Annotated in this window: 33 protein-coding genes (1 of these 33 only partly in view); 20 read left to right on the plus strand and 13 right to left on the minus strand. The window is 61.6% G+C overall.

Annotation, left to right across the window (positions count from 1 at the left end; translation table 11 throughout):
* The first annotated feature begins 18 nt into the window (after window positions 1-18).
* Entirely contained in the window at window positions 19-3,147 is a 3,129-nt protein-coding gene (locus AC4BCN_RS06770) for a transglycosylase domain-containing protein (protein ID WP_490492855.1), read from the plus strand.
* A 51-nt stretch (window positions 3,148-3,198) separates the two neighbouring features.
* Here the strand turns inward: AC4BCN_RS06770 and AC4BCN_RS06775 are convergent, their stop codons facing one another.
* A complete protein-coding gene (locus AC4BCN_RS06775; protein ID WP_490492856.1) occupies window positions 3,199-3,804 on the minus strand; it encodes a glutathione S-transferase family protein in 606 nt (201 codons plus the stop codon).
* A 131-nt stretch (window positions 3,805-3,935) separates the two neighbouring features.
* Between AC4BCN_RS06775 and AC4BCN_RS06780 the strand changes: the two genes are divergently transcribed.
* Window positions 3,936-5,315 carry a TAXI family TRAP transporter solute-binding subunit gene (locus AC4BCN_RS06780; RefSeq protein ID WP_490492857.1) on the plus strand — a complete coding sequence of 460 codons (1,380 nt, stop codon included), beginning with the start codon at window positions 3,936-3,938 and terminating at the stop codon, window positions 5,313-5,315.
* A gap of 111 nt (window positions 5,316-5,426) precedes the next feature.
* On the opposite strand, the gene AC4BCN_RS06785 is transcribed toward AC4BCN_RS06780, so the two are convergent.
* From AC4BCN_RS06785 to AC4BCN_RS06795, 3 genes are all read right to left on the minus strand, one after another.
* A complete protein-coding gene (locus tag AC4BCN_RS06785; RefSeq protein WP_070303349.1) occupies window positions 5,427-5,711 on the minus strand; it encodes an XRE family transcriptional regulator in 285 nt (94 codons plus the stop codon).
* A complete protein-coding gene (locus AC4BCN_RS06790) occupies window positions 5,708-6,067 on the minus strand; it encodes a type II toxin-antitoxin system RelE/ParE family toxin (protein ID WP_490492858.1) in 360 nt (119 codons plus the stop codon). Before AC4BCN_RS06790 ends, AC4BCN_RS06785 begins: the two co-directional genes overlap by 4 nt.
* Window positions 6,068-6,210: 143 nt before the next feature.
* Window positions 6,211-6,672, minus strand: coding sequence for a rhodanese-like domain-containing protein (locus AC4BCN_RS06795; protein WP_490492860.1), 462 nt, complete (start codon window positions 6,670-6,672; stop codon window positions 6,211-6,213).
* A gap of 385 nt (window positions 6,673-7,057) precedes the next feature.
* Here AC4BCN_RS06795 and glnA point away from each other — a divergent pair, with 385 nt between their 5' ends.
* The 7 genes from glnA to AC4BCN_RS06830 all read left to right on the plus strand — a co-directional run bounded on the left by glnA (window position 7,058) and on the right by AC4BCN_RS06830 (window position 17,496).
* Window positions 7,058-8,473 carry a type I glutamate--ammonia ligase gene (gene glnA / locus AC4BCN_RS06800; protein WP_029496182.1) on the plus strand — a complete coding sequence of 472 codons (1,416 nt, stop codon included), beginning with the start codon at window positions 7,058-7,060 and terminating at the stop codon, window positions 8,471-8,473.
* A gap of 173 nt (window positions 8,474-8,646) precedes the next feature.
* Window positions 8,647-9,129, plus strand: a complete 483-nt coding sequence (locus AC4BCN_RS06805; RefSeq protein ID WP_128140903.1) for a DUF4124 domain-containing protein — start codon at window positions 8,647-8,649, stop codon at window positions 9,127-9,129.
* 5 nt (window positions 9,130-9,134) lie between these two features.
* Window positions 9,135-10,223, plus strand: a complete 1,089-nt coding sequence (gene glnL / locus AC4BCN_RS06810) for a nitrogen regulation protein NR(II) (RefSeq protein ID WP_139090158.1) — start codon at window positions 9,135-9,137, stop codon at window positions 10,221-10,223.
* Between the two features lie 48 nt (window positions 10,224-10,271).
* Window positions 10,272-11,762, plus strand: coding sequence for a nitrogen regulation protein NR(I) (gene ntrC, locus AC4BCN_RS06815; protein ID WP_072454285.1), 1,491 nt, complete (start codon window positions 10,272-10,274; stop codon window positions 11,760-11,762).
* Between the two features lie 140 nt (window positions 11,763-11,902).
* A complete protein-coding gene (gene corA, locus AC4BCN_RS06820; RefSeq protein ID WP_128140454.1) occupies window positions 11,903-12,868 on the plus strand; it encodes a magnesium/cobalt transporter CorA in 966 nt (321 codons plus the stop codon).
* A 134-nt stretch (window positions 12,869-13,002) separates the two neighbouring features.
* Window positions 13,003-14,376 (plus strand): ATP-binding protein, encoded by a 1,374-nt coding sequence (locus AC4BCN_RS06825; protein WP_485882483.1) that lies wholly within the window; start codon window positions 13,003-13,005, stop codon window positions 14,374-14,376.
* A gap of 303 nt (window positions 14,377-14,679) precedes the next feature.
* Window positions 14,680-17,496, plus strand: a complete 2,817-nt coding sequence (locus AC4BCN_RS06830) for a TonB-dependent receptor plug domain-containing protein (protein WP_254671621.1) — start codon at window positions 14,680-14,682, stop codon at window positions 17,494-17,496.
* A gap of 79 nt (window positions 17,497-17,575) precedes the next feature.
* On the opposite strand, the gene AC4BCN_RS06835 is transcribed toward AC4BCN_RS06830, so the two are convergent.
* On the minus strand, window positions 17,576-19,207 hold the full coding sequence (locus AC4BCN_RS06835) for an NAD(P)/FAD-dependent oxidoreductase (RefSeq protein WP_338680940.1): 1,632 nt from the start codon (window positions 19,205-19,207) through the stop codon (window positions 17,576-17,578).
* Between the two features lie 1,091 nt (window positions 19,208-20,298).
* On the opposite strand from AC4BCN_RS06835, the gene AC4BCN_RS06840 reads away from it, so the two are divergent.
* Window positions 20,299-23,295: a TonB-dependent receptor gene (locus AC4BCN_RS06840; RefSeq protein WP_175560493.1), complete on the plus strand. Its 2,997-nt coding sequence runs from the start codon at window positions 20,299-20,301 to the stop codon at window positions 23,293-23,295.
* A gap of 127 nt (window positions 23,296-23,422) precedes the next feature.
* Here AC4BCN_RS06840 and AC4BCN_RS06845 read toward each other — a convergent pair whose 3' ends face one another.
* Window positions 23,423-24,148, minus strand: a complete 726-nt coding sequence (locus AC4BCN_RS06845; protein ID WP_139090164.1) for a 16S rRNA (uracil(1498)-N(3))-methyltransferase — start codon at window positions 24,146-24,148, stop codon at window positions 23,423-23,425.
* Between the two features lie 196 nt (window positions 24,149-24,344).
* Between AC4BCN_RS06845 and tkt the strand changes: the two genes are divergently transcribed.
* Together tkt and gap are read left to right on the plus strand one after the other, a co-directional pair.
* Window positions 24,345-26,342 (plus strand): transketolase, encoded by a 1,998-nt coding sequence (gene tkt / locus AC4BCN_RS06850; RefSeq protein ID WP_128140449.1) that lies wholly within the window; start codon window positions 24,345-24,347, stop codon window positions 26,340-26,342.
* Between the two features lie 77 nt (window positions 26,343-26,419).
* The gene (gene gap / locus AC4BCN_RS06855; RefSeq protein ID WP_046685413.1) at window positions 26,420-27,430 is read left to right on the plus strand and encodes a type I glyceraldehyde-3-phosphate dehydrogenase; all 1,011 of its coding nucleotides are present in this window, start codon (window positions 26,420-26,422) and stop codon (window positions 27,428-27,430) included.
* Between the two features lie 76 nt (window positions 27,431-27,506).
* Here gap and AC4BCN_RS06860 read toward each other — a convergent pair whose 3' ends face one another.
* From AC4BCN_RS06860 to glnE, 3 genes are all read right to left on the minus strand, one after another.
* Window positions 27,507-27,695: a major surface glycoprotein gene (locus AC4BCN_RS06860; protein ID WP_490492861.1), complete on the minus strand. Its 189-nt coding sequence runs from the start codon at window positions 27,693-27,695 to the stop codon at window positions 27,507-27,509.
* Between the two features lie 137 nt (window positions 27,696-27,832).
* On the minus strand, window positions 27,833-28,609 hold the full coding sequence (locus AC4BCN_RS06865; RefSeq protein ID WP_490492862.1) for a YoaK family protein: 777 nt from the start codon (window positions 28,607-28,609) through the stop codon (window positions 27,833-27,835).
* Between the two features lie 13 nt (window positions 28,610-28,622).
* On the minus strand, window positions 28,623-31,376 hold the full coding sequence (glnE, locus tag AC4BCN_RS06870; protein WP_490492863.1) for a bifunctional [glutamate--ammonia ligase]-adenylyl-L-tyrosine phosphorylase/[glutamate--ammonia-ligase] adenylyltransferase: 2,754 nt from the start codon (window positions 31,374-31,376) through the stop codon (window positions 28,623-28,625).
* 257 nt (window positions 31,377-31,633) lie between these two features.
* Between glnE and AC4BCN_RS06875 the strand changes: the two genes are divergently transcribed.
* The 3 genes from AC4BCN_RS06875 to tldD are packed head-to-tail and all read left to right on the plus strand — an operon-like array spanning window position 31,634 to window position 38,107.
* Window positions 31,634-35,794 (plus strand): YhdP family protein, encoded by a 4,161-nt coding sequence (locus tag AC4BCN_RS06875; RefSeq protein ID WP_490492864.1) that lies wholly within the window; start codon window positions 31,634-31,636, stop codon window positions 35,792-35,794.
* Window positions 35,795-35,824: 30 nt separating this feature from the next.
* Window positions 35,825-36,625, plus strand: coding sequence for a carbon-nitrogen hydrolase family protein (locus AC4BCN_RS06880; RefSeq protein WP_128140445.1), 801 nt, complete (start codon window positions 35,825-35,827; stop codon window positions 36,623-36,625).
* A 21-nt stretch (window positions 36,626-36,646) separates the two neighbouring features.
* On the plus strand, window positions 36,647-38,107 hold the full coding sequence (gene tldD / locus AC4BCN_RS06885; RefSeq protein WP_485882464.1) for a metalloprotease TldD: 1,461 nt from the start codon (window positions 36,647-36,649) through the stop codon (window positions 38,105-38,107).
* Between the two features lie 142 nt (window positions 38,108-38,249).
* Here the strand turns inward: tldD and AC4BCN_RS06890 are convergent, their stop codons facing one another.
* The gene (locus AC4BCN_RS06890; RefSeq protein WP_485882462.1) at window positions 38,250-41,096 is read right to left on the minus strand and encodes a TonB-dependent receptor; all 2,847 of its coding nucleotides are present in this window, start codon (window positions 41,094-41,096) and stop codon (window positions 38,250-38,252) included.
* A 498-nt stretch (window positions 41,097-41,594) separates the two neighbouring features.
* Here AC4BCN_RS06890 and aroG point away from each other — a divergent pair, with 498 nt between their 5' ends.
* Entirely contained in the window at window positions 41,595-42,659 is a 1,065-nt protein-coding gene (gene aroG, locus AC4BCN_RS06895) for a 3-deoxy-7-phosphoheptulonate synthase AroG (RefSeq protein WP_485882651.1), read from the plus strand.
* Window positions 42,660-42,747: 88 nt separating this feature from the next.
* Here aroG and AC4BCN_RS06900 read toward each other — a convergent pair whose 3' ends face one another.
* From AC4BCN_RS06900 to AC4BCN_RS06910, 3 genes are all read right to left on the minus strand, one after another.
* Window positions 42,748-45,594, minus strand: a complete 2,847-nt coding sequence (locus AC4BCN_RS06900) for a TonB-dependent receptor domain-containing protein (RefSeq protein WP_456148637.1) — start codon at window positions 45,592-45,594, stop codon at window positions 42,748-42,750.
* A gap of 354 nt (window positions 45,595-45,948) precedes the next feature.
* Entirely contained in the window at window positions 45,949-48,621 is a 2,673-nt protein-coding gene (locus AC4BCN_RS06905) for a TonB-dependent receptor (protein ID WP_490492865.1), read from the minus strand.
* Between the two features lie 177 nt (window positions 48,622-48,798).
* Entirely contained in the window at window positions 48,799-51,597 is a 2,799-nt protein-coding gene (locus tag AC4BCN_RS06910) for a TonB-dependent receptor (RefSeq protein ID WP_490492866.1), read from the minus strand.
* A gap of 606 nt (window positions 51,598-52,203) precedes the next feature.
* Between AC4BCN_RS06910 and AC4BCN_RS06915 the strand changes: the two genes are divergently transcribed.
* The 4 genes in view from AC4BCN_RS06915 to AC4BCN_RS06930 are tightly spaced (at most 31 nt apart) and all read left to right on the plus strand, a layout consistent with a single transcriptional unit that may run on beyond the window.
* Entirely contained in the window at window positions 52,204-54,042 is a 1,839-nt protein-coding gene (locus tag AC4BCN_RS06915) for an ABC transporter substrate-binding protein (RefSeq protein WP_490492867.1), read from the plus strand.
* Window positions 54,043-54,073: 31 nt separating this feature from the next.
* Window positions 54,074-55,012: an ABC transporter permease gene (locus AC4BCN_RS06920; protein ID WP_034760169.1), complete on the plus strand. Its 939-nt coding sequence runs from the start codon at window positions 54,074-54,076 to the stop codon at window positions 55,010-55,012.
* 9 nt (window positions 55,013-55,021) lie between these two features.
* Complete coding sequence (locus tag AC4BCN_RS06925) at window positions 55,022-56,131, plus strand: ABC transporter permease (RefSeq protein ID WP_128140440.1); 1,110 nt, start codon at window positions 55,022-55,024, stop codon at window positions 56,129-56,131.
* A gap of 9 nt (window positions 56,132-56,140) precedes the next feature.
* Window positions 56,141-57,671: the 5' portion of an ABC transporter ATP-binding protein gene (locus AC4BCN_RS06930; protein ID WP_490492868.1), read on the plus strand. 161 nt of this gene lie beyond the right edge of the window; 1,531 of the gene's 1,692 nt are visible here — the first part of the coding sequence; the start codon lies at window positions 56,141-56,143; the stop codon falls past the right edge of the window.

The raw sequence follows: 57,671 nt of genomic DNA on the forward strand, positions 1-57,671 counted from the left end.
ACCTTACCCCAGCATCCCATGAAAGACACAGGCGTCAATCTGGCCGCGCAAGAGCGGCCTCCTTCTGATCCACTCGACGACACGGGCGCCGAGGCGCCGCCGCCAGCGAGTCCGCCGAAGAAGCGCCGTTCGCGCATCTGGCCCATCTTTGCCATCATTGCGCTGGCGCTGATCGCCGGCGTGGCGTGGTTCGTCATGCGCGAGGTGCGCACCTCGGCCCTGCAGGCGGAGTTTTTCACGCGCCTGGACCGCCAGTTGGCGTTCAAGGTCGAGCCTGGTCCCGCACCGGCGGGCGCCATCCGCTATCCGCAGCACGGGCCCTACGATGAGCGCCTTGGCTATGCCAGCCTGCCGGATTTCATTACCAAGCTCAACGCGCGCGATTATGAAGTGACGGCGCAGGCGCGCATGTCGCCGAAAATGGTGCAACTGGTCGACCGGGGCATCTTTGCCACGTATCACGAGAAAAATCGCGCCGGACTATCCATCCTCGATTGCCGCGCCGCACCCCTGTTTTCGGCCAGCTATCCCGAGCGCATGTTCGACGGCTTCGCCGAAGCGCCGCCCGCGCTCGTGCAAAGCCTGCTGTTCATTGAAAACCGCGAGTTGCTCGACCCGGGCACGCCCGAGCGCAATCCGGCCGTGGAATGGGACCGCCTGAGCAAGGCTGTCCTCGACAAGGCGCTGAACCTGTTCGGCGGCCACCGCAGTGGCGGCGGCAGCACCCTGGCCACGCAGATCGAAAAATACCGGCATTCGGAAGACGGGCGCACCAGTTCCATGCAGGACAAGCTGCTGCAGATGATTTCGGCCAGCCTGCGCTCGTACCAGGATGGCGAAAATACCATGGAAGCGCGGCGCAGGATTGTCCTCAATTACCTGAACACCGTGCCGCTGTCGGCCAAGAGCGGCTTTGGCGAAGTCAACGGCATCGGCGACGGCATGTGGGTCTGGTATGGCCGTCCGTTTGCCGAAGTGAAGACCTTGCTCAAGGGCAAAATGGACCAGCCGGGCAGCGCGCTGGCCTACAAGCAGGCGCTGAGCCTCTTGATCGCGCAGCGCCGTCCCTCGCATTACCTGGTGGCCGGCGGCGCCGACCTGGAAGAATTGACCAATAGCCACCTGCGTCTGCTGGCGCAAGCGGGCGTGATTTCGCCGCAGTTGCGCGATGCGGCCATCGCCGAAAAGCTGCGTCCGTCGACGGCCTCGGGCGTGCAATCGGAAGCGTCGACCTCGTTTGTCACGCGCAAGGCCTCGAATGCCGTGCGCAACCATCTGGCCAGCATGCTCGGCGATCCGCGCTTGTACAACCTCGACCGCCTCGACCTGAAAGTGGTCAGCACGCTCGACGCGCAGGCGCAAAACGCCGTCACCAAGGTCTTGCGCGAGTTGCGCGACCCCGAAGTGGCGAAAGCAGCCGGCCTGACGGGCAAGGGCATGCTGGGCAATGGCGACCCGGCCAATGTCGTCTACAGCTTTACCTTGCTGCAAAAGGGCGACCAGGCCAACTTGCTGCGCGTGCAGACCGATAACTACGACCAGCCGCTCGACATCAACGAGGGCGCCAAGCTGGACTTGGGTTCCACGGCCAAGCTGCGCACCCTGGTGACGTATATGGACATCATCGACCAGCTGCACCAGCGCTACAGCGGCATGGGCGCCGCCGAGCTGGGCAAGATTGCCGTCGATCCGAAGGACATGCTGTCGCAGTGGGCGATTGCCTATCTGAAACCGTTGGCAATCGGCGAGGCGCGCAACTTGCCCGCCATGCTGGCGGCCGCCATGGAACGCAAATATTCGGGCAACCCGGGCGAAGGTTTCTTCACGGGCGGCGGCTTGCACCATTTCGGCAACTTCTCCAAGCTCGACGACAGCCGCATCATGACGGTGCAGCAGGCGCTGCGCCAGTCGACCAACCTGGTGTTCGTGCGCCTGATGCGCGACGTGGCCCGCTACTACATGTTTTCGCGCCCCGATTCCTCGGCCTCGCTGCTGGCGGACGCCGACGATCCGCGCCGGGCCCAGTACCTGAGCCGTTTTGCCGACAAGGAAGGGCGCGAATTCCTGCACCGTTTCTACCAGAAGTACCGCGGCAAGAGTGTCGACGAGCAGGAAAAGATCCTGCTGGCCAGTATCCGCCCGACGCCGGTGCGCCTGGCCAATATCTTCCGCACCGTCAATCCGAAGGGGACCGTGGCGGAATTCGGCGATTTCCTCAACGCCAACTTGCCATCGCAAAACGAAGTGCCGCCCGAGCGCGTGGCCAAGATGTACCAGCAGTACGCGATGGAAAACTGGTCGCTGGCCGACCGTGGCTATCTTGCCAATGTGCATCCGCTGGAACTGTGGATGGTGGCGTACCTGCGCCAGCACGAAGGTTCGACCCTGTCGCAGATGGTGGCGGCCAGCGAAAAGGAACGCCAGGAAGTGTACAAATGGCTGTTCAATACGCACCGCAAGCATGCGCAGGACCGCCGCATCGCCAACTTGCTGGAAGTGGAAGGTTTCCTGGAAATCCACCGCCAGTGGAAGAAGATGGGCTATCCGTTCGATTCGCTCGTGCCGTCGTATGCGACGACCCTGGGCGCGTCGGCCGACCGGCCTGCCGCGCTGGCCGAGTTGATGGGCATCATCATCAACGATGGCGTGCGCAAACCGAGCGTGCGCATCGATTCCATGCATTTCGCGGCCAACACGCCATATGACACCATGGTCAAGCGGGGCAGCAAGGTGGAAGCGGAGCAAGTGTTGTCGCCGGACGTGGCGCGCGCCGTTGCCAAGGCCATTCGCGAAGTGGTGTCGGACGGTACGGCGAAGCGGGCGAAGACGGCGTTTGTCGGCGCCGACGGCGTGCCGATCCCGATGGGCGGCAAGACGGGTACGGGCGACCAGCGTTTCGACGTGTATGGCGCCGGTGGCCGCCTGATCGAATCGCGCTACGTGAATCGTTCGGCCACGTTCGTGTTCAATATCGGCGAGCGCTTCTACGGCAGCATGACGGCGTACGTGCGGGGGCCGGAATCGAAAAACTACGATTTCACGAGCGCCTTGCCCGTGCAATTGCTGGTGTCGCTGGCGCCGAGTCTGATGCCGCTGATCGAAGCGCCTGCGCCGGCCGAAGGCGTGGCCAAGCAGTGTACGAATTAGCCGCTGGCAGGCAGTTGTAGCAAAACGCCGGCGTTCACGCCGGCGTTTTTTTTAGCCGGCAAACACAGCCGTCTTGTCCGCCAGGCGTGCGTGGTAGGCGGCGATGGCAGGATAGTCGGGACGCTGCATCGGTGCCATCAGCCAGCGCTTGACGGACAAGCCCAGCACGATATCAGCCAAGGTGAACGTTTCGCCGCAGACGAAGGCACCCGTGCGCTGCAGCTGCTGTTCCAGCACGCCCATCATCTTGTTCCATCCGGCAATACCGGCCGCCAGATGCGCCGCATCCTGGTGTGCCGGGCTCTGGCGCACCAGCGACATGAAGGCGTAGCGCCAGCTGTTGTTCAGGTCCCCCATCTGCCAATCCATCCATTTTTCCACTTCCGCACGGGCGCGGGGCGTGCCTGGCAGCAAGTCGTCGCGGCCTGCCTGGGCGCACAGGTAGCGACAAATCGTGTTCGATTCCCACAGCACCAGGTCGCCATCGAGCAGCACGGGTACCATGGCGTTCGGGTTCAAGGCCAGGAAAGCCGGGTCGTCGGTGCTGCGAAAGCCGCTGCCCCAGTCTTCGCGCTCGTACGGCAGGTCGAGTTCCTCGCACGTCCACAGGACCTTGCGGACGTTGATCGAGGCGGCTTTTCCAAGAATTTTCAGCATGCGGGGCTCCAGAGGGCAGGTGGTTGATCTGCCACTGTAGCGGATTTGGCCACCCCGCGCATGTGAAAGTGCCTTGCATAGTTGAGCTTTTCTTGGCATCGTAGCCACCCATGAAACCTATGCGCCACCACATGTCCAAAATCCTCGCGTTCAGCCGCTTTTCCGTGCGCGATTTCCTCGCCACCGCCGGTCCCACCTTGCTGCTCGTCGGCGCGTTTTGCGCGCTCGCTTACTGGCTGGTCGACCCGGCGCCGCCGCGCCAGGTAAGCCTGTCGACGGGGCAGGACAATAGCGCGTATGAAGAGTTCGGCAAAAAATATGTGGCCACCCTGGCCAAGCACGGCATCAAGGTGACCTTGCAGCCGTCGCTGGGTTCGCAGGACAACTTGCAGCGCTTAAATAGTGGCAAGACCGATATCGCCTTCGTGCAAAGCGGCTCGACGGAGCACGAGGATGCCGAGCGTCATGGCCTCATTTCCCTGGGCAGCCTGTTTACGGAACCCGTCTGGCTCTTCATGCGCGAAGACAAGGCGGTGACGGAGCTGGCGCAATTGAAGGGCATGAAGATCAACCTGGGACCAGAAGGCACGGGCGTGCCCGGCCTGTTCCGGCAGTTGCTGTCCGTTAATGGCGTGGAGGCGAACGAGCTGACGGTGAGCGACTTGCAAAACACGCCTGCCACCGTGGAGCTGCTGGAAGGACGCATCGATGGCCTCGTGTTCAGCTCGGCCCCGGAAGCGCCGCTGATCCAGATGCTGCTGCAAACGCCGGGCATCAAGCTGTTTGATTTTTCCCAAGCGGAGGCGTACACGCGGCGTTTGCCTTTCCTGACCCACGTCGTCTTGCCGCGCGGCATAGTCGACCTGGGGCAGAACATTCCTGCGCAGGATTATCATCTGATCGCGCCGACGGCCACCTTAGTCGCGCGCGAAGACTTGCATCCGGCCCTCGTCGACCTGTTCGTGCAGGCGGCGGCCCGCATCCATGGCGGCACGGGCTGGTTCCAGCAGCAGGGGCAGTTCCCGTCCGCGCGCTACACGGAAATTCCCGTGGCACCCGAAGCGCTGAAATTTTACAAGGATGGCGCGCCAGTGCTGCAGCGCTATATGAGTTTCTGGCTGGCCAATTTCTTTGACCGCATGTGGGTGCTGGTGGTGGCGCTCGGTGCCTTGATCCTGCCCCTGTCGCGCGTCGTGCCGCCGCTGTATGTATGGCGCATCCGCTCGCGCGTGTACCGCTGGTATGGCCAGCTGCGCACGGTCGAGCAGGCGCTGGAAGACGTGCCACCAGAGCAGCGTGCGCAAGTGTATGCGGTGCAATTGAAACGGCTCGACCAGATCGAGGAAATGGTCAACCAGATCTCGATTCCCCTGTCGTTTGCCGATGGGTTGTATGGCTTGCGCAGCCACATCAATTTCGTGCGCAAGCGCATTCTGTCCCTGATGCAAGCGCATTCTGTCCCTGAGGTGGGCGAGGCGGCCTCAGCGATTAACTCGCTTAACAACGCCTAACAAAACCGTAGCGAGCGGAAGGAAGTTGTGGTTGAGAAGCGCAGCTGTACGAAGGTACAGTGAGCATCGCAGACCGCAAATTACGACGCGTAGTAGGTTTTGATAGGCGTACTAAATGAGGGTGATCGACAGCTTGCGTCCGACCAGCGCGGCGGCCCGCTCCAGGGTCGACAGGGTCACGTCGCTGCTGGGGTCGAGCAGGCGGTCGAGCTGCGAGCGGCTCGTCTGCAGCAGGGCCGCCATGCGCGTCTTCGACATCGCTTGTTCCTGCATCGCCTGCGTCAGTTGCCAGGCGATCACTTCCTTGATGGCGCGGTTTTGCGTTTGCTCGAAAATGCCTTCTTCCTTGAGGAAGTCGTCGAGACTGCTGCCGAGGTGGGGAGCGGTGGCGTTCATGTCAGTTCCTTGTGGCGTTTGCGGGCCAGCGCCAGGTCGTCATCGGGCGTGGCGCGGGTTTTCTTTATAAAGCCGTGCAGCGCCACCAGGCAATCGCCGTGATGGCAGATCAGTACGCGCGCGAAACGGTTGCCGGGGTTGCCGGGCAGGCTGCTGCGTACTTCCGATAATCCATGCCCCAGATGCCGGCACAGGGGCATGCCTACGGGCCAGCGCCATTGCGCATGCATCAAGTCTTGTCCGATCACATGGCGCTCTTCGATGGGCAGCGATTTGAGCCAGTCGCGCACGGGTTCGCCGCCATTGCCGTTCGCATAGAACAGCAGGGTAATCTGCCGCAAGCCGGAAGCATCCATGACGCACCTCTACGTTGTACTATATAAGGTACATATTCGCAAGGAGAATTTGCGCCGTAGTTGAAAAAATCGGGCGCGCATGGATGGTTGTAGCCGATAGCGGACCCCAGGGTGGCCCGCCAGATCAAACACTGTTCAGATAGTCAGGCACCCAGCCACGGCAGCCCCGCCTTGCACCAGCCGCCGATCTGCTTGCGGTGGCCGTCGGCGTCCTTGTCGCCTTCGAAACCTTCGAGGATGTCGAAGCAGTTCAGGTAGCCGTGCTCGGTCGCCAGCTTGGCCGCGTGGCGCGAACGCACGCCGGAGCGGCACAGGAACAGCAGCACCTCGTCTTTGCCGGCCTGGGCGGCCAGTTGCGCGAGGAAGTCGGCATTCGGCACGCCACCGGGGTAAGTGGCCCACTGCACCGCACCATGCTGGGTATCGGCGATGTCGACCCGTCCCACCCAGTCGCGCTCGGCATTCGTGCGCACATCGATGAGCTTGACGGCGGGATCGCGTTGCAGCAAGTCGTACGCTTCCTGCGGCGTGACGGCGCCGGCATACGGCGTACCTTCATTGGCCCGGCTGCGGGCGGTGGTCAGGATGTCGGCGGCGGTGGTCATGGCGTCCTCGATGAAAGTGGGTATGTATGGTCGATTATAGTGCGCCGTCCACGCCCCGCAAACGGGAAACCACGGTGCGCGGCGCATGCACCATAACAAAGCATTTTTCAAGAATCGGCGCAAAATGCACGATAATGGTGCGTTATTCGTTTTTTGCACTTGCTTAGTGCATTCTTGATTTGACGCAAACGCAGCAGGAAAATCGCGGGCAGGAAAACTTTCACTGGGATGGCCGGGTTTTGACCTGGGCGGCGACATCCCACCAGAAGCTGGCATGGAATCTGCTATGATCCTTATGAGTTTTGGTGGCACGCAATGTTTGCTTCGCTTCATCAGCCCAGACGCATTAAGGTCGGCTCACCCCACATTCATTTAGGAGATACGCATGGCAATGACAGCCGCAGAAGTCTTGAAGATGGTAGAAGAAAACGAAGTCAAATTCGTTGATTTCCGCTTTGCTGATACCCGTGGTAAAGAGCAGCACGTGACGGTTCCCGTGTCGCACTTCGACATGGACAAATTCGAGTCGGGCCACGCCTTTGACGGTTCTTCGATCGCTGGCTGGAAAGGCATTGAAGCTTCCGACATGATCTTGCTGCCGGATCCAAACACGGCCAATATCGACCCGTTCATGGAAGAAACGACCCTGTTCATGCAGTGCGACGTGATCGAACCGTCGGACGGCAAGGGCTACGACCGCGACCCGCGCTCGATCGCGAAACGCGCAGAAGCCTACCTGAAATCGTCGGGCATGGGCGACACCGCCTACTTCGGCCCTGAGCCAGAATTCTTCATCTTCGACAGCGTGCGCTGGAAGATCGACATGTCGGGCTGCTTCGTCAAGATCGGTTCGGACGAAGGTTCGTGGTCGACCGGCAAGGACATCGAAGGCGGCAACAGCGGCCACCGTCCGACCGTCAAGGGCGGCTATTTCCCGGTGCCACCAGTGGACAGCTTCCAGGACATGCGTTCGGAAATGTGCCTGATTCTGGAATCGCTGGGCATCCCGGTTGAGGTACATCATCACGAAGTCGCCGGCGCCGGCCAGAATGAAATCGGCACCAAGTTCTCGACCCTGGTCGAGCGCGCCGACTGGACGCAAAACCTGAAATACGTGGTGTGGAACGTGGCGCACAGCTATGGCAAGACCGCCACCTTCATGCCGAAACCTATCGTTGGCGACAACGGTTCGGGCATGCACGTGCATCAATCCGTATGGAAAGATGGCAAAAACCTGTTCGCTGGCGACGGCTATGCCGGCCTGTCCGATTTCGCCCTGTACTACATCGGCGGCATCATCAAGCACGCCAAGGCACTGAACGCGATCACCAACCCGGGCACCAACTCGTACAAGCGTCTGGTACCAGGCTACGAAGCTCCAGTGAAACTGGCGTACTCGGCGAAAAACCGTTCCGCCTCGATCCGTATCCCGCACGTGGCCAATCCAAAAGGCCGCCGCGTCGAAGCGCGCTTCCCGGATCCACTGGCGAACCCGTACCTGTGCTTCGCCGCACTGCTGATGGCTGGTCTGGACGGCGTTGCCAACAAGATCCATCCGGGCGAAGCCGCCTCGAAAGATCTGTACCATCTGCCGCCGGAAGAAGACGCACTGATCCCTACGGTGTGCGCTTCGCTGGAAGAAGCCCTGGACGCCTTGGACAAGGACCGCGAGTTCCTGACCCGTGGCGGCGTATTCAGCGATTCGATGATCGATGCTTACCTGGAACTGAAAATGCAAGACGTACAGCGCATGCGCATGACCACGCATCCTGCCGAGTTCGACATGTACTACTCGCTGTAATGGCGCCACGCCGGCAATGTGCCGGTAGTGAATAAAAAAACGCGGGTGAGGCGATGGTCTTGCCCGCGTTTTTTGTTATGGCGCCACAGTGCGTTGTTGTATAGTCGGCCCAGGAACGATGCGGCACGCGCCGACAGGAGTGGAGATTGACCAAGCATTACAGAATGGCGCTGATGGCAGGATTGCTGGGCGCGGCAGCACAGGCGCACGGGCAGTTGTATGTGTGCGCCGATGCGCAAGGACACAAGACGTACACGGACAAGCGGGCTGGCGCGCATTGCCAGCTGCTCGATTTGCCAGGCGCCATGACGGAGCCGCCCCGCAAGACGGCGCCGCTGGCCGGCGCGCCGGCCCGGCCCGCCACGCAGGCGGCAGCCACGGCGGCGCCTGCCGCCGGCGCGTTTCCCAAGGTCGATGGCGCCGAGCAGCGCGCGCGCGACCTGGACCGGCGCCAGATCCTGCAGGACGAATTGCGCAGCGAAGAGCAGAAACTGGCGGCGCAGCGCCTGGAATTCAATGGCGGCCAGCCCGAGCGCCAGGGCAATGAGCGTAACTATGCGAAATACCAGGAACGAGTGGCGCAGTTGAAGGACAACATTAGCCGGACACAGCAGAACGTCGAGGCCCTGAAACGCGAGATCGCGAATATTCGGTAAAGCACATGACACTAGACAACCATTCCAGCCGCCCGGCCCACCTGGCCGGCCTTGATTTGCTCGCTTCGGCCGTGATCTTGCTCGACGGCGACGGCCGCATCAGCTATGCCAACGCGGCGGCGGAAAACCTGCTGGAAAGCTCGTTGAAAGCCCTGTCGCGGCAAAAGCTGACGGCGCTGTTCTTGAATCCGGACGAGCTGGCCGGTATTTGCGCGCAGGCGCTCGAACATAAATTTTCCGACTTGCGCCAGGACCTGACTCTGGAGCGCCCGGGGCGCGAGCCGCTGCGCGTGCACAGCATCATCAGCGCGCTCGACGCGCCGCGCGACGGCGTGCTGATCGAGCTGCGCGAAAACGTGCAGCAGCTCAAACTCGACCGCGAGGAGCGCATCCTCGACCAGAGCCAGGTCAACAAGGAGCTGATCCGCAACCTGGCGCATGAAATCAAGAACCCGCTGGGCGGCATCCGCGGCGCGGCCCAGCTGCTGGAGCTGGAATTGCCGGCCCTGCACCTGAGCGAGCTGCGCGAATACACGCAGGTGATTATCAAGGAAGCGGACCGCCTGCAAACCCTGGTCGACCGCCTGCTGGCGCCGCACCGCCGCCCGCATATCGTCGGCGACGTGAATATCCACGAAGTGTGCGAAAGGGTACGCAGTCTGATCCTGGCCGAGTTTCCCAGCGGTCTGACCATTTCGCGCGATTACGATGCCTCCATCCCCGAGTTTCGCGGCGACAAGGAGCAACTGATACAGACCGTGCTCAACATCGCGCACAACGCGGCGCAAGCGCTGGCAGAACGCATCGAGGCGGGCGATGCGGAGCTCATTTTCAAGACGCGCGTGGCGCGCCAGGTGACCCTGGCCAAGGTCCGCTACAACCTGGCATTAGACTTGCATATCATTGACAATGGACCGGGCATCGCACCCCAGATCCGCGACCGGATTTTCTACCCGCTGGTGTCGGGCAGGGAAGGCGGCAGCGGGCTGGGGCTGACCTTGGCGCAAACCTTCGTGCAACAGCACCTGGGCGTGATCGAGTGCGAAAGCCGGCCTGGATACACCGATTTCAGGATCGTTCTACCCTTGCCATAAGCGAGGAGGTATCCCACCCATGAAATCCATTGCGGGACGCACACACTAATGAAGCCAATCTGGATAGTTGACGACGACGAATCAATCCGCTGGGTGCTGGAAAAAGCCCTGGCGCGGGAAAATCTCGCCACCAAGAGTTTTGCCAATGCGCGCGACGCCATCGCCGCGCTGGAATTTGACACGCCGCAAGTGCTCGTGTCCGATATCCGCATGCCGGGCGCATCCGGCCTGGAATTGCTGCAGACAGTCAAGTCGCGCTTTCCCGGCTTGCCGGTTATCATCATCACGGCCTTTTCCGACCTCGACTCGGCCGTCGCAGCCTTCCAGGGCGGCGCCTTCGAATACCTGGCCAAGCCTTTCGATATCGACAAGGCTGTTGAGCTGATCCGCCGCGCGCTCGAAGAAAGCCTGCGCGAGACCAGCGTCGAATCGGGCCCGTCGGAAACGCCGGAAATCCTCGGCCAGGCGCCGGCCATGCAGGAAGTCTTCCGCGCCATCGGCCGGTTGTCGCAATCGAACGTGACGGTGCTCATCACGGGCGAATCCGGTTCCGGCAAGGAACTCGTGGCGCGCGCGCTGCACAAGCACAGTCCGCGCGCGGCGCAGCCGTTCATTGCCCTCAACACGGCGGCGATCCCGAAGGATTTGCTCGAGTCCGAACTGTTCGGCCACGAACGCGGTGCCTTCACGGGCGCGCAGACGACGCGCCGGGGCCGCTTTGAGCAAGCCGAGAACGGCACTCTGTTCCTCGATGAAATCGGCGACATGCCGTTCGACTTGCAGACGCGTTTGCTGCGCGTGCTGTCCGACGGCCATTTCTATCGCGTCGGCGGGCATCAGCCGATGAAGGCGAACGTGCGCGTCATTACGGCCACGCACCAGAACCTCGAGCAGCGCGTGCGCGACGGCCTGTTCCGCGAGGACTTGTATCACCGCCTGAACGTGATCCGCCTGCGCCTGCCCAGTTTGAGGGAGCGGCGCGAGGATATCCCCATCCTGGTGCGCCACTTTCTGGTGCAAAGCGCGCGCCAGCTGGGCGTGGAAGCCAAACGCATGAGCGAGCCGACAATGCAGTTCCTCAGCGGTCTCGATTTGCCCGGCAATGTGCGCCAGCTGGAAAACCTGTGCAACTGGATCACCGTGATGGCGCCGGGCCAGACGGTGGAAATCAAGGATTTGCCGCTGGAATTGACGCAGGGGCAGGGCGATGGCGCGGCCACTGCGGCGGCGGGAGAGGCTGCGCCGGCAGCCGTTGCCCACCCGCACGGCGGCCAGGTCTTTGAAGCTGCCGCGCCCGCCAACGGCGCGCCGCCGGGCTGGATCGGCTTGCTGGAATTGCAGGCGGCCGGCATGCTGGGCGCGGGGCAGCAGGAAGTCATGGCCGTGCTGGGACGGCAGTTCGAGTCGGCCCTGATCAAGACGGCGCTCAAGCATACGCACGGGCGCAAGAACGACGCCGCCGTGCGCCTGGGCATTGGCCGCAACACCATCACCCGCAAGATATCCGAACTGGGCATCGACGGCGCCAAAGACGATTGATTGCCGTCCGGACGGGGCTCCGCCCCGTCCGCTTCCCCTCCTGGCGTTCCTCGCACGCCACAACACCCACAACAGGCGATAAGGTAAGCTGACGCCTGCCGGACTGTTTCGTCCGGTCTTAACTTTATTGTGGAAACTGTATGCTGATTAACTGCGTGGCCTACCAGGATGGCAAAAAACTGGCCGACTTGCCGATCGACGACATCAGCGATTACGTCGAGCGCCCCGATTGCTTCGTCTGGGTGGCCCTGCTCGACGCCACGCCGGACGAGCTGAAACAGATGCAGCACGAGTTTTGCCTGCACGAACTGGCCGTCGAGGATGCGCAGCGGGGCCACCAGCGGCCGAAGATCGAGGAATATGGCGATTCCCTGTTTGCCGTTGTGAAAACCGTGGAAATGGTCGAGAACGAACTGGTGCTGGGCGAAGTCGACATTTTTGTTGGCGCCAATTACGTGCTCTCGTCGCGCAGCAACAGCTCGCAAGGTTTCCTCGGCGTGCGTGCGCGTGCCGAGCGCGAGCCGCACTTGCTGCGCCAGGGTTCGGCTTTCGTGCTGTACGCGCTGATGGACGCCGTCGTCGACCGTTACTTTCCCGTGCTCGACGCGCTCGAATCGGAGCTGGAATTGATCGAGGACCGCATCTTCGACCGTGGCACCGAGCGTGACAATATCGAACGGCTGTATCAATTGAAACGCAAGGTCATGGTCTTGCGCCACGTGGTGGCGCCCCTGATGGAAGCGGTGGGCAAGCTGCACGGCGGGAGAGTGCCGCCGCTGTGCCACGATACCCAGGAGTATTTCCGCGACGTGCACGACCATCTGGCGCGCATCAACGGCACGCTCGACACCATCCGCGACACGATCAGCACGGCCATCCAGGTGAATCTGTCGATGGTGGCCATCGATGAGAGCGAAGTGAACAAGCAGTTGGCGGCCTGGGCCGCTATTTTCGCCGTGTTCACGGCATTTGCCGGCATCTGGGGCATGAACTTCAAGTTCATGCCGGAACTGGACTGGCAGTATGGCTATCCGGCCGCCGTGGCAGTGATGAGCTGTGTCTGCGGTTATATGTATTACTTGTTCAAGCGCTCCGGCTGGCTATAAAAAATTCCTGTGTATCTGTATTATTAAGCAATAGCCGGGGGTACAATCGCGGCAAGTCCGTTGACCCGGGCCTTTGCTGAGGATCGCCGCGCCGGCAGCTGTGCCTGCGCTTTCCGTGCTGCGCAGGAGCATTCATGAGTATTCCGTTGTTTGATGTGAATTCGCAAGAACCCCTGTTCGATCCCGAGCAGCGGCGCACCCTGGCGGAGGCGGCCCTGCGTTCGATCACCGCCTCGACGGCGCACGCCCGTGGCGACGACTTCCTGCGCATCCTCGTCAAGGACCTGGCCGAAGCGCTCGACGTGCACTATGTGATCGCCGGTCGGCTGGTGCGCATGGACGATGGCAGCGAAGGCATCCGCACCCTGGCCCTGTGGGGCGGCGACGGCTACCAGCCGAATATCGAATACAGCCTGCAGCACACGCCTTGCCAGGATGTGACCTGCCAGAGCATGTGTTTTCACGGCAGCGATATCCAGCGTCGCTTTCCACTTGATAGCCTCCTGGTCGACATGCATGCGGAAAGCTATGTCGGCATGCCGCTGATCGATACCGATGGCAAGACCCTGGGCATCCTGTCGGCCATCGACACGCGGCCCATCGATGAAAACAAGCGCTTGCTGGCCTTGCTGCTGCTGTCGATCTTCTCGGCCCGCGGCGCGGCCGAGCTGCAGCACCAGGAGCGCACCCAGCAGCTGGAAGAAATCGTGCGCGTGCGTACCGAGTCGCTGGTGGCGGCGCAGGCGAACCTGATCGAGCAGGAACAGATGGCGGCCCTTGGCTCGCTCGTGGCCGGTGTCTCGCATGAAGTCAACACGCCGATCGGCGTGGCGCTGACGGCGGCGTCGAGCATGGGCAGCTATGCCGACCAGCTGGTGCAGCTGCTGGGCGGCGCCAAGGTCAGCCGCGCCGAACTGATCGACATTGCCGAGTCGCTCAAGGGAGCGGCGGCCCTGATCGAGCGCAATCTGGCGCGCGCCGCCGACCTGATCGGCAATTTCAAGCAACTGGCCGTGGACCAGGTCAGCGAATACGTGGCCGACCTGGCACTGCACGACTACGTGCACGGCCTGGTGTCGGCGCACAGCCCGGAACTGCGCAAGGCTGCGCTGGGCGTGGAACTCGATATCGCTCCCGATTGCCAGGTGCGCCTGGCGGCCGGCAAGCTGTCGCAAATCCTTTCGAACCTCTTAATGAACAGCGCGCGCCACGGCTATCCGCAGGGCGGCCCGGGCCGCATCACGATCCGCGCGCGCATCGAGGCGGACGGCGATGGCGCCGATGCGCGCTGGCTGCTGCTGGACTTTTCCGACGACGGCATCGGCCTGGCGCCGGCCGTGCGCGAACACATGTTTGAACCGTTTTTCACCACCAAGCGTGGCCAGGGCGGCTCCGGCCTGGGCATGCACATCGTCTACACCATCGTGCAGCAACTGGGCGGCCAGGTGTGCGCCATCGACTGCACTCCCGGCTGTCATATACAAATCAGGCTGCCGCTGGCCAACTGACACCGCGCGGCCTCCCGTCTAGCGGGGAGGGGCCGTCCTATCCCAAGCCGCCTCCGTTTTTCACATGTTGTATGTACGCCATACGCATGCTGAGTTCTGTTGACACTCATATTCTTGCCGTGATTCTATGTAGTTGTCTAGTTGACTTTTAGTCTCCTAGTGCCATTTCTGTACAAGTGTGCCAGCGAACTTCACGGTGCCTGATCAGGTGCCGTGCGAGACGTTTCCTTTAGATGAACGAGTGCAATCCGGGTAGCAAATCCGGAGTCATATATAACCGTACAAATGAAAAAAGGGTTCACCATGCTTAAAGAAACCGTCATCTCTCGTGCAGTTCGCATCGTCTGCGCCGGTGGTGTAGTTGCCGCCATGTCAGTTGTTTCGCAGTCCGCGATTGCACAAGATGCGCAGGGCGCCGATGCGCAAATCCAGCGCGTTGAAGTCACCGGCTCGTCGATCAAACGGATCGCCGCCGAAGGCGCTTTGCCGGTCACCGTCCTGACCGCTGAAGCCATCCGCACATCGGGCGCCACCTCGGTCACCGATCTGGTCAAGAAACTCTCTTCCGCCCAGGGCGCCACCAGTGAAAGCTCCTCGGTTGGCGGCAGCACCTTCGGTTTTTCCGGTATTTCCGTGCATAACGTGGGTGAGACGCGTACGCTCGTCTTGCTGAACGGTAAACGCCTGGCCCAGTTCGGCGGCCAGACGCTGACGGGTTTCGCCGCTGGCTTCGACTTGAACTCGATCCCTATCTCGGCAATTGAACGCGTGGAACTGCTGACCGATGGTGCCTCCGCCCTGTACGGTGCCGATGCCATCGCCGGCGTGGTCAACTTCATTACCAAGCACGATACGACGATCGGTGATGTGACCATCGGCTATTCCGCACCCAAAAACGGTGCGCGTGAAAAACGCCTCAGCGCCACCAAGGGCTTTGGCAATCTGGACGAAGATGGCTACAACGTGGTGCTGACCTTTGGCCACGATGAGCGCGACAAGCTCGCTTCCGTCGACCGCAAGTTCGCCAACACGGGCAAGGTGCAATTCTCGGCCAATGGCAAGCGCTATCAGAAGCAGCAGTTTTCGGCCAGCCCGATTCCTGCCAATGCCACCGATGACAATGGCCAGCTGATCAGCCCTTACCAGAAGGCCAACGGTTCCTGCCCGGAAAAGACGTTCCGCGTGATCGAACCGTATAACGATGGCAGCGGCCTGGTCGATGACTATTGCGGCTATGACTTTACCAAGGACCTGGAAATCTATCCGGAACGCAAACGCGACAACTTCATGGCGTCGGGCACCTTCAAGCTCGCCGGCCAGGAAGTGTATGCGGACGTATTGCTGTCACGCACCAAACAGACTTCGCGTATCGCTCCCGTACCTGGCGCGATCGCCGTCGATGCGGGCACGCCGCTGCATGACAAGTATTTGGTGCCAGCGGGTATCACCGGCGATAGCACGGCGTTCTACCGCTTGTTCGACATGGGCCAGCGTACCTCGAAAGATACGGCAGATTTTGCCAGTGTGGTGGTCGGCACGCGCGGCATTCTGGCCGGCTGGGACTATAACGCAGCCTATAACTTCTCCGAAAGCCGCGTAAAAGGCAGTATTTCCGGTTATCCTGGCGCCATTGCCGTCAATAACCTCACGTCGAGCGGCTTGCTCGATCCCTTCGTCGGCCCGGGCAAGCAGTCCCCTGCGGCACAGGAAGCGATCAAGTCGGCCGCGTACTCCGGTTACTGGGACGGCGGCACTTCGCGCCTGCAGACGATTAACCTGAATGGCTCGACGGAACTGCGCCGACTGCCTGGCGGCGCAATGATGCTGGGCATGGGCGTGAACATCAACCGCGAGGAATTCTCCGCCAAGCCAAGTCCGTTTGCGCAAGGCATCCTGGCCGATCCCGTGAAGGGCACCTTGTGCGGCGGCACGACGGGGCTGGAATGCGACCAGCGTTTCGGCGACGCGGCCAGCAGCCAGCCGTACAGCGCCAGCCGTACGTCGAAGGGCATTTTTGGCGAAGTCATCGCGCCTGTGCTGAAAGAGCTGGAATTGGGCGCCGCCTTGCGTTTCGATGAATTCTCGGACTTTGGTGGTGCAACCACGGCCAAGGCCAGCTTCAAGTGGACGCCGGCACCTACCTTGCTGATTCGCGGTTCGGTCGGCAATGGTTTCCATGCGCCGACAGTGCCACAAGTCAACGCCTTGCAGCGCGGCTACGGCGTCACTAGCGACAAGTACACGTGCTCGCCAGCCTTGCAGGCAATCGCCACGCGTCTCAATGCGCAATGCCAGCCAGGCAACCGCCAGTACGACCAGCTGGCCGGCGGCAACCGCGAATTGCAGCCTGAGAAATCGAAACAGGCAACCATCGGCTTCCGTTACGAGCCGATCAGCGCCATCACCCTGGGCGCCGACCTGTGGCATGTGCAGATCCGCGATTCCTTCGGCCAACTGACCGAACAGCTGGTATTTGCCAATCCGGCCAACTTCCCGAAATCCTGGGGCGTCAACAAGGACGTGGGCACGGGGACTACCTACCTGGCCTTCCTGGCTGACAACCAGAACTTGGGCAAGTCGTTTGCCACCGGTGTCGATATCGATGTCAGCGCCCGTTACCGCTCCGGCATCGGCCTGTTCACGTCGCAGCTGAACGCGACGCAGATGCTGCGCGAGGACGTGCAGCTGGAACGCAATGGCAGGTATTATTCGGCGCTGGGCAACTTCGCCGATCTGGGCTCGGTGACGTTCCGCACACGCGGCCAGTGGACGAACACCCTGAAAACGGGCAATTGGTCCAACTCGCTGACCGTCAACTTCCTGTCCGGCTACAAGGACCAGGAAACGTCGGTCGACGTGCTGGACGCGTCGGGCGCCGTGACGGGCCAGGAAAAGATCCGCATGCAGGTGGGTTTCTATTCGACCCTCGACTGGCAAACGGTATGGACCCCAAGCAAGAGCTGGGTCCTGACCGCCGGCCTGCTGAACCTGACCGACAAGAGCCCGCCATTCGTGCCATCGACGGCCGGCGCGAACCGCGGCCAGCAATTCGGCTATGACGACCGCTACTACGATCCGCGCGGCCGTACGGGCTACCTGAATGCTTCGTACAAGTTTTAAGCAAGGTACGCAGGCAACAAAAAACCGGCACTGAGTGCCGGTTTTTTTTCGTCCCGCCGCAGCGCGGGGAGGGCAGGGCCTAGCGGCCCGCCGCCATCGACAGGGCCACCGCCTCGGCCACCTTGATGCCGTCGACGGCCGCCGACAGGATGCCGCCCGCATAGCCGGCGCCTTCGCCGGCGGGGAACAGTCCCCGCGTGTTCAGGCTTTGCAGGTCATCGTCGCGGCGCTTGATGCGGATCGGCGACGAGGTACGCGTTTCCACGCCCGTCAGCACGGCATCGGCCTTGTAGTAGCCCTTGATTTGCTTGTTGAACGCCGGAAATGCTTCGCGCAGGGCCGTGATCGCGTATTCGGGCAAGGATGGCGCCAGGTCCGTCAGGTGCACGGCCGGTTTGTACGACGGCACCACGCTGCCAAATTCCGTCGAGGCGCGGCCGGCCACGAAGTCGCCGACCAATTGTCCTGGCGCATCGTAGTTGCCGCCGCCCAAGGCAAACGCGCGCTCTTCCAGTTCGCGCTGCAGGGCGATGCCGGCCAGCGGGTCGCCCGGGTAGTCGGCCGGCGTGATGCCGACGACGATGGCGCTGTTGGCGTTGCGCTCGTTGCGCGAGTACTGGCTCATGCCGTTCGTCACCAGGCGGCCTGGTTCGGATGCTGCTGCCACCACCGTGCCGCCCGGGCACATGCAGAAGCTGTACACGGAGCGGCCATTGCTGGCGTGGTGCACGAGCTTGTAGTCGGCCGCACCCAGAATCGGGTGGCCGGCGCTGGGGCCGAAGCGGCAGCTGTCGATCAGCGATTGCGGGTGTTCCACGCGGAAGCCGATCGAGAACGGTTTCGCTTCGATGTACACGCCGCGGCGGTGCAGCATCTCGAAGGTGTCGCGCGCGCTGTGGCCGATGGCCAGCACGACGTGGTTGCTGGCGATGGTTTCGCCATTGTCCAGCACCACGCCGCGCACCTGGCCGCCATCGCTGCCTGGCTCGATGTCGAGATCGACCACTTTGCTGCTGAAGCGGTATTCGCCGCCCAGCTGTTCGATATTGGCGCGCATTTCTTCCACCATCTTGACCAGGCGGAAGGTACCGATGTGTGGCTTGCTCACATACATGATTTCTTCAGGCGCGCCGGCCTTGACGAATTCCGTCAGTACCTTGCGGCCGTAGTGCTTGGGATCCTTGATCTGGCTGTACAGCTTGCCGTCCGAGAAGGTGCCGGCGCCGCCTTCGCCGAATTGCACGTTCGATTCCGGGTTCAGCTCGCGCTTGCGCCAGAAGCCGAAGGTGTCGACCGTGCGTTCGCGCACCTGCTTGCCCCGTTCCAGGATGAGGGGGCGCAAGCCCATCTGCGCCAGGATCAGCGCCACGAACAGGCCGCACGGGCCCGTGCCGATGACGATGGGGCGCGGTTCATTGGTATGGCCGGCCAGCTGTTCGCCGCCGGCGACGAATTTATAGTCGGTGTCGGGCGCGGGCATCAGATGGATATCGTGGCCCAGGCGCGCCAGCACGGCCGCTTCATTCTTGACATCCACGTGCAGCGAGTAAATCAACACCACGGCACTGCGCTTGCGTGCGTCATAGCTGCGCTTGAAGACGGTAAAGCCGAGCAGCTCATCGGCGGCAATGCCGAGGCGCGCCAGGATGGCGGCGGGCAGTGCCGCTTCGTCGTGTTCGAGGGGGAGTTTTACTTCGTTGAGTCGCAACATGATGTGTATTTTTAAAAATTGCCGGGCTCCGTATCTAGCGGAGAGTGTGTGGTGACGCGTGAGGGCATCCGGCCGCTATTTTACCTCCACAATGCTCGCTGCCTCGTTTCCCCGGACCTTTTTGGGGGCGAAAAAGGCAGGCATGCCGTCTGCGCGCATGCTCGCCACCGTGCCGTGAGGGAATCTGGAGGTGTTTCCTGGATGCCACAAACTGGTGCAAACCAGTGCGCTGCTGGTGCATCCGCCGCTCCTTGTTGGGGCACACAAATCCGGACCTTATTTTTCGCGTAAATTTGTGTTGCTTTTTTGTTGTGGCCGCTTGATTTTGTTGACGCCTTGCCATTGCGTGTGATTTGATAGTGTTTTGTTACTCGCAGGTGCAATTCCGTATCTTTGTTTCGCACGCATTTAAGGAAATGAGCAGCGTTGTCTCTTGCCGCTGCCACTTCCTCAATGGAGTGCGGGATTTTTATTTTAAGATGATGACGAGGAATTTCTTTTTATACAGAACTATTCTGAAAAAATCTGATTGATTTATTGCGGGATGGATCTGCAATATATTCGGCCTCGTTCCGTAAAATAATTTCGTCTTGTGCGTCATTTATTTTGCGGGCTCTTTATATCCATCTTTTTAGAAACAACTCTTCCTGCAGTATTCTGATTCCATTGGTGCAAAGCCACTGTTTGCAGGCATTCCAAGCAAGTTTGATTATCGTCCGCGAATGTTTTCATTCAGCCTGGATGCGTTTCCGCGTGCCTGTTTCCTGGATAAATTGAAGTGTTGCGCCAACAGAACAGTTTTCCTAATTTTATTGACCAGTCCGTTTCAATATGTTCCGATGTGTCATTCTGTTTTCTTTGCCTATGCAAAGTGGACCGAGAGGATGCCTTGTGTGACGGGATTGCAAGGTGATGAGAGTAAAAAGCGTTCAAAAACGCATAAGTGTGAGTGATAAACTCCTTTACCAAAGCAGTAATACTGCGCTCATAAATAAATAGGGAATGACATGTTGAGAAAAACTGTAATAGCACGTGCATTAACGATCGCTTTCAGCGCATCGGTATTGAGCGTTGCGATTGTTCCAGCGGTAATGGCACAGTCGAATGCCACGGGCAACATCATCGGCAAGATTGCGCCGGATGCCAGCGCGTCGGTGCAGATCGTCGGTTCCGACAATGGTTTCAAGCGGACCATTTCGCCCGATGCAAGCGGTACTTTCCGCATCACCTCCCTGCCAGTCGGTAACTACAAGGTAACGCTGCTGAAAGGTTCTTCCGTCGTCAGCACGCAGGACGTGGAAGTGCGCATCGGCCAGGAAAGCGAAGTAGCGCTGCAGCAAGTGCAAACCGTGAACGTGACGAGCCGCCGCCGCGCGATCGATGTCACCAGCTCCAACTCCGGTTCCTCCTTCAATTCGCGCGAGCTGGCTACTCTGCCACTGGCGCCTACGGTTGCCAACATTGTGCAATTGGCAGGCGGCACCACGCGCGCCGACTCGCGCTACGGCAACAACGCCGCCAGCTTCGGCGGCTCCAGCGCATCGGAAAATGCGGCGTATATCAACGGTTTCCCCGTCACCAACAGCCTGTACCAGGTTGGCTACTCTTCCCTGCCTTTCGGCTCGATTGCTGAAGCGCAAATCATCACCGGCGGCTACGGCGCCGAGTTTGGACGTTCGACGGGTGGCGTGGTCAATATCACCACCAAGAGCGGTACCAATAACTGGGAATTCGGTGCCGGCTTTACCTACGCGCCTGATTCGCTGCGCGGCAAAGCCAAGAACATCATGTTCCCGAACACGGGCGCCAATCCCAAGACGGATGGCAAGATCTACAACTACCGCGAAGGCGACAAGCTGACCGAGAAGGTCTACAACGCCTACGTCAGCGGCCCGCTGATCAAGGACAAGCTGTTCATCTATCTGGGTGGCGAATTTACCAAAATGGACCGCGAAACGGCACGCCTGGCATCGACCAGCACCGTGAACAACCAGACCGGCTGGCTGGTGCAAAAATCCGAGGTGCCGCGCTATATCGCCAAGATCGACTGGAATATCACCGACAACAACCGCCTCGAATACACGCATATTTCGGACGAGTCGAATGTTAACGATCAATACTACGGCTTCAACTATGACACCAAGAAGCGCGGCTATGTGCAGAACGGCGGCGCCAAATTCAAGAACTATTCGGCAGGTGTGCTGTTCCTGAACGCCACCGGCGCTGCGCTGGCGGCAGCCCAGGGCTCCAACATCGACATCCTCAAGCTGACCAGCTATGTGACCGATGATCTGACCGTGCAAGCCCTGATCGGCCAGGCCAAGACGCAACGCGAGCAAAATCCGTTTGGCTACATTCCAGGCTTGCGTCCTGTCGTTGCCTCCCCGGATAACCAGGTGCCAGGCGTGAATTACCAGCCTAGCCAGGTGCAAGGTTTCAGCTCGGCCCTGTTGCGTGATGGTGCGCAAGATACCAACCGCGGCTATCGCCTGGATCTGGAATACAAACTGGCCAAGCAGCATACGATACGCGGCGGTCTGGATCACAACAAGATCAATGCCCTGAACGGCACGGAAGCGGCTGGCGGCGGTACCTGGACGTACCTGAAGACCAATCCGAACACGGTATTGTCTGGCCACAATATGTCGCCGGCAGCTGGCGGCGGTTATGGTACCCAAGGTTACTACGTGCGTGAAAATCTGCAGCGCGGCGGCTCCACTCCGACCGTCGAGCAATCGGCGCAGTACATCGAGGACCGCTATCAAGCCACTGAAAACCTGGTCGTGACACTGGGCTTGCGCAATGAGTCGTTCAAGAACATGAACGGTATCGGCGAAACCTTCGTGGAACAGAAAAACATGCTGGCACCGCGCTTGAATGCGGCCTGGAATGTGTACGGCGACGGTTCCCTGAAAGTCTTCGGTACGGCTGGCCGCTATTTCATGCAATTGCCTGCCAACATGGCCGTACGTTTTGCCGGCGCTTCGCTGAACACCGACCGCTTCTACACCTACACCGGCGTCAACCCAACCACCGGCGCACCGCTGGGCTTGAACCCGATCAGCAATGTCGTGTCGGCTAACAATGAATTTGGCCAGGAAAAACGCGCCAATGAATTGGCTGCGACCAACTTGAAGGCTCACTTCCAGGACGAGATCAACCTGGGCTTCGAGAAGGCCCTGACGCCTGATTTCAACGGCGGTATCAAGTTTACCTACCGTAAGCTGAAAAACACGATCGATGACTACTCGGATCCACGTGCCATCTCGGCCAAGCTGACGGGCGCTGAAAAAGAGTACTTCGACGATCATGGCTGGAACGGCGCCCTGTTCAATCCAGGCAAAGACAACACCTTCATGATCCCAGTGGGACCAAACGGTGCACAGCGCGCGGTGACGATTTCGGCTGCCGATGCAGGCTTCCCGGAAAAAGCCAAGCGTACCTACACGGCGCTGGAATTCATGCTCGAACATCCGATGCGCAATGGCTGGTACGGCAAGATGAACTACACGTGGTCGCGCAGCGAAGGCAATCAGGAAGGCCAGACCAAGTCGGATAACGGCCAGGCCGACGTGGGCTTCAGCTCGGGCTGGGACTTCCCTGAAACGATGGTCAACGGCAGCGGCTTGTTGCCGAACAACCGTACGCATCAGTTGAAAACCTACGGCTACTATGAGTTCACGAGCCAGTTCGGCGTCGGTGGCAACTTGCTGGTGGCAACGGGCCGTCCAATGTCGCGTACTTGCAATATCCCAGCGTCCATGGATCAACAGGGCTTGGGCTTGTCGCAATACGGCTCGATCTTCTTCCTGTGCCCAACCGGCCCGAACGGCCGCGGCGCTTACGGTACGCTGCCAACGGAAATGCGCCTGGACTTGAACTTCATCTACAAGCCAGAGCAAATCAAGGGCATCGTACTGAAAGTCGACGTGCTGAACGCAACCAACCGTCAAGTGGCGCAATCGATCGACGAGGCTTACAACACCAGCGCCGCCGGTACTGCAGTCAGCCCAACCGCTGGCATGGTCAATGCGTATTCGAGCCCGCGCACCGTGCGCTTGTCGGCTCAGTACAGCCACAAGTTCTGATGTGACTCCGCCTTCGCCGGCTGACCTTGGTCAGCTGGCGTAGACTGGGATGTACAGGCAAGTCTAGAAGTTTCTGGCGCCCCGCAAGCTGCAAAGCTTGCGGGGCGTTTTCTTGGGTGGCACAGTTTTACATCCCGCCCCACAATGCCGCCAAGGTGGCCAGCGCCGTCAGGCCCGCCGTTTCCGTGCGCAGGATGCGTGGCCCCATGGACAAGCCGATGGCGCCGGCGGCCAGGGCCGCCTTTTCTTCTGCCTCGGTAAAACCGCCTTCCGGCCCCACCATCACGGTGATCGCCTGCGGCGGCTGGTGGCGCGCCCAGTCGGCCAGCGGCTGCTGCGCGCGCGGCGTCAGGATGATGCGTTTATGTAAATCTTGCTGGCTGCTCCAGCTATTAAAGTCTTGCAATGGCGCCAGCTGCGCCAGGCGGTTGCGCCCGCATTGTTCCGATGCGGACACGATGATGCCTTGCCAATGCGCGAGTTTCTTCTCGGCCCGCTCGGCGGACAGGCGCACGACGCAGCGCTGCGCCGACAGCGGCACGATGCCGGCCGCGCCCAGTTCGATGGCTTTTTCGATGATCCAGTCCATTTTCGACGCTTCCGGCAGCGCTTGCGCCAGGGTCACGGCGTAAGGCAGTTCCGCCTCGCGCGCCACGTGCGCCTGGATTTGCGCCGTCACGCTGCGCTTGGCGACCGCCACCAGGCTCGCCTGCACTTCGCCGCCTTCGCCATTGAACAGGGTGATGACGTCGCCCGGCGCCAGGCGCACGACCTGAATATGGTGGGCGACAGCCTCCGGCAGGGAGACGGTGGCGCCGGCGACGAGCGGCTGGGGGCAGAAAAAACGCGGCATGCAAATCCTCAACGGGGGAGTAAGTGGGGTGGAAAGACGTCAAAGTATAGCCATTTGGCTGGCCAGTACGCCGCAATTCTAATTTGCGGCCCCCCAGTCTGGTAAAATAGTTGACTACATAAAGCAGCCGGCCTGGGTTCTTTCTTGTCCGTGCTGTTGCAAACGAATCCCAAACTCGCGACTGACCCACACCATCATGACAACTACGCTCCCGACTACCAAAATGGCCAATGCGATCCGCGCACTGGCAATGGACGCTGTACAAAAGGCCAACTCCGGCCATCCAGGCATGCCGATGGGCATGGCCGAGATCGCAGTTGCCTTGTGGAGTGGTCACTATCGCCACAATCCCGCGAACCCGAAATGGCAGAACCGCGACCGCTTCCTGTTGTCGAACGGCCACGGCTCGATGCTGCACTACGCGCTGCTGCACCTGACTGGCTACGAGCTGTCGATGGATGACATCAAGGCCTTCCGCCAGATGCATTCGAAGACCCCGGGCCACCCGGAAGTCGACATCACGCCAGGCGTGGAAACGACCACCGGCCCGCTGGGCCAGGGCATCGCCAACGCCGTCGGCATGGCTCTGTCGGAGCAATTGCTGGCCGCTGAATTCAACAAGCCTGGCCACGACATCGTCAACCACTACACCTACGCCTTCGTCGGTGATGGTTGCCTGATGGAAGGCATTTCGCACGAAGTGTGCGCGCTGGCCGGCACCCTGGGCCTGAACAAACTGATCGCCCTGTACGACGACAACGGCATTTCCATCGACGGCAAGGTCGAAGGCTGGTTCACGGACGACACCCCGGCGCGCTTCGAAGCGTACGGCTGGAACGTCATCCGCGCCGTCGACGGCCACGATGTTGCCGCGGTGGCTGCCGCCATCGCCGCCGCCAAGACCGCATCGAAGCCAACGCTGATCTGCTGCAAGACCATCATCGGCAAGGGTTCGCCGAACCTGCAAGGCGGCGACAAGGTCCACGGCGCCGCGCTGGGCGACAAGGAAATCGCCGCCGTGCGCGAATACATCGGCTGGGATGCCGCTCCGTTCGAGATGCCGGCCGACGTGTACGCGGCCTGGGATGCGAAAGAGCAGGGTGCCCTGCTGGAAGCGGACTGGAACGAGCGCTTTGCCGCCTACAGCCGCGAATTCCCGCAGCAAGCCGCTGAACTGACCCGCCGCATGCAGGGCGAGTTGCCACAGGCATTCGAAGCGGCCTTGTCGGCTGCCATCGCTTCCTGCGTGGAAAAGAAAGAAAACATCGCCACCCGCAAGGCCAGCCAGAACGCCATCCAGGCGCTGGCTTCGTCCCTGCCGGAATTCCTCGGCGGCTCGGCCGACCTGACCGGTTCGAACCTGACCAACTGGAAAGAGTGCGTGGCCGTGCGTTCGGGCCAGCCTGGCAACCACATCAACTACGGCGTGCGCGAATTCGGCATGAGCGCCATCATGAACGGCATCACCTTGCACGGCGGCTACATCCCGTTCGGCGCCACGTTCCTGACGTTCTCCGACTACAGCCGCAATGCCCTGCGCATGGCCGCCCTGATGAAACTGCGTTCGATCTTCGTGTTCACCCACGATTCGATCGGCTTGGGCGAAGACGGCCCGACGCACCAATCGGTCGAGCACGTCTCATCAATGCGTTTGATCCCGAACCTGGACAACTGGCGTCCATGCGACACCGTCGAGTCGGCTGCAGCCTGGGGCGCCGCCGTGCGCCGCAAGGATGGCCCGTCGACCCTGATCTTCTCGCGCCAGAACCTGCCGTACCAGGAGCGTAGCGCCGAACAGATCGAGAACATCTACCGCGGCGGCTATGTGCTGAACGACGTGGCGGACGCCAAGGCGATTCTGATCGCCACCGGTTCCGAAGTGGAACTGGCCGTCGCCGCCGCCAGCGCGCTGGCCGCCGAAGGCATCGCCGTGCGCGTGGTGTCGATGCCGTCGACCGATGTATATGATCGCCAGGACGCTGCCTACAAGGCCAGCGTGCTGACGAAAGGCGTGCCGCGCGTGGCCATCGAAGCGGGCGTGACCAGCTTCTGGTACAAATACGTGGGCCTGGAAGGCGCCGTGGTCGGTATCGACACGTTTGGCGAATCGGCGCCTGCCGGCGTGCTGTTCAAGCACTTCGGCTTCACGGTCGAGAACGTCGTCGCCAAGGTGAAAGCCGTTATCGCCGGCTAATATTGATTTTGAGCAGACCCTGGCCATTGCTGGCCGGGGTGCTGTGCTGATACCTTTTTTTTAATCAGGAGCAGAGTATGACGATCAAAGTTGCAATCAATGGCTACGGCCGCATCGGCCGTAATGTGTTGCGCGCTTTCTACGAAGGCGGCAAGAAACAGGATATCCAGATCGTTGCCATCAACGACCTGGGCGATGCCAAATCGAACGCCCACCTGACCCGCTACGACACCGCGCACGGCAAGTTCCCGGGCACGGTCACCGTCGAAGGCGACAACATGATCGTCAATGGCGATCCGATCCGCGTATTCGCACAGCGCAATCCTGCTGAAATTCCATGGGGCGAGCTGGGTGTGGACGTCGTACTGGAGTGCACGGGCTTCTTCACCACCAAAGAGAAAGCTTCGGCTCACTTGAAGGGCGGCGCGAAAAAAGTCATCATTTCGGCACCAGGCGGCAAGGACGTCGATGCGACCGTCGTGTTCGGCGTGAACCACTCGGTACTGAAATCGACCGACACCGTCATCTCGAACGCTTCGTGCACCACCAACTGCCTGGCACCGCTGGTCAAGCCGCTGAACGACGCCATTGGCATCGAAACGGGCCTGATGACCACCGTGCACGCCTACACCAACGACCAGGTGCTGTCCGACGTGATGCATGAAGACCTGCGCCGCGCCCGTTCGGCCACCATGAGCATGATCCCGACCAAGACGGGCGCCGCTGCCGCCGTGGGCCTGGTGCTGCCTGAGCTGAATGGCAAGCTGGACGGCTTCGCCATCCGCGTACCGACCATCAACGTCTCGCTGGTCGACCTGTCGTTCATCGCCAAGCGCGACACCACCGTGGAAGAAGTCAACGCGCTGATGAAGTCCGCTTCGGAAGGCGCCCTGGAAGGCATCCTGACGTACCAGACCGAACCGCTGGTCTCGATCGACTTCAACCACAACCCGGCTTCGTCGAACTTCGATTCGACCCTGACCAAAGTGTCGGGCCGCTTGGTGAAAGTATCGTCGTGGTACGACAACGAGTGGGGTTTCTCGAACCGCATGCTCGACACCACCGTTGCACTGATGTCGGCAAAGTAATTTTTTGACCGCATAAGAAAAAACGCCCAGGCTTACCTGGGCGTTTTTTTTCGTCTGTCGCCTGCGCATGTTCCGCTTATTCCTTGGGTTCGCACTGGTTGCGCCACTGCTCGCACGACGCCTCGACGCCCTGGTAGCACATGTTGAGGATGTAGTCGCAGTTTTCCGACGGAATCCACGCGCGCACGGCTGCCGTGCTGGAGAACGAAGTTGCGGCGCCGACGGCGATGGCAAAGACAAACAGGGCTTTTTTAACGGAAATCATTTTTCTCGCTTTCACAATTGGACAACGGTAGGGTGTCAACTCAAAGGCCGCCACGGCAGGCATGATGGGCTCGCCAAGCGTAGAAAAATATTAGCATTAAAATCAGAACGTTATTGCCATAAAGAAAAATATTCCTGCTAACGTTGCGGGTGCAGGCGGCGCCTATAAAAACGCCATAGCAGGCGCAAGTCGCGCAGCACGGGCACGCCCGACAGCAGGGTCAGCACGCCGGCGAGCAGGATGGTGGCGGCGGGAAATCCGATGTGTTTGAAGGCCAGGGCGCCGCTGACGCCGCCGATGAAGAAGCAGGCGATCAGCAGGCTGTGCGTTCTGAGCTTGCCGCGGTTAACCTTGACCATCCGGTCCGGCAGGTGGCGCCGGTTGTAATACGCCATCTTGCCCAGTTCGATGCCGATGTCGGTGGACAGGCCCGTCACGTGCGTGGTGCGGATGACGGCGCCAGAAATCTTGGTGATGATGGCGTTCTGTAAACCCATGACAAAGCACAGCAGCAAGATGGTGACGGGGCCCAGCACGTCGGGCATGGTGGCCAGGTAATTGCCCGTCAAGCCGAACAGCAGCAGTAATGCCGCTTCCAGCAGCAGGCTGGCGGCAAACTGGCTGTGCAGGCGCCGCCGCTTGCCCCAGTTCACCATGATGGCCGTCACGGCCGCGCCGCTGACAAAGGCCAGCCACGCGCCCAGCGCGGCCAGGGCCACCGTGATATTGCCCAGCGCCAGGTCGTCCGCCATGCCGGAGACGATGCCCGTCATGTGCGAGGTATAGCCGCCGATGGCAAGAAAGCCGCCCGCGTTCACGGCGCCGGCCACCAGCGCCAGCACGCAGCCCAGCTGCAGATTGGCTTGCGTATCGCGCGCCGATCCGCTCAGGCGCGACAGGTAATGGAGCGGCATGCCCGGGCCAGCCTCAGGCGGTGGCGCCGAAGATGGCTTGCCACAGGCGCATCACGTTGTCCGCATGCACGCGCACCCGTTCCGGTTCCACGCGGGCCAGGTCTTGCCCTTGCAGGCGCAACTGGTGCTGGAGCTTGCGCAGCGCGCGGTAGGCGTCGGCGACCTGGGCGGCCAGCTGGGCGTCGATCAGGCCCAGTTCGCCGCACAGGCGCAGCAGGGCGATATTGCCCGAGTTGGCCGTCAGCTGCGGATACTGCGCCGCATGCTGGAGCACCAGGTATTGCACCATGAATTCAATGTCGATCATGCCGCCCGGATCCTGTTTCAAATCGAAGCTGCCGGGGCGGGGCGGATGCGCGTCGAGCATCTTCTTGCGCATGGCTACCACTTCGCCCTTGAGCGGGCCGTTTTCCGGGCGTTCCTTGCGCAAAATCGTGTCGCGGATGCGCTCGAAATGCTTGCCGATGGTGGCGTCGCCGGCGCAAAAGCGCGCGCGCGTGAGCGCCTGGTGCTCCCACACCCAGGCCGCGCTGCCCTGGTAGCGCTCGAACGCCTGCACGCTGGAGACCAGCATGCCCGAGGCGCCATCGGGGCGCAGCGCGATGTCGATGTCGAACAAAATGCCGGCCGACGTGTGCGAGGTCATCCACGTAATGAAGCGCTGCGCCAGCTTGGCGTACAGGCCCGGCGCTTCCTGGTCGTCGTCGTCGAAGAGGAAAATGACGTCGAGGTCCGAGACATAACCGAGTTCCTTGCCGCCCAGCTTGCCATACGCGATGACGGCGAATTTCGGCACGTCGCGGTGGCGTGTGGGTAACGTTTGCCAGACGGCTTGCACGGTGGCGGCGACGATGATGTCGGCCAGTTGCGACAGGTAGTCGGCCAGCTTTTCCACGCTGAGGTCGCCCGCCAGGTCTTGCGCCAGGCACTGGAACAGCTGTGCGTGGTGCATTTCGCGCAGGATATCCATCTGCCGCTCCGTGTCGCCGGGCGCATCGTCGAGCTGGCGCTGCAGGTCGAGCGCCAGGGCGGCCGGGTCGGGCACCGTGTTGCGGATGCGCTCGTCTAACAGTTCGTCGAGCAAGATCGGGTGCTGCGTGAGGAAGGTGGCGGCCCAGCCGCTGGCGCACACCATGCGCACGACGCGCTCGAGCGTATGCGGGTATTCCGTCAGCAGCGACAGATAGGCCGAACGGCGCGCGATGGCTTCCAGGAAATCGAGCAGCCGGCCCAGGGTGGCCAGCTGGCTGGCATTGCCGTTGGACACGGAGCAATCGGTGATCAGGGGCAGGGCGGAATTGACGAGGGCGACGAGGCGCGTGCGGCTTGCCTCGGGCAAGGACTGCAAACGGGGCGCTTGCCACGTGGCCAGCAGGCGGCGCGCGCAGGCGGCCGGTTCATGGAAACCGAGGGCGGCAAAGCGTGCTTCGATGGCTTCCTGCTGGTCCGAGGCGGCGCAATCGTTCGACGTTTGCGGGTCGATGCCCGTGTCGGCCGGCGGCGTGCCGCTGCTCTTGTCGCTGAACATCTCGTCGAACTGGCCGGCGACAAACACGCGGTGCGCTTCCAGCTGGGCCAGCAAGGTGGCGGTGTCGGGCAAGCCCATCATCTGCGCCACGGTCAGGCGGTCGGCGTCGTTGGCGGGCAGGGTATGGGTTTGCGCATCGTCAAGATACTGCAGCCGGTGTTCGAGGTTGCGCAGGAAGGTGTAGGAGCCGAGCAGTTGTTCCACGATGGCCGGTTCCAATAGCCCCTTGTCCGCGACCGTGCGCAAGGTGGCGCGTGTGGAACGGTCACGCAGCTCGGCGTCGCGCCCGCCCCGTATCAATTGGAATACCTGGGCCAGGAATTCGATTTCGCGGATGCCGCCGCGGCCCAGCTTGACGTTGTTGCTGCGGTCCGGATGCAGCCGTTCCTGGCGGTTGACCTCGGCGCGGATCTGGCCGTGCATGGTGCGGATGGCGTCGATGACGCCGAAATCGAGGTAGCGGCGGAAGACGAACGGGCGCACGATGGCGTCAAGTGACGCGATATCTTCGGGCTTGCCCGTCACGGCGCGCGCCTTGACCCAGGCGTAGCGCTCCCATTCGCGGCCCTGCACGATCAGGTATTGCTCCACCATGCCCAGGCTGGCGGCCAGCGGGCCCGAGTTGCCGTTCGGGCGCAAGGCCATGTCCACGCGGAAAGTAAAACCATCCTGCGTGATTTCGGCCAGGGCGGCGATCAGTTTCTTGCCCATGCGAATGAAAAATTCGTGGTTGGACAGGCTGCGCTGGCCCGGTACGGTGACTTGCGTGTCGCCATCTTCCGGGTAGACAAAGATCAGGTCGATATCGGACGAAACATTGAGTTCGCCGCCGCCCTGCTTGCCCATCGCCAGCACCATCAAGGCCTGTTCCTCGCCCGATTCCTCGCCGACCGGCATGCCGTGCAGGGCCACCATCTCGGCCATGATGGCGTCCACGTGCGTGCGGATGGCGAAATCGGCAAAGCCTGTCATGGCAGTGACGACTTCGTTCAAGTCGGCCCGGCCTTCCAGATCGCGTGCGATCAGGCCGCAGACGAGCAGGTTGCGCAGGCGGCGCATGGCCCGCTCGGGCGGCAGCGGCGGCGTGGCGGCGTTCGCCTGGGCGGCCAGCTCGGCGGCAAAATCGAGCCCGTCCAGCGGCGCGCGCACCAGTTGCGCTACCTGCGCGGCGCGCTCGGGGGCGGCGTCCAGCCAGCGCTGGTAGAAACGGGAGGCGGAAATCAAAGGCTGTGTGCTCATGGTATCGGTAAGTGTCTCGTGGATGCGGCGTGCATGTTCTTGTTTAACTTGGCTGCGAACGGCGGGGGATGCGGTAAAATTATGCCGCTGGCCTCACGGCCGACATTGCGTGCTCTTCCGGACGATGGTAAGGGAGGCTTTGCTCAGACGCAAGCGCAAGGACGCAGGCGCGCACCACGAATGCAGACGATTTTTGCCATTATTTGACGCCGGACCAGTTTATTAGCTTATTGATGCAAAAACCGCCAGAAGCAAGCGTGACAGAACATGTGCCATTGGCTCTGCGCTGGCAGCGGCTGCGTGCTGCCTATCGCATGGCCAACCTGGCCACCCACCATGTGCTGGGTTTTACCATCAAACTGGTACTGCTCGCGTATTTCGCCTTCGCCGTGCTGTTTTTATTCCTGCGCTACGCGATTCTGCCGAATATCGATTATTACAAAGGTGATATCGAGCGGGCGGCCAGCCGCGCGCTGGGCAACCCCGTCAGCATTGCGCGTATTTATGCCTCCTGGCATGGCGTGCGGCCGAATCTTTTCCTTGGCGACGTGACCCTGCGCGACCAGGCGGGCCGCCAGGCGCTGAGCCTGCCGAGCATATCGGCTACCGTGTCGTGGTGGAGCGTGCTCGGTTCCGTGCGCTTCACTACCCTGGAAATCACGCGGCCCGACCTCGATGTGCGGCGCAGCAAGGATGGCAAGCTGTACGTGGCCGGGGTGTTGATCGACAGTACGCAAGGCAGCGATGGCAAGGGCGCCGACTGGCTGCTGTCGCAACATGACATCATCATTCGCGATGGCAAGGTGCGCTGGACGGACGAGGTGCGTGGGACACCCGAGCTGGCTTTATCGCAAGTCAATCTGCTGCTGCGCAACCGCTGGCGCAGCCACCGCCTGGGCTTGCAGGCCACGCCGCCCGCCAGTCTGGCCGCACCCATCGATGTGCGCGCTCACTTCACGCATCCGCCTTTCAGCACGCGCATCTCCGATGTGTCGATGTGGAAGGGCGAGCTGTACGCCGACCTGAAAAACGCCGACCTGGCTGCCTGGCGCCGCTACCTCGATTACCCGTTCGAACTGAGCCAGGGCAAGGGCGCCTTGCGCGCCTGGCTGAGCCTGGATCACGCGCGCCTGGCCGGTTTCACGGCGGACGTGGGTTTGACGGATGTGACGGCGCAGCTGGGCGAGCATATCGCGCCGCTCGACTTGCTGTCGGTCAGCGGACGCATTTCGGCAAAAGAAGAGTTCTCGGCGCAGGCACCCGACGGCAAACCAACGTTTGGCGCGAATGGGCACCAGGTGGAGTTGACGAATTTCGCGGTGGAAACCCGAGACGGCCTCAGCCTGCCGCCCACGACTTTGTCCGAGCGTTTCATTGCTGCCACCAAGCGCAAGCCGGCGCGCACGGAAATCACGGCCAAGTCGCTCGATTTGCAAACCCTGGCCGCGCTGGCCGACAAGCTGCCACTTGGCGAACAGCAGCGCCAGCGTCTCGACGCCCTGGCGCCGCGTGGGCGTTTGCAGGATTTTGCCGCGCAATGGGAAGGCGAGATGGCGACACCGGCCAGCTACCGTTTGCGCGGCAAGTTCATCGATCTGGGGCTGAACGCGCAGCCGGTGCGCCTGGCCGTGGCGAAGACGGCGACCGGCCCCGCGCAGGCAGCCGCACCGGCTATCCCCGGTTTCGAACATTTGACTGGCAGTATCGACGCCAGCGACAAGGGCGGCAAGGTCGATATCGATGCACGGGGATTGGTATTGCAACTGGCCTCCTATTTGAGTGAGCCGGCCTTGCCGTTCGAACAGTTCGAAATGGAGGCGCGCTGGGCTTTCCAAGCAGACAATATGCTACAAATCGACCTGGACAGGCTTGATCTTAATCAACAAGGCTTGCGTGTTGCCTTGCAAGGCACGCACCGGATGCCGCTCGACGGCAAGAACCTGGGCCAGGTCGACTTGACGGGCACGATCGATAATTTCGAGATCAACACCATCGGCCGCTATCTGCCGCTGCAAACGCCCGAGCATCTGCGCCACTGGCTGACGGGCGCGCTGGAAGGCGGCATGGCGCACGATGTCAGCCTGCGCCTGCGCGGCGAACTCGAGCATTTTCCGTTCAAGGCCGATACACCTGCCCAGCGCAACCGTGGCGACTTCCGTATTGCCGGCAAGATCGAGAATGGCAAGCTGAACTATGCGCCCGGCGAATTTGCGGAAAGCGGCCCGCTGGCAGGCAAGGCGCCCCTGTGGCCGCAGGCGGAAAAGATCAAGGGCAGTTTTGTGTTCGAGCGGGCGCGCATGGAAATTCGCGGCGACACGGCCACCACGGGCGGCGTGGCATTGGCGAACGTCAAAGCCGTGATCCCCGACCTGACTGTGTTCGACACCTTGCTCGACATCGAGGGCAACGCGGCCGGCCCGATGCAGGAATTTCTCAAGTACGTGACTGCCAGCCCCGTGCTGGGCTGGATCGAGCATTTCACGGATGAAACGACGGCGACGGGCAACGCCAAGCTGGCCCTCAAACTGCACTTGCCGATCGAGCGCATGCTCGAGTCGACCGTGCAGGGCAGCTTGCAACTGGCGGGCAACGACGTGGTGCTGTTCCACGACATGCCGCCCGTGCTGGGCACGCAGGGCAAGATCGAGTTCAACGAAAAAGGCGTCAACCTGAATGGTTTGAATGGCAGCCTGCTGGGTGGGCCGCTGGCCATCTCGGGCGGCACGCAGCCGGACAGTTCCATCCAGGTGAAACTGGCCGGCAACATGACCATCGACGGCTTGCGCAAGACCTATCCGGCGCCCGTGCTGCAGCGCCTGGCGAAACATTTGAATGGCGGCGCGCGCTACAACGGATTGATCACGGCGCGCGACCACCAGGTGGTGGTCAATGTCGAGTCGCCGCTGACGGGCCTGGGCCTGGACTTCCCCGCTCCCCTGAAAAAGCCCGCCGGCGACAGCCTGCCCGTGAAATTCACCCTGACGGGCAATGCGGCCAATGGCGCCGGCTTGCGCACGGACGATATCCGCATCGCGGTGGGTTCCAGCATCGCTGCCCGCTACCAGCGCCAGAAGCAGGGCAAGGATGCCTGGCGCCTGGTGCGCGGCGGCATCGGCGTGAACGTGCCGGCGCCGGAACCGGAGAGCGGCATGATGCTCAACGTCAATATGAAAACCCTGGACGTGGACAACTGGATTGCCACCGGCAGCGAGATCGCCGGCAACGCCACAGCGTCCGCCGATAGCGGTGCCGCCGACGATACGCCCGATATCGCGCAATACGTGGTGCCGGACATGATGGCGGCCCGCGCCAGCGAACTGATGCTGGGCGAGCGCAAGCTGGAAAACGTGGTGGTGGGCGCCACGCATCAAAAAGATGTGTGGCAAGCCAATATCGACGCGAAACAGGTGTCGGGCTATGTGACGTGGCTGGAAACACCATCCGGCCTGGGCAAGATGACGGCACGGCTGTCGTCGCTGATCATTCCGGAGTCGGCCGCCAATGATGTGAAGAATTTGCTGGAAGGAAAAAGCGGCGCCCAATCGATCCCTTCGCTCGATATCGTCGCCGAGCAATTCGAGCTGTTCAACAAGAAGATCGGCCGGCTGGAGTTGCAGGCCTATAACACCATGGCGGCGGGCGGGCGCGAGTGGCGCGTGGGCAAGCTGCAACTGTCGAACGCCGATGGCGCGCTGAGCGGCAGTGGCAAATGGGTCATCAAGGATGGGCAAAGCACGACCAGCCTGCGTTTCGGCCTCGACATCGTCGATGCGGGCAAGTTGCTCGACCGCTTCGGCTTTGCCGACACGGTGCGCCGCGGCAAAGGGCGCCTGAGCGGCGACATCGCCTGGAACGGCTTGCCGTATTCGCTCGACATTCCCACCTTGTCGGGGCAGATCGAGATGAACGTGGAGTCGGGCCAGTTCCTCAAGCAGGACCCGGGCGCGGCCAAGCTGTTGGGCGTGCTCAGCCTCCAAGCCTTGCCCCGCTTGCTGAAACTGGATTTCCACGACGTGTTTTCCGAAGGCCTGGCTTTCGACGGCATCACGGCCAACGCCAGCATCAAGCGTGGCGTGGTGACGACGAACAACCTCAAGATGCATGGCGTGGCGGCCACCGTGCTGATGGATGGCACGGCCGATATCGCCAATGAAACGACGAATCTGCACGTGGTGGTGATCCCCGAATTTAACCTGGGAACGGGACCGCTCGTGTATGCGCTGGCCGTCAATCCCGTCATCGGCCTGGGCAGTTTCCTGGCGCAATTGTTCCTGCGTGCGCCCGTGATGAAGGCGCTCACTTACCATATGCAGATCGCCGGCCCGTGGAAATCGCCCGTCGTGACCAAGCTCGATGGTGGTAAATTGGAAGCTGTCGCTGTGCCTGCCGCTGCGGCGGTGGAGGCCGTGGCGAAATAGGCGAGGCCTTCGAATCGATAAGAGGTGGCAATGATGCATACAGTCGCAGCAGTACAAATGATTTCCTCGCCATCCGTGGACGATAACCTGGCCACGGCGCGGCGCCTGGTGGCGCAGGCCGCCGCCGGTGGCGCGCAGCTGGTGGTGCTGCCCGAATACTGGGCCATCATGGGCAAGCAGGAAACGGACAAGCTGGCCCATGCGGAACAGCCCGGCAGCGGGCCGATCCAGGATGGCATGGCGCAGATGGCGCGCCAGCACGGCATCTGGCTGATCGGCGGCACCTTGCCCCTGATCTCGGGCCAGGAGGGCAAGGTTTTGAATACGACGCTCGTGTACGATCCGCAAGGCGAACCGGCCGGCCGCTACGACAAGATCCACCTGTTCGGTTTTACGCGCGGCATCGAGTCGTACAATGAATCGCGCACCATCGTGCCCGGTGCGCAAGTGCGCGCTATCGAGACGCCGTTCGGCCGCGTCGGCCTGTCCATCTGCTACGACTTGCGCTTTCCCGAACTGTACCGCGCCATGGGCGATTGCGCGCTGATCGTCGTGCCCGCCGCGTTTACCCATACGACGGGCAGCGCCCACTGGGAAGTGCTGCTGCGCGCGCGCGCCATCGAAAACCAGTGCTATGTGCTGGCCTCGGCGCAGGGCGGCCTGCATCCGAACGGCCGGCGCACCTGGGGCCACAGTATGCTGATCGACCCGTGGGGCGAAGTGATCGCCGTGTTGCCCGAAGGCGAGGGCGTGGTCAGCGGCGAGATCGATCTGGTGTTCCTGGCCGGCGTGCGCGAGTCGCTGCCGGCCCTCACGCACCGCACCATGTAAATTGAATTGTGAGAAAAAGCCATGATCCCATTTGAACCCAATCTGTCCAGCCTGGCCGTGGCACGCGATATCCTGCTCACGCCGTTCGGCCTGGACGAAGACAAGCTGCTCAAAGCCCTGGGCACGATGTTTACGCACAAGGTCGACTATGCCGACCTGTATTTCCAGTCGACCAAGAGCGAAGGCTGGAGCCTGGAAGAGGGCATCGTCAAGACGGGCAGCTTTTCCATCGACCAGGGTGTGGGCGTGCGCGCCGTGTCCGGCGACAAGACGGCGTTTGCGTATTCCGACGACATTTCCGAACGGGCCCTGCTGGAAGCGGCGGCGGCCACGCGCACGATTGCGCGCGCGGGCGCCGGCAAAATCAAGATCGCGGGCCAGATGCAGCCGCAGGGCGGACGTTCCTTGTACCTGCCCAACGATCCACTGGCCTCGCTCGATGCCACGGCCAAGGTGCAGCTGCTCGAGCGCGTGGAAAAGATGGCGCGCGCGAAAGACCCCCGCGTGGTGCAAGTGATGGCGGGCCTGGCCGGCGAATACGACGTGGTGCTGGTGCTGCGCAGCGACGGCGTGCTGGCGGCCGACATCCGCCCGCTGGTGCGCGTGTCGCTGACCGTGATCGCGGAACAGAATGGCCGCCGCGAAACGGGCTCGGCCGGTGGTGGCGGGCGTTTCAGCTATGACTATTTCAGCGATGCCGTGCTGGAACAATACGCGACGGACGCCGTCAATTCGGCCTTGGTGAACCTGGAAGCGCGTCCCGCGCCAGCCGGTCCCATGACCATCGTGCTGGGCCCGGGCTGGCCCGGCATCCTGCTGCACGAAGCGATCGGCCATGGCCTGGAAGGTGATTTCAACCGCAAGGGCTCGTCCGCGTTTTCGGACCGCATCGGCGAGCGCGTGGCCGCCAAGGGCGTCACCGTGGTCGATGACGGCACCCTGGCTGGCCGGCGTGGTTCCCTGAACATCGATGACGAGGGCAATCCCACGCAGTGCACGACTCTGATCGAGGATGGCATCCTGAAGGGTTACATCCAGGACACGATGAATGCGCGCCTGATGAAGATGCCCGTGACGGGCAACGCGCGCCGCGAATCGTTCGCCCACCTGCCCATGCCGCGCATGACGAATACGTATATGCTGGGCGGCGACAAGGACTCGGGCGAGATCCTTGCGTCCGTCAAAAACGGCTTGTATGCCGTCAACTTCGGCGGCGGCCAGGTCGACATCACGAACGGCAAGTTCGTCTTCTCGGCCAGTGAAGCGTACATGATCGAAAACGGCAAGCTCAGCTATCCGGTGAAGGGCGCGACTCTGATCGGCAATGGCCCGGACGTGCTCAACCGCGTCTCCATGATCGGCAACGACATGCGCCTCGATTCCGGCGTGGGCATCTGTGGCAAGGAAGGGCAAAGCGTGCCCGTGGGCGTGGGACAGCCGACCTTGCGCCTCGATGGTATTACGGTTGGCGGGACTACCTGATTTTTTCGGGCACTGCGCGGCCAACAACGGTGTCGGATTACGCGCGGCTGCGCCCCGCTAATCATCGTACCTACATTTCTGGCATGCTGATCGTGTAGGTCGGGTTAGCCCGAAGGGCGTAACCCGACACCACCGCTATTTCTCAGAATTTGTACTTCACCCCCGCACTGACAAAGCGTCCCGCCGCGCCCGCGTAGTCGAGCGGGTTGTAGCCCGTGGCGCCATACGTCAGCGGGTCGAGCGGGGCGATCTTGTCGAACAGGTTTTGTATCGTCGCAAACACTTCCAGCTTGGGCGTGGCCAGCCAGCGGGCCGTCAGGTCCACCGTCGTGAACGAGGCGATGCGGCAGCCGCGCGGCGCGTCCGTGCCGTCGGCGAAATGCGTGGCGCAGCCGTCCGGGTCATTCTTGAACAGTATGTTGTCGAGCGGCGCGCGGTAGTTGACGTTGGCCGTGACCCGCCAGTTCTGGCGCTCCCAGGTGGCGCCCAGGTTGATGCGGTCGTCGGGCGTCCCCATGCAGTTGGACACGTCGCAATTGCCATGCGTGCCGGCAAAATCGCGCTGCGTGCCATCGCGTTCCGTGCGCAGCCATTTGTACAGATGCGTCCACTTCAGGTCGAAGGTCAGGTTGCCATAGTCGCCGCCCAGGTTGAAGCGCTGGCGGGCGTCGATATCGATGCCGCGCACCGTCGTTTGCGCCGAATTCACATAATTGGCCAGCACGGCCGTGATGGCGCCCGGATCGCCGGCAATGCCGGTGGCCGTGGACGGGTCGCGCGCCACGTTGCCAGCGGCAATGGCCGTATCCGTTTGCTCCTGGTTGATTTCATTCTTGCGGCGGATTTGCCACAGGTCCACGGAAATGCTGCTGCGCGGCAGCGGGTCCCACACGGCACCGACGGAAAAGCTGCGCGAACGCTCCGGTGACAGGTTCGGATTGGGTGAGGTGATGACGGCGATCGGCGCGGGATCGCACGCCACTTCCACGCCCAGCGCGCAGCGCAGCGGATCGCTGGCGGTGGAGAACGCGGCCAGGCCGCCGACGCCGTTTTCCGCCGCGCTCGGCGCACGGAAACCCTTGGCGAAGGTGCCGCGCAAGGCCAGTTCTCGCATGGGCGTCCATTTCACGCCCACTTTCGGCGTGTAGGAATTGCCCACGTCGGTGAAATGGTCGGCGCGCAGGGCGCCTGACAGCTCGACGGTTTTCAGCACGGGCGCCAACACTTCGGCGTAGATGGCCGAGGCGTTGCGGCTGCCCTTGTAGGCAGAATAGCCGAGGCCGATGATATTGCCCCGTTCCGTGCCTGTGGTGGGCTTGAGTTCCGTCGATTCATGGCGGAATTCCGCGCCCACGGCCACGCCCAGGCCGCCGCCTTCCAGCTTGGCCACCTCGCGGCTGGCCTTGAAGTCGATCTGCGCGATATGCGTCTTGGCATCGTTCGAGATGCGCGGCGACAGGGCAGCGTAGAGCTCGGGCGAATTGAGGCCCGCGTTTTCCGCGATGCGCCACAGGCTGCCGGCCGGCAGGGCCGCATACGCAGGGTTCAGGCTGGCCGCCGCCACGTTGGTGGCGGTTGGGTTGAGCAGGGCGAAGGCGACGTCGCGCTGCAGGTAGCCGTTCAAGTCGTTCGACACCTTGTTCTGCGAGTACAGCAGGGCGCTGTCGATATCCCAGCCCGCCACCGTGCCTTTGATGCCGGCGACAAAGCGCGTGAAGGTGGAATTGACTTCCGACAGGCGCGGCCCCACGTCGGCTGCCAGGTAGCGCAGCCGCGCCGCCGTGCCGAAATACGGATTGTCCGGGTGGGCCGCGCCGAGCGACACGCCCGCATTGCTGACGGGGCCGCCCGGGTAGCCGACCGAGCCGCTGATGCCCGATGGCGTGGTGGCCGAGTGCGATTCGCTGTGATACACGTTCAATTCGGCATACGTTTGCAACGCTGGCGTCAGTTGCCAGGCGGCGCGGCCAAAGAAATTGATGTTCTTCTGTTTCGGCTGGATCTGGCTGTATTGCTGCGCGGCATCTGTCAGGCAGCCGCCGCCCGGGTCGCCCTGCGGATGCGTGGTGAAGTTGCCGCAGGCGGCGCCGGGGAAGGTGCGCGTAAAACCCACGCCGGCCAGGTTGCCGCGGTTGTAGTAGTCGAGCGTGTCGGGATTGCGCACATTGCCGTTGACGGCGCTGCCGGCCGCGTTGTTGGTGGTGATGGCGCCCGCGCCGCTGAGCGACTCCTGCGCGCTGAAGCCCAGGTCGCGCAAGTCGCCGCGCCCCACGGCGCCCCGTCCGGCCCGGTCGCGGTTCCAGATGGCGGCTTTTTCGCTGTACTCGAGGTTCAGCAGCACGTTGTAGCGGTCGCTGTCGATGTCGCCGAAGCCGTGCGTGATGGCGGCGCGCGCGTCGCGCCCGTCCCACTCCTTCGTCTTGCCGTAATTGCCCTTGATGGCCGTGCCCTGGTAGTCGCGCCGCAGGATCACGTTGACGACGCCGGCGATGGCGTCCGAACCGTAGATGGCCGAAGCGCCATCCTTGAGGATTTCCACCCGTTCCACCGCTTCCAGGGGAATGATGTTCAGGTCGGCAAATACCTTCTGGCCATCGTCGGCCAAGCCATACGGCGCGACGCGGCGCCCGTTCAGCAGCACCAGGGTCGAGGCCGTGCCCAGGCCCCGCAGCGACACGCCGGAAGCGCCGGCGGCAAAGCCGTTGCCGAAAGTGGTGGGCACCGAGCCCTGGTTGTCGACGGCCAGGGTCTGCAGCAGTTCGGCCACGCTGGACTTGCCCGATTTTTCAATGTCGGCCGCGTTCAGGGTTTGTACGGCCGACGCCGTTTCCGCTTGCGCGCGGCGGATGTTTGAACCGGTGATTTCCACGCGGGCAACGGGGGCAGCTTCCTGTGCCAGGACGGGTAGACTCAGCAGCGCACTGGCCAGCGCCAGGCCCAGTCTGGGTGGTGAAAAAGTAGCGGATGGTAAGAATGGTGTAGGGATCATGCGGTTCTCCGGAAAGGTCAGGCAGTCAGGAATCGTCGATGCGTCCTTGAGTTTTGCCCGTGCGGCGATGCCGAGAGTAGATCTAGATCAAGTAGTGTCTTGCTTGTCGTCGATAGAATGGCTGGCGTGGCGTGGTTGCCACGGCGGACACAGCGGTAGTGGCCCGCGAGTGGGTATCGGCAGCGCGCAACTTTTTATGCTTTTTAACGTATTTTGCAGTGTAAAACGGTGGCGACATGCGGCTTTGCCGATAAATATGCTTGCCAACCCGTGCAATTTAGGTTTATAGTCGATCATCACTTACGGATGACTCACATGTTCGCTCGCCACTTTTTTACCGCTTATTTTTACTTTAGCAATTCCAACCCAAAGGCGGTGGAGTAGCGGTCGGTTCACGTAGCAGCAAAACGAGATCCCAGCAAATTCTAAAAAACCGCCACCGATGGCGGTTTTTTTTTACCCAGATGTTTTACCCTTCCTTAAATTTTGGAGAAAATGATGCCCCGCACCGATGATTTGCGTATTCGCGAAATGAAGGAATTGACCCCGCCGTCCCACCTGATCCGCGAATTCGCCTGCTCGGAGCAAGCCGAACAGACCGCCGCCAGCGCCCGTATTGCCCTGCACCGTATCCTGCACGGCCAGGACGACCGCCTGATGGTGGTGATCGGGCCTTGCTCCATCCACGATACCAAGGCGGCGATGGAATATGCGCGCCTGCTGGTCAAGGAGCGTGCGCGTTTCGCGGGCGAACTGGAAATCGTCATGCGCGTCTACTTCGAGAAGCCGCGCACCACGGTGGGCTGGAAGGGCCTGATCAACGATCCGTACATGGACAACAGCTTCCGCATCAACGACGGCTTGCGCATGGCGCGCGAACTGTTGCGCGATATTAATGAGCTGGGCTTGCCGGCCGGTACCGAGTTCCTCGACGTGATCAGCCCGCAATATGTCGCCGACCTGATCAGCTGGGGCGCCATCGGCGCGCGCACGACGGAGTCGCAGGTGCACCGCGAGCTGGCGTCGGGACTGTCCTGTCCCGTCGGCTTCAAGAATGGCACGGACGGCAACGTGAAAATTGCCGTGGAAGCCATCAAGGCCGCCTCGCAGCCGCACCATTTTCTTTCCGTCACGAAGGGGGGGCACTCGGCCATCGTTTCGACCAACGGCAACGAGGATTGCCACATCATCTTGCGCGGCGGCAAAACGCCGAACTACGACGCGGCCAGCGTGGACGACGCTTGCAAGGCCATCGCGGCGCAAGGCCTGGCGGCGCGCCTGATGATCGACGCCTCGCATGCGAACAGCTCGAAAAAACCGGAAAACCAGATTCCCGTATGTGCCGATATCGCCAGCCAGGTAGCAGGCGGCGACGACCGCATCGTCGGCGTGATGGTGGAATCGCACCTGGTGGCGGGGCGCCAGGATTTGATCCCAGGCAAGGAATTGATCTACGGCCAGTCTGTCACGGACGGTTGCATCGACTGGAGCGCCAGCGTGGCCGTGCTGGAAAACCTGGCGCAAGCCGTGAAGCAGCGCCGCTTGAAGGGCGACGCGGAATAAAGTGACGTGGCGCGCAGCATGAAAAAAAGCCCGGAAAGCTAAGCTTTCCGGGCTTTTCAGTTTTCAGCCGAGAGCAGATGCCGTCAGCTTAGAACTTGTAGGAACCGCTCAGGTAGAACTGGCGGCCCAGGGCGCTCGAGTACGATGGGTTGTAGCCCACTTGATGCGAACCCGTGTTACGCAGGGTGAACGGCGGATTGCGGTCGAACAGGTTCAGGATGCCGCCCGTGATTTCCACGTTCTTCATCGGACGGTAGGCCGTCTGGAAGTCGAAGGTGGTGTAGCTCGGCACTTCCAGCTGGATGCCATAGCATTCGCCAGGGCTGCCGGCCACGATCACGGCGCAGTCTTTCGCTGTCTGTTCCTTGTCCGTATAGCCGTTGCGGTAGCTGGCGCTCAGCGTATGCGTGAACTTGGCCGTCTCATACGTGGTGGTGGCACGGATGATGTTGCGGAAGCTGACCTTGTCGTTCGAACCGTAGCGATTCAGGCTGGTTTCCCATTGATCATCGGTGCCTGGCGTCGTGTAGCGCGAACGCAGCAGGTAGGTACCCATCAGGCGGCTCGTCAGGCGGCCGTCCAGCAGCTTCATCTTGTGGGTGAAGTCGTAGTCGATACCGCGGTTTTCCACCTTGCCGATGTTAATCGGCAGCAGCTTGATGGCCAGCACGTCCTTGCCCGTCGAGCTGATGTGCTTGGTGGTGAACAAGTTGGCGTACTTGGCAGGATCGTTGAAGATCAGGCCTTCGGACACGGCGGTCACCTGGTCGCGGATTTCCACGTTCCACAGGTCGAACGACATCGACAGGCTGTCGATTGGCTCGAACACGGTACCGATGCTCCATTGCTTCGACGTTTCCGGCTTCAGGTCCGGATTGCCGCCCTGGAAGGCTTCGAACTGCTGGCGTCCCACGCCGCTGCAGTAGCTGGCCAGCGGATGGCCGCCCATGCCGGTCGCCGCCGTCAATGGGCATTGATAGTTACCGCCCGTGACGCCCCAGTCTTCCAGTGGGCCGGCGATTTCCTGCATGCTGGCGGCGCGGAAGCCGGTACCGGCAGCGGCGCGGAACATCAGGCTCTTGGTGGCGGAATACTTGCCGCTGATTTTCCAGGTGGTGGCGTTTTCTTTTTTGCCTACCGTCTTGCCCGTCAGCTTGTCGTCGATGGCGCCGATCTGGTCGTAACGCAGCGAGCCGGTCATTTCCAGTTTTTTCGAGATCGGCATCATCAGCTCGGCATAGGCGCCGGCATTGTCGCGCGCGTATTCGCTGTCGACTTGTGCATTGTCAAACAGGATTTGCGCCTGTTTGGCAACGTTCGCCTGCTGCACCTTGTACGAGGTGTTGCGGAAGTCGGCGCCCACGCCCAGCATGGCCGTGCCGCCTGGCAGCGAGAACACAGAACGCGAAGCGCGGCCGTCGATGCCCTTCATTTCCACGGTTTGCGTGTTGTAGGTGCCGCTGAAGCCCGTGCCCAGCAGTGCCTGGCGCATGGCGTCCGGCATGGAGCCCACCGGGTAGGCGAACGGGTCGATATTGCCGGCGGCCACTTGCGCGTCGAATTTGTCGGCCAGCGGGAAACCGCTGACGTATTCCTGCGTCTGCTTGTTTTTCGAGTACGTTACGGCGGAGTTGATGTCCCAGCCGAATGCATTGCCATCGATACCGGCGACGATATGGGTGGCTTTGGTGCCGTAATCGTAGACGCGGTTGCCCATTTCCGACAGGCGGTAGTTGGCGACGGCGCCCGTGGCGTTGGCCAACTGCGCTGGCGTCAGGTTCGGCGCCAGATATTTGTTGAACAGCGGCGAGCCGACATCGACGGAGAAATCGGCCGGGTACGGCGCAATGCTGGCGACGACGCGCGCTTCCGTGTAGGCGAGGTCATAGAAACCCTGGAAGCCGGTTTTGCCCAGTTTGACGGTACCCGAGCTGAAGATGGCGTCGCGCTTCGATTCCGGATTGATTTCGATGGTCGATGGCGAATCGAAGTAGCAGTTGCCGTTGCCATAGAAATCCATGTTGCTGGCGGCGCATTTGCCGCCATGGGCCAGTGCGTACGGGTTCAGGTTGACGCTGTCGACGAAGGGCTTGTTGGTCTCCGGATTGATGACTACGGCGCCCGTCACCGGATCGGTGCGGTTGTAATCGACAGCGGCGTTGCCTGGCGCCGAGCGCGAGGAACCGTTGATGAATTGCAGTGCCTTGCCGTTCTTCGGATCGTTGAAATTGATGATGCCGCTTTTCGCGAAGCTGCGCTGCGATGCTTTCAGCGATTTTTGTTCGTCATGGCTGGCCGACACGAAGATGCTGTAGCCGTCTTCGTCGATGTCGCCAAAGCCCTTGCTGATGGAAATCGAGTTGCTGGCGCCACCTTTTTCTTCAGGACGCGAGTACTTGGCATTGATTTCCAGCGGCGATGCGCCTTTTTTCAGGATGAAGTTGACCACGCCGGCGATGGCGTCGGCGCCATACAGGGCCGAGGCGCCGTCCGTCAGCACTTCCACGCGCTCGATGGCCGACAGAGGGATCGAGTTCAGGTCGATGGTGGTGCCCGAATTGGATGGGGCAATACGACGGCCGTTCAGCAGCACCAAGGTGTAGGCTGCGCCGATATCGTGGATCGAGGCCGTGGTGACGCCGCCGCCGCCGCCGCCCACCGAATCGGCGGCCACGGAGAAGCCCTGCATCGCAGGAATTTGCTGGATGAAATCGGTCACGGTGGTGACGCCGGTTTTCTTGATGTCTTTCTGGTTGAACGACTGCACCGGCAGCGACGCTTCGGAAGCGATGCGCTTGATGCTTGAACCCGTGACTTCCACGCGTTGCATGGTGCCATCTGTTGTTTCTTGTGCATACGCGGCGTGCATGCTCAGGGCCATGCCGCCTGCAAACATCAGGCGCAGCGACCGCGATATTACATTTTCTATCATCATCTGAAATTCCTTGTTATTGTGATAAAGGCGGCAATTATTTTGAAATAACTTGTTGCTTACTAACAATTTATTTGCCTTTTTACAAATCCACCAATGAAAATTCTGTAAATTTTCAGGGCCCTCATCAAAACATTCACGATTCAAATTGTCAATTTCGTGCGGACTTTTTGGACGAAATGCAACATTTCCCTATTTTTTTTGTAATCCTTCAGCAATAAAGTATCGCGGACCCTTGTCAGTCCTGCTCAGATGCGTAAAATAAAACGGCGCACATCATCGCTGATGGCGCCGTCTTTGGCATGGCTGGCAAACGCTGGCCAGCGCTGTCTGCTCTGTCTCTCTTCCGTCATTCCCTTAGAACGTATAGCTGCCGCGCAAGTAGTAGGCGCGCCCGATCGGGTCTGTGTAGCGCGGGTCATAGCCTTTCTGGAACAGGGTGCCCTGGTTCGAGAACGGTGGTTCCTTGTCGAACAGGTTTTTCACGCCGGCCGTCAGCAACAAGCCTTTCCATGTGTAGCTGCCCGACACGTTGAGCAGGCTGTAGGAAGGCACATCGTGGCGATACTGCGGGTCCACCTGGTTCTGATCCGTGTAGCCGGACTTGAACGATTGCGATACGGTGGCGCCCCAGTTGCCCATGCGCCAGTTCAGCGCCGCTGTATGTTTCCAGCGGAACACGGGATTGTTGTCCGCGTAGCGGCCCACGTTGGCAATGAATTCGCCGCCGCGCTCGTTCTGGTAGTCATACTTGTGGGTCCAGGTGCCATCGACCGAGACGCTGAAATCGCCATACGCGCCACGGCCCAGGCGCGCATTCAGGCTGACGTCGATGCCGTCGGTTTTCACTTCGCCGAGGTTGTCGTTCAAGTCCAGAATGGCGTAGGGCGAACCATCGGGATTGCGCAGGAACAAGGCCTTGTACTTTTCGTAGTTGCCGAAGATCGATTGCTCGGGCAGGGAGGAAATCTTGTCCTTCAGGTGGATGTTCCAGTAATCGACGGCAAGCGTGACTTCCTTGATCGGTTCGAGCACGAGGCCGACGGCAAAGGTGGTGGATTTTTCCGGTTTCAGGTTTTCATTACCGCCTTGCAGCTTGAATTGCTGCAAGTCGCAATCGCGCAGGGGATTGGCACCGGGCTGCGGCACGCCGCCCGGGCAGAGGATGGGATCGTCGTAGGAATCGTTGGTATCGTTCTTCGACGGCGGCGCATTCTTTTCAAACAAGGTGGGAGCGCGAAAACCCGTGCTGGCCGAACCGCGCAGCACCAGCGCGCTGCTGGCCTGGTAGCGCAGGGCCAGCTTCGGATTGGTGGTGCTGCCCACGTCGCTGTAGTGGTCGAAGCGGGCCGCCAGCTGCACTTCCAGGTCCTTGATCAGCGGCAAGTTGACTTCGCCGAAGACGGCCTGGATCGTGCGCGAACCGCTCTTCGAGAGCGAGCCCGACAAGCCGGAACTGGCGGCCTGGCCGGCGATATCGCGGTTGACATTGAAGTCGGCCTTTTCGTGCCGCAGTTCACCGCCCAAAGCGATCGCCAGCGGGCCGCCGGCCAGCTGCATCAATTCGCGGCTGCCCTTGATGTCGAAGCCCGTCGTGGTGACCTTGGCGTTCTGCACCTCGCCACGCAGGGCGGTGCTGTCGAGGTAAGCCTTGCCGGCCGCGTCCTGCACGCCAAACGGGTTCAGGATGCCGTTCAGCACGCCAGCGGCAAAGCCCGCATCCTGCACATAGCCACCCGTGAATTTCTCGGACGACTTGCTGATCGCGTGGCTCAGGCCCGTCTTGTAGTCCCAGCCGGACAGCTCGCCTTCGAGCGCCAGCACCAGGCGGTCCGTCTTGCCGTCCGAATCGATCTGCCGCTGGCCCGCTTCCACGGGGCGCCAGTTGACGCTCAGCGGCTGGCCCGACAGGCCCGGCTGGGCCGGCACCCCGCCCGCATTGCCCGGATAGTATGGACTGGTGCTGGGCAGGATCAAGCCCGTTTGCGGCGGCGGGGCCGTGCGTGCCTTCACCTTGTTTTCCGAATGCAGGTATTCCACCGTGGTCAAATGGCCGCCACCGAGCTTGAAGGCGCCCTTGCCGAAGAAGGCCAGCTGTTCCTGGGCGGGCAGGTTGTCGATCTGGCGCGTGTAATCCTGGCGGCAGGTACCGTTGGCGGCGGCCACCGACAGTGGCGGCAAACAGCCGCTGGCCGCGTAGGGATTGCCTGCCAGGCCGTCGCCGCCGTTGGCCGCCGCATCGAAGTAATTGCCGGGGAAAGTCGTGCCGCTGGTAATGGACAGGCCGCGCGAGGGGATGATGCCGGTCTTGGAAAAGTCACGGTCCTGCGACGTCAGCACTTTTTGCTTGTGGTAGTCGAGCACGCCGAAAATATTGTAGCCGTCCGTGTCGAGCTTGCCGAAACCCGTCGACAGATTGACGCGGTGCTCGCCGCCGCCCTTGTGTTCGGGCGCGACGACCTCGGCGGTGATATTCGTGACGTTGACCGAGCGCTTCGTGATGAAGTTGATGACGCCGCCGATGGCGTCCGTGCCGTAGATGGCCGAGGCGCCGTCGCGCAGCACTTCGACACGCTCCAGGGCGGCAATCGGGATGATGTTCAGGTCGACGCTGGCGCCGTCATACGGATGGTTGGCGATGCGCCGGCCGTTGAGCAGCACCAGGGTCTTGTCGCCGCCCAGGCCGCGCAAGTCGGCGCTCGCCTGGCCGCCCGTGGGCAAGCCGCTGGTATTGCCGCCGACGGCATTGCCGCTGCCCATGCTGGAGGAATTGGAGGGGATCTTGCTCAGCACTTCCTGGGCCGTCGTCAGGCCCTGCTTGGCGAAATCCTCGGCCTTGAAGATGGACAGGGGTGTCGCCGTTTCCGAGACGAGGCGCTTGATGGAGGAACCGGTGACTTCGACCCGCTGCATTGCGGGGGGCTCGCCGGCGGTGCCGGTGTCCTGCGCCATGGCCGCATGGCCATACGCGCCGAGCAAGGCTGCGCACAACAGGCGCAAGGTGGGGGAGGGACTGCGGGTTTGCGTCATCTGACACTCCTGTGACTTGGTCATGGCCAAGTGGCCTGCAAGGGAGTTTTACAGGCGCGCAGCAGGGAAGGTTTGCGCTTGCGCAATAGGTATGTGGATGAGTGTCCGCGCGCCACAGTCCGGACGAAAAAAAGGCGGTGATTGCTCACCGCCTTGCGTCAGGATACAGGTGTCAGCTTAGAAGAACTTGTAGCTGGCGCCCAGTTTGAAGTAGCGGCCGATGGCGCCGCTGGCATCCATCGGGTTGTAGCTCATGCCGCCGTAGGTGAGCGGGTCGAGCGGCGCGATCTTGTCGGTCACGTTGTTGATCGAGGCAAACAATTGCAACTGCTTGTTGACGTTCCAGCGGCTCGACAGGTCGAGCGTGGTGAACGAGGCGATCTTGCAACCGTTTGGCGCCGGTGTACTGTCGGCCAGCTTGGAAGCGCAGGGCTTGCCTTCAAACAGGATGTTCTTCATGTCCGAACGGTAGTTCAGCACGCCGCTGACGTTCCAGTTGCCCAGGTCCCACGAGCCGGTGAGGTTGATCTTGTCCTTCGGCGTGCCCGCGCAGTTGGAGGTATCGCAATTGCCATGCGTACCGGCGAACTGGTAGCGCACGGTGGACGACTCGGCCCGTACCCACGAAGCGATGTGGGTCCAGGTCAGGCCGAACGTGGCGCGGCCGTAGTCGCCCAGGCGCACGCGCTGCTTGACGTCCAGGTCGATACCCTTGATCTCCGTGAAGCTGGAGTTGCGGTACGGCGCCTTGGTGATCAGCAAGGTGCCCGTGTTCGGCACCACCACGCCATTGATGGTCAGGTTGTTGTCGGCGCGGATGGCCGTCGGCAGGGCGGCCGCTTCGTTGTAGGGCAGCGGGTTGATCTCGTTTTCACGCTTGATCTTCCAGCCATCGAGCGATAGGCTGGTATCGTTGAACGGATCCCACACGAGGCCCAGGGTGTAGCCCTTGGATTTTTCCGGTTTGAGGCTGGGGTCGCCGATCTTGACTGCCGCCACTTGCAGTTCGCAGTCGCTGGCATTGGCGCCCGGCAGGCGGGTGCCGCCCGGGCAGCGCACGGGATCGCTCACGGTCGATGTGCCCGTCGATTGCGAATTGGCATTGCTTTCGGCGGGGCCCGGTGCGCGGAAGCCTTCCGAATACGTGCCGCGCACGGCGAAGGTTTTCAGCGGCGTCCACTTGGCGCCCAGCTTCGGCGTGGTCGACGAGAAACGGTCATATTTGTCGTAACGCAAGGCGCCCGACAGTTCCACCGTCTTGATGACGGGCGCCAGCACTTCGAGGAACACGGCCGAGACCTTGCTGTCGCCCTTGGCCGCCACGTAGCTCGAGTTGATGGAACCGTTTTCCGTGCCCGACAGCGATGGATTGTCGAGCTTGTCGCGGCGGTGTTCCGCACCCACGGCCAGGCCCAGGGCGCCGCCGGGCAACTGCATCAGTTCGCGCGACGCCTTGAAGTCGATGATGTCGAGCTTGGTGGTGGAATCGGAGGTGGCGTTCGTCACCATGGCCGCGTACAGCGAAGCGGGATTCTTGCCCGCCTGCGCGCCGATGTAGTACGGGAAATATTGGCTGTTCGGATTGCCCAGCGCATCCTTGACGACGGCCATGTTCAGCATGTTGCTGTAATCGAGGTGCAGCTTCGATTCCGAATGCGTATAGCCTGCATCGTAGTCCCAGCCCATGGCGTTGCCCTTGACGCCGAGCACGATGCGGTTGAACTCGTTGTTGGCCTGGCGCGTGCTGGCGCCCACATCGAAGGCCTGGTAGCGTACGCGCACCGGCACGCCATACGGGTTTTGCGGATGGTTGGCGGCCAGCACAATGGTGGTGCCGGCGCCGGAACCGTAGTTGACGACGCCAGTCGGGCTGGTGGCGTTGGGCGGGAAGGCGATGGTCGGCGTGATCGATGGCGGTATCAGGGTGAAGGCCGTATCGCGCTTCGAGTAGCCCGCTTCCGCGTACACCTGGGTGTCGGCATTGACTTGCCAGGTGCCGCGCGTGTACAGGTTGATCGATTCGATCTTCGGCTGCATCGAGCGGAACTGGTCGTGGTGCCACAAACAGCCGCCCTTCGGATCTTGCGGCGAAGACACGGACAAGCTCGAGCAGCCGGGCAGGGACACATAGTTGTTGGTGACGGGGTCGCGGATCAGGCCCGCTGGCGAGGCATTTGCATCGTTGTTGCCATTGATGTAGCCGCCGGCGAACTGGGTGTTGATCGCATAGCCATACGGGCGCAGGTCGGCCTTGCCTATCCATTTGCGGCCGGCACGGTCATTGTTCATCAGCATGTCCGATTTGCTGTACTCGGCATTGACGACGACATTGAATTTATCCGTATCGAGGTTGCCCTTGCCGAAGGTCAGCGAGGCGCGGTGCTGCTTGGCGTCGCTGTCGCCCGAGATGCCCGTGTCGCCTTTCAGGGTCAGGCCTTCGAAGTCCTTGCGCAAGATGATGTTGACGACGCCGGCGATGGCGTCCGCGCCGTAGGTCGACGATGCGCCGTCTTTCAGGATTTCGATGCGCTCGACGATCTGCATCGGCACGGTGGACAGGTCGGTAAAGCTCTTCTGGCCGTCATCGGCGCGCGCGAACGGCGCCATGCGGCGGCCATTGAGCAAGACCAGGGTCGAGGTGGCGCCCAGGCCGCGCAGCGAGATGGCCGTGGAACCGGCGGCAAAGCCGTTGCCGAAGCCCGTCGGCAGGGAGCCGGCGCCATCGGCGGTCAGGGTTTGCAGGTACTCGGCGACGGTGGCCTTGCCCGATTTCATCAAGTCGTCGCGGCTGATGACCTGTACCGGAGATGCGGTCTCGGCCGTGGCCCGTTTGATGCTCGAGCCTGTAATTTCCACACGTTGAACATTGGCGTCTTGCGCCATGGCCGGCGCAGCCATCATGCCCAGGCTGAGCGCTGCTACGCTACCCGAAAAAATCAGGCGTACGGAGCGGGATATCACTGTTTCCATCATCATTCTCAGAACTCCGAAAGTGTGCTCGGCTGGCCCTTGTGCGGCACAGCTTTGCCAAGGTGATAAAGATTGCTGCGTCGGCAATCGCTGTGGATCAAACGGCATATTGTGTGAGTTGCCGCCATTGATAAGACCATTTGCCGAGAAACCTTGTCAACGCGCACACATCTGCTTTCAGCATGGAAACAACAGTGTTTTTTATCATGTTGATGCATTTCAATAATTGCAATTATTTTAATGTTGCAGTGCGATGCGTATTTTCCGTACTGCCATAAAAACAGCTGTCATTGGCAACCATAAGGGTTGCTGCCAGGCCGTTTTTTCATGGACGCCGCCTGTCTATGCTGCGCTGCGGAAGATTCTCCCCGCGAGGCAGGCGGTCGTGGCTGCGCGGCACGCCTGTGCTGCGGCTTTTCGCCCGGCGAACAGAATATGCGTTATCGTTACGCCTTTTTCCGGCTCGCCTGCATGCGGTCGCGGCTGGCCCTGAACAAGGCATAGATCTTGCGAGGATGGACTGGTTTTGGCGGTGGAATCCTGTATCCCAGGGGGAAGCCAGTACAAGCGCACCAATACGGTGCGACAGATAATCGAGATGAAGGGTATTACATGAAGTCACCATGGATGCGGCGCGTGGCGCTGCTCGCCTGCCTGGCCACCCTGCCGCTGGCGGCCATTGCCGCCGATGTTGCCCCTGCTGCCGCAGGCGCGCCGGTGAAAACCTTGCGCTATATCTTGCCGGCCGCCGAGACGGGCTTCGATCCGGCCACCGCGCGCGACCTGTATTCGAACCACATCACGCAGGCCGTCTTCGACACCCTGTACACCTATGATTACCTGGCGCGCCCCGTCAAGGTGGTGCCCGGTGCTGCGGCCGCCATGCCGGAAGTGTCCGCCGACGGCAAGACCTACACCATCCGCCTGAAAAAAGGCATGTATTACACGCCGGACCCCGCGTTCGGCGGCAAGCGCCGCGAACTGACGATGGCCGACTACGTGTATTCGTGGAAGCGTCTGTTCGACCCGCGTCTGGCCTCGCCGCACAGCTGGCTGTTCGAAGGCAAGGTAGTGGGACTCGACGACCTGGCCAAGGATGCGGCCAAGTCGAACAAGCTCGACTACAGCAAGAAGGTGGCCGGCCTGGACATCCTCGACCCGTACACCCTGCGCGTGACCCTCACCAAGACCGATTTCAATTTTCCCATGATCCTCGCCTACGTGCCGACGTCCGCCGTGGCGCGCGAAGTGGTGGAAAAGTATGGCGACGTGAAGGGCGAAGTGGGCTCGAATCCCGTCGGTACCGGCTACTACACCTTGGGCGAATGGACGCGCGGCAACCGCATCGTCCTGAACCGCAACCCGCAGCACTTGCCGGAAACGTGGAATTTCCTGGCTGGCGATGATCCCGACGACCAGCGCATCGTGCGCCAGATGCAGGGCAAGCGCATTCCCGCCATCGACCGCATTGAAATATCCGTCATGATCGAAGACCAGTCGCGCTGGCTGTCGTTCCAGAGCGGCGGCACGGACGTGTTCTGGCTCGACGGTCCACTGGCGCCAAAAGCGCTGCTCAACGGCAAGCTGCGTCCCGAGCTGGCGGAGAAGGGCGTGCAACTGTCGCGCCTGCTGGACCCGGAAATCAGCTATTACTACTGGAATATGGAAGACCCGACCCTGGGTGGCTTCAGCAAGGAAAAGATCGCCCTGCGCCGTGCCATTGCCATGGCGCACAACATCGACGAAGAAATTCGCATCATCTGGAATGGCCAGGCCAAGCGCCTTGACTATCCGATACCGCCCGGCGTCGTCGGCTACGATCCTCACTACAAGAGCCTGCTGCAATACGATCCTGTGCTGGCGAACAAATTGCTCGACAAATTCGGCTACAAGAAGGGCGCCGATGGCTGGCGTACTTTGCCGGACGGCAAGCCGCTCTTGATCCGCTACGCTTCACGCAATGAAGCGAACGGCGTGCTGCAGGCGGAAATGTGGCGCAAGACCTACAACTCGCTGGGCATCCGCATGGAAAACGACCGCATGATCTTTTCCGACATTTTAAAGACGGAAAAGCAGTGCAAGATGCAGACGCGCACGGCGCCATGGCTGGCCGACTATCCGGACGGCGACAACTTCATGCAGCTGTTCTATGGCCCGAACACGCACCAGAACAACAATGGCTGCTACCAGGATCCCGAATACGACAAGTGGTACGCGGCCAGCCAGGCCATGCCGGCCAGCCCCGAGCGCGACGAGCTGTTCCACAAGATGGCGCGCCGCCTGGAAGTGAACGCGGGCGCCCTGATCGGCTACGCGCGCTACCGCAACATGCTGGCGCAAAAGTCGGTGCTCGGCTACAAGAAGCACCCGATCATGTTCCAGGAATGGGCGTACATGGATATCGACAGCAACGGTGCACCGGTTGCGCTAGCTGCCAGCTCGCCTAAATAATAAGCGCAGCTTATAACGCTAGGGAATCATTATGTTTGCTTATATCCTGCGCCGCCTGTGGCAGATGCTGCCCACCATGCTGGGCGTCGTCCTGCTGGTGTTTATCCTGTTCAACTGGGTGGGCGGCGACCCCGCCTACATCCTGGCCGGCAAGATGTCTAGTGCGGAAAGCATCGCCAACATCCGCCGCCAGCTCGGCGTCGACCAGCCGTATTACGTGCAACTGTGGATCTTCATCAAGCAGATCGTCACGTTCGACTTCGGCCAGAGCTGGGCGACGGGCGAATCCGTGTCGCACATCATCACCTCGCGCCTGGGCCCGTCGATGATGGTCCTGATTCCGCTGACCGTGCTGGAAACGTTTTTTGGCGTGGCGCTGGCGCTGGCCATCGCTTTCGTGCGCGGTTCGCTGACGGACCGCGCCGTCATGATCGCCTGCACGGTGGGCATGTCGATTTCCATTCTCGTCTACATCATCGTCTTCCAGTACGGCTTTGCTTATAAACTGGGCCTGTTCCCCGTGCAGGGCTGGGGCGACAGCTTCTGGGAAAACCTGCTGCGCTATTCCACTTTGCCGATTCTGATCGGCCTGGCCGTGTCCATCGCGCCGACCCTGCGCCTGTTCCGCACCTTCGTGCTGGACGAGGCCAACCAGGATTACGTGCGCACGGCGCGCGCCAAGGGCTTGAAGGAAGGCCGCATCATGTGGGTGCACGTGCTGCGCAACGCCGCCATTCCCATCATTACCTATGTGATGTCGAACTTGCCGGCTCTGCTGATCGGCGCTTTCCTGCTCGAGCGCTTCTTCGGCATCCCCGGCATCGGGCGTGAAGTGATCCTGGCCGTCGAGCGCAGCGACTTTCCGGTGATTAAGGCGATCACCGTGTATGTTGCCGCCGCCACCATGCTCTTCAACCTGCTCACCGACCTGCTGTACCAGGCGGTCGATCCTCGCGTACAACTGAAGTAGAAAGAGACGATGTCGAAACCTCATACATCGCCCGGCCTGTGGGCCCTGGCGTGGCGCCGTTTGCGCGGCGACAAGATTGCAATGGTATCGCTGGCCGTGGTCGGCGCCTTTTTCCTGCTGGTGCTGGCGTCCGCCAGCGGCCTGGTGGCCTCGAACTGGGAAGACGAAGTGGCCGTCAGCTATGCGCCGCCCACCTTTGTCGGCGCCGACAAAGACGTGGCCGCCGATGGCGCCATTCCCCTGGCCGATGAGCGCAGCGCGCCCACCCCCGTCAACGTGCTCGATCCGCTGGCCGACGACATCGCCGAACTGCGCGCCCAGATGGGTAGTAACCCATCCGCCGGCGTGGAAATGTACGGCGTCACCGACCCGCTGGCCGACGACTTGACGGCCTTGCGCGCCGGCATGGGCAAGGCCAAGAAACTCGTCACGCACAAGGCGGCGACACTGCCGTTCGGCGCCGACAAGTGGGGCCACGACATTATCCAGAAAACCATCAAGGGCGGTGAAACATCGATCGTCGTGGGCCTGGTGGCAGCCTTGCTGGCCGTCGTGCTGGGCACCTTGTTTGGCGCCGTGTCCGGCTACTTCGGTGGCGTCGTCGATGATTTCTTCAACTGGTTCTACAGCATCTTTACATCGATTCCGTCCATCCTGATGATCTTGACGGTGGCGGCCGTGCTGCAGCAAAAGGGCGTGCTGACCATCGTGCTGATCCTGGGGCTGACTGGCTGGACGGGGCCGTACCGTTTGATCCGCGCCGAATACATCAAGCACAAGGCGCGCGAATACGTGATGGCGGCCGACGCGATTGGCGCTTCGCACTGGCGCAAGATGTTTTCCCACATCTTCCCGAACGTGAGCCACGTGGCACTGGTGCAAATGTCGATCCTCGTGGTGGGCTTCATCAAGGCCGAAGTGATTTTGAGCTTCCTCGGCTTTGGCGTGCCGGTGGGTACCGTCTCGTGGGGCAGCATGCTTAACGAGGCACAAAATGAACTGATCCTGGGCAAATGGTGGCAGCTGACAGCCGCCGCCACGGCGATGGCCGTGCTGGTGACGGCGTTCTCGCTGTTTACCGATGCCTTGCGCGATGCGCTCGACCCCAAAGTGAAATAGGAGTTGCTCATGGACCAGAATAACCTGTTGGAAGTGCGCGACCTGCGCGTCACCTTCCGCCTGGACAAGAAGACCACGTTCGAAGCCGTCAAGGGCATTTCGTTCAAGGTGCCGCGCAACAGCACCGTCGCGCTGGTGGGCGAATCGGGCAGCGGCAAGTCCGTCAGTTCGCTGGCCGTGATGGGCCTGCTGCCGCCGGATAACACCATCATCGACCCCGCCTCGAGCATCCATTTTGGCGGGCGCAATTTGCTGGACCTGTCTATCGCCGAGCGGCGCACCATGTGCGGCAAGGACATCTCGATGATCTTCCAGGAGCCGATGTCGTCGCTGAACCCCGTGTTCACCGTCGGTTTCCAGATCGCCGAAGTGCTGCGCCAGCATATGGGCATGAACCGCAAGCAGGCGCGGGCGCGCACCCTGGCACTGCTCGAGGAAGTGGGCATTCCCGATCCGGCCACCAAGATCGACGCCTACCCGAGCCAGATGTCGGGTGGCCAGCAGCAGCGCGTGATGATCGCCATGGCGATCGCCTGTGAACCGAAACTGCTGATCGCCGACGAACCGACGACGGCGCTGGACGTGACGATCCAGAAACAGATCATGGACTTGATCGCGGCGCTGCAAAAGAAGCATCAGATGTCCGTGCTGTTCATTACCCACGACCTGGGCCTGGTGGGGGAGATCGCCGACCACGTGATCGTCATGCGCCATGGCGAAGTGCGCGAGACGGGCGAGGTGCGCCAGGTATTCGAAGCGCCGCAAGACAGTTATACCAAAGCCCTGCTGCATTGCCGCCCGTCGCTGGACGAGCGCCCGTGGCGCCTGCCAGTGATTGCCGACTATATGGAGGGCAAGGCTGGCCCCGGCGTCGAGGTGAAACAGCGCACGCGCGGCTACACGCCCGGTGACGAGCCCGTGCTGGTGGTGAATAACCTGAGCAAAAGCTTTTATACGCGCGACGGCCTGTTCGGCAAGCGCGAGTTCCAGGCCGTCAAGGATGTGTCGTTCACTTTGCCGCGCGGCAAGACGCTGGGCGTGGTGGGCGAATCCGGCTCAGGCAAGACGACGGTGGGCTTGACCCTGCTGCGCCTGCACCAGGCGACGGGCGGCACGGCCATGTTCCACGGCAAGGACCTGATTGCCATGCCAAACAAGGAATACCTGCCCTATAAGCGCCGCATCCAGATCATCTTCCAGAATCCGTATGCGTCCCTGAACCCCCGCTTTACGGTGGGACAGATCTTGCTCGAACCGATGCGCATCCACAACATCGGCGCCGATGACAAGGAACGCATCGCCAAGGCCTACTGGCTGCTCGATAAAGTCGGCTTGCCGGAACAGGCCTTCCACCGCTATCCGCACGAGTTCTCGGGCGGCCAACGCCAGCGCATCGCCATTGCCCGCTGCCTGACCATGCAGCCGGAAATTCTCGTCTGCGACGAATCCGTGTCGGCGCTGGACGTTTCCGTGCAGGCGCAGGTGCTGAACTTGCTGCAGGACTTGCAGGATGAATTCGGCCTGTCCTACATCTTCATTT

The organism is Janthinobacterium sp. Bl 1, from assembly GCF_058215535.1.

Coding starts and splice junctions, on each gene's coding strand:
- AC4BCN_RS06770 (WP_490492855.1), top strand. CDS start 19: ATGAAAGACACAGGCGTCAATCTGGCCGCGCAAGAGCGGCCTCCTTCT.
- AC4BCN_RS06775 (WP_490492856.1), bottom strand. CDS start 3,804: ATGCTGAAAATTCTTGGAAAAGCCGCCTCGATCAACGTCCGCAAGGTC.
- AC4BCN_RS06780 (WP_490492857.1), top strand. CDS start 3,936: ATGTCCAAAATCCTCGCGTTCAGCCGCTTTTCCGTGCGCGATTTCCTC.
- AC4BCN_RS06785 (WP_070303349.1), bottom strand. CDS start 5,711: ATGAACGCCACCGCTCCCCACCTCGGCAGCAGTCTCGACGACTTCCTC.
- AC4BCN_RS06790 (WP_490492858.1), bottom strand. CDS start 6,067: ATGGATGCTTCCGGCTTGCGGCAGATTACCCTGCTGTTCTATGCGAAC.
- AC4BCN_RS06795 (WP_490492860.1), bottom strand. CDS start 6,672: ATGACCACCGCCGCCGACATCCTGACCACCGCCCGCAGCCGGGCCAAT.
- glnA (WP_029496182.1), top strand. CDS start 7,058: ATGGCAATGACAGCCGCAGAAGTCTTGAAGATGGTAGAAGAAAACGAA.
- AC4BCN_RS06805 (WP_128140903.1), top strand. CDS start 8,647: ATGGCAGGATTGCTGGGCGCGGCAGCACAGGCGCACGGGCAGTTGTAT.
- glnL (WP_139090158.1), top strand. CDS start 9,135: ATGACACTAGACAACCATTCCAGCCGCCCGGCCCACCTGGCCGGCCTT.
- ntrC (WP_072454285.1), top strand. CDS start 10,272: ATGAAGCCAATCTGGATAGTTGACGACGACGAATCAATCCGCTGGGTG.
- corA (WP_128140454.1), top strand. CDS start 11,903: ATGCTGATTAACTGCGTGGCCTACCAGGATGGCAAAAAACTGGCCGAC.
- AC4BCN_RS06825 (WP_485882483.1), top strand. CDS start 13,003: ATGAGTATTCCGTTGTTTGATGTGAATTCGCAAGAACCCCTGTTCGAT.
- AC4BCN_RS06830 (WP_254671621.1), top strand. CDS start 14,680: ATGCTTAAAGAAACCGTCATCTCTCGTGCAGTTCGCATCGTCTGCGCC.
- AC4BCN_RS06835 (WP_338680940.1), bottom strand. CDS start 19,207: ATGTTGCGACTCAACGAAGTAAAACTCCCCCTCGAACACGACGAAGCG.
- AC4BCN_RS06840 (WP_175560493.1), top strand. CDS start 20,299: ATGGCACAGTCGAATGCCACGGGCAACATCATCGGCAAGATTGCGCCG.
- AC4BCN_RS06845 (WP_139090164.1), bottom strand. CDS start 24,148: ATGCCGCGTTTTTTCTGCCCCCAGCCGCTCGTCGCCGGCGCCACCGTC.
- tkt (WP_128140449.1), top strand. CDS start 24,345: ATGACAACTACGCTCCCGACTACCAAAATGGCCAATGCGATCCGCGCA.
- gap (WP_046685413.1), top strand. CDS start 26,420: ATGACGATCAAAGTTGCAATCAATGGCTACGGCCGCATCGGCCGTAAT.
- AC4BCN_RS06860 (WP_490492861.1), bottom strand. CDS start 27,695: ATGATTTCCGTTAAAAAAGCCCTGTTTGTCTTTGCCATCGCCGTCGGC.
- AC4BCN_RS06865 (WP_490492862.1), bottom strand. CDS start 28,609: ATGCCGCTCCATTACCTGTCGCGCCTGAGCGGATCGGCGCGCGATACG.
- glnE (WP_490492863.1), bottom strand. CDS start 31,376: ATGAGCACACAGCCTTTGATTTCCGCCTCCCGTTTCTACCAGCGCTGG.
- AC4BCN_RS06880 (WP_128140445.1), top strand. CDS start 35,825: ATGATGCATACAGTCGCAGCAGTACAAATGATTTCCTCGCCATCCGTG.
- tldD (WP_485882464.1), top strand. CDS start 36,647: ATGATCCCATTTGAACCCAATCTGTCCAGCCTGGCCGTGGCACGCGAT.
- AC4BCN_RS06890 (WP_485882462.1), bottom strand. CDS start 41,096: ATGATCCCTACACCATTCTTACCATCCGCTACTTTTTCACCACCCAGA.
- aroG (WP_485882651.1), top strand. CDS start 41,595: ATGCCCCGCACCGATGATTTGCGTATTCGCGAAATGAAGGAATTGACC.
- AC4BCN_RS06900 (WP_456148637.1), bottom strand. CDS start 45,594: ATGATGATAGAAAATGTAATATCGCGGTCGCTGCGCCTGATGTTTGCA.
- AC4BCN_RS06905 (WP_490492865.1), bottom strand. CDS start 48,621: ATGACGCAAACCCGCAGTCCCTCCCCCACCTTGCGCCTGTTGTGCGCA.
- AC4BCN_RS06910 (WP_490492866.1), bottom strand. CDS start 51,597: ATGATGATGGAAACAGTGATATCCCGCTCCGTACGCCTGATTTTTTCG.
- AC4BCN_RS06915 (WP_490492867.1), top strand. CDS start 52,204: ATGAAGTCACCATGGATGCGGCGCGTGGCGCTGCTCGCCTGCCTGGCC.
- AC4BCN_RS06920 (WP_034760169.1), top strand. CDS start 54,074: ATGTTTGCTTATATCCTGCGCCGCCTGTGGCAGATGCTGCCCACCATG.
- AC4BCN_RS06925 (WP_128140440.1), top strand. CDS start 55,022: ATGTCGAAACCTCATACATCGCCCGGCCTGTGGGCCCTGGCGTGGCGC.